Annotated in this window: 45 protein-coding genes, 1 tRNA gene, 2 rRNA genes and 1 pseudogene (2 of these 49 running past the window's edge); 32 read left to right on the forward strand and 17 right to left on the reverse strand. The window is 67.4% G+C overall.

The window, feature by feature from the left end:
* The 3 genes and pseudogenes from atpD to ASG43_RS15075 all read left to right on the forward strand — a co-directional run.
* A pseudogene (atpD, locus tag ASG43_RS15065) lies at positions 1 to 1,253 on the forward strand (F0F1 ATP synthase subunit beta); its annotated part reaches 175 nt to the left of the window's first position; the annotation flags it as partial.
* Between the two features lie 2 nt (positions 1,254 to 1,255).
* Positions 1,256 to 1,456, forward strand: coding sequence for a hypothetical protein (locus ASG43_RS15070; RefSeq protein WP_056506572.1), 201 nt, complete (start codon positions 1,256 to 1,258; stop codon positions 1,454 to 1,456).
* Positions 1,449 to 1,853, forward strand: a complete 405-nt coding sequence (locus tag ASG43_RS15075) for a F0F1 ATP synthase subunit epsilon (RefSeq protein WP_056506575.1) — start codon at positions 1,449 to 1,451, stop codon at positions 1,851 to 1,853. The genes ASG43_RS15070 and ASG43_RS15075 overlap by 8 nt, the downstream gene beginning before the upstream one ends.
* Before the next feature lie 99 nt (positions 1,854 to 1,952).
* Here ASG43_RS15075 and ASG43_RS15080 read toward each other — a convergent pair whose 3' ends face one another.
* The 4 genes from ASG43_RS15080 to ASG43_RS15095 all read right to left on the reverse strand — a co-directional run bounded on the left by ASG43_RS15080 (position 1,953) and on the right by ASG43_RS15095 (position 10,041).
* Positions 1,953 to 3,329 carry a DUF2793 domain-containing protein gene (locus ASG43_RS15080; RefSeq protein WP_056506579.1) on the reverse strand — a complete coding sequence of 459 codons (1,377 nt, stop codon included), beginning with the start codon at positions 3,327 to 3,329 and terminating at the stop codon, positions 1,953 to 1,955.
* Positions 3,330 to 3,435: 106 nt separating this feature from the next.
* The gene (locus ASG43_RS15085) at positions 3,436 to 3,954 is read right to left on the reverse strand and encodes an RNA pyrophosphohydrolase (protein WP_056506584.1); all 519 of its coding nucleotides are present in this window, start codon (positions 3,952 to 3,954) and stop codon (positions 3,436 to 3,438) included.
* A gap of 239 nt (positions 3,955 to 4,193) precedes the next feature.
* Positions 4,194 to 9,278 (reverse strand): DUF4011 domain-containing protein, encoded by a 5,085-nt coding sequence (locus ASG43_RS15090; protein WP_056506585.1) that lies wholly within the window; start codon positions 9,276 to 9,278, stop codon positions 4,194 to 4,196.
* Positions 9,279 to 9,951: 673 nt separating this feature from the next.
* Positions 9,952 to 10,041 (reverse strand) — tRNA-Ser (locus ASG43_RS15095).
* A 433-nt stretch (positions 10,042 to 10,474) separates the two neighbouring features.
* Here ASG43_RS15095 and rplU point away from each other — a divergent pair.
* The 13 genes from rplU (at position 10,475) to ASG43_RS15160 (ending at position 22,663) form a co-directional block, all read left to right on the forward strand.
* Positions 10,475 to 10,972 (forward strand): 50S ribosomal protein L21, encoded by a 498-nt coding sequence (gene rplU, locus ASG43_RS15100; RefSeq protein ID WP_056506589.1) that lies wholly within the window; start codon positions 10,475 to 10,477, stop codon positions 10,970 to 10,972.
* Between the two features lie 51 nt (positions 10,973 to 11,023).
* Positions 11,024 to 11,293, forward strand: a complete 270-nt coding sequence (gene rpmA / locus ASG43_RS15105; RefSeq protein ID WP_056506592.1) for a 50S ribosomal protein L27 — start codon at positions 11,024 to 11,026, stop codon at positions 11,291 to 11,293.
* Between the two features lie 131 nt (positions 11,294 to 11,424).
* Positions 11,425 to 11,997: a GNAT family N-acetyltransferase gene (locus tag ASG43_RS15110; RefSeq protein WP_056506595.1), complete on the forward strand. Its 573-nt coding sequence runs from the start codon at positions 11,425 to 11,427 to the stop codon at positions 11,995 to 11,997.
* A complete protein-coding gene (locus tag ASG43_RS15115; protein ID WP_162244728.1) occupies positions 11,997 to 12,539 on the forward strand; it encodes a DUF3833 family protein in 543 nt (180 codons plus the stop codon). The genes ASG43_RS15110 and ASG43_RS15115 overlap by 1 nt, the downstream gene beginning before the upstream one ends.
* A gap of 151 nt (positions 12,540 to 12,690) precedes the next feature.
* Positions 12,691 to 13,767, forward strand: a complete 1,077-nt coding sequence (gene obgE, locus ASG43_RS15120) for a GTPase ObgE (protein ID WP_056506599.1) — start codon at positions 12,691 to 12,693, stop codon at positions 13,765 to 13,767.
* Entirely contained in the window at positions 13,764 to 14,993 is a 1,230-nt protein-coding gene (gene proB / locus ASG43_RS15125) for a glutamate 5-kinase (RefSeq protein WP_082490941.1), read from the forward strand. The genes obgE and proB overlap by 4 nt, the downstream gene beginning before the upstream one ends.
* A complete protein-coding gene (locus ASG43_RS15130; protein WP_056506602.1) occupies positions 14,983 to 16,278 on the forward strand; it encodes a glutamate-5-semialdehyde dehydrogenase in 1,296 nt (431 codons plus the stop codon). The genes proB and ASG43_RS15130 overlap by 11 nt, the downstream gene beginning before the upstream one ends.
* A complete protein-coding gene (locus ASG43_RS15135) occupies positions 16,275 to 16,928 on the forward strand; it encodes a nicotinate-nucleotide adenylyltransferase (RefSeq protein WP_056506605.1) in 654 nt (217 codons plus the stop codon). The genes ASG43_RS15130 and ASG43_RS15135 overlap by 4 nt, the downstream gene beginning before the upstream one ends.
* Before the next feature lie 131 nt (positions 16,929 to 17,059).
* A complete protein-coding gene (gene rsfS / locus ASG43_RS15140; RefSeq protein WP_244488119.1) occupies positions 17,060 to 17,443 on the forward strand; it encodes a ribosome silencing factor in 384 nt (127 codons plus the stop codon).
* Between the two features lie 81 nt (positions 17,444 to 17,524).
* A complete protein-coding gene (gene rlmH / locus ASG43_RS15145) occupies positions 17,525 to 18,007 on the forward strand; it encodes a 23S rRNA (pseudouridine(1915)-N(3))-methyltransferase RlmH (protein ID WP_056506608.1) in 483 nt (160 codons plus the stop codon).
* 266 nt (positions 18,008 to 18,273) lie between these two features.
* Complete coding sequence (locus tag ASG43_RS15150; RefSeq protein ID WP_056506610.1) at positions 18,274 to 19,998, forward strand: peptidoglycan DD-metalloendopeptidase family protein; 1,725 nt, start codon at positions 18,274 to 18,276, stop codon at positions 19,996 to 19,998.
* Positions 19,988 to 21,331: a S41 family peptidase gene (locus ASG43_RS15155; RefSeq protein ID WP_056506612.1), complete on the forward strand. Its 1,344-nt coding sequence runs from the start codon at positions 19,988 to 19,990 to the stop codon at positions 21,329 to 21,331. Before ASG43_RS15150 ends, ASG43_RS15155 begins: the two co-directional genes overlap by 11 nt.
* A 234-nt stretch (positions 21,332 to 21,565) precedes the next feature.
* A complete protein-coding gene (locus tag ASG43_RS15160) occupies positions 21,566 to 22,663 on the forward strand; it encodes a divergent polysaccharide deacetylase family protein (protein ID WP_244488110.1) in 1,098 nt (365 codons plus the stop codon).
* Positions 22,664 to 22,740: 77 nt separating this feature from the next.
* Here the strand turns inward: ASG43_RS15160 and ASG43_RS15165 are convergent, their stop codons facing one another.
* The 5 genes from ASG43_RS15165 to ASG43_RS15185 all read right to left on the reverse strand — a co-directional run bounded on the left by ASG43_RS15165 (position 22,741) and on the right by ASG43_RS15185 (position 28,431).
* Positions 22,741 to 23,409 (reverse strand): hypothetical protein, encoded by a 669-nt coding sequence (locus ASG43_RS15165; protein WP_056506618.1) that lies wholly within the window; start codon positions 23,407 to 23,409, stop codon positions 22,741 to 22,743.
* Positions 23,410 to 23,513: 104 nt separating this feature from the next.
* Positions 23,514 to 24,077, reverse strand: coding sequence for an ankyrin repeat domain-containing protein (locus tag ASG43_RS15170; RefSeq protein WP_056506621.1), 564 nt, complete (start codon positions 24,075 to 24,077; stop codon positions 23,514 to 23,516).
* Between the two features lie 31 nt (positions 24,078 to 24,108).
* The gene (locus tag ASG43_RS15175) at positions 24,109 to 25,089 is read right to left on the reverse strand and encodes an aldo/keto reductase (RefSeq protein WP_056506624.1); all 981 of its coding nucleotides are present in this window, start codon (positions 25,087 to 25,089) and stop codon (positions 24,109 to 24,111) included.
* A gap of 203 nt (positions 25,090 to 25,292) precedes the next feature.
* Positions 25,293 to 27,248, reverse strand: a complete 1,956-nt coding sequence (locus ASG43_RS15180) for a methyl-accepting chemotaxis protein (protein ID WP_056506628.1) — start codon at positions 27,246 to 27,248, stop codon at positions 25,293 to 25,295.
* A gap of 250 nt (positions 27,249 to 27,498) precedes the next feature.
* Positions 27,499 to 28,431, reverse strand: a complete 933-nt coding sequence (locus tag ASG43_RS15185; protein ID WP_056506630.1) for an AEC family transporter — start codon at positions 28,429 to 28,431, stop codon at positions 27,499 to 27,501.
* Between the two features lie 740 nt (positions 28,432 to 29,171).
* Between ASG43_RS15185 and ASG43_RS15190 the strand changes: the two genes are divergently transcribed.
* Both ASG43_RS15190 and ASG43_RS22275 read left to right on the forward strand, forming a co-directional pair.
* On the forward strand, positions 29,172 to 29,609 hold the full coding sequence (locus tag ASG43_RS15190; RefSeq protein ID WP_056506634.1) for a MarR family winged helix-turn-helix transcriptional regulator: 438 nt from the start codon (positions 29,172 to 29,174) through the stop codon (positions 29,607 to 29,609).
* 213 nt (positions 29,610 to 29,822) lie between these two features.
* Complete coding sequence (locus tag ASG43_RS22275) at positions 29,823 to 29,999, forward strand: DUF2934 domain-containing protein (RefSeq protein ID WP_082490944.1); 177 nt, start codon at positions 29,823 to 29,825, stop codon at positions 29,997 to 29,999.
* Between the two features lie 36 nt (positions 30,000 to 30,035).
* On the opposite strand, the gene ASG43_RS15195 is transcribed toward ASG43_RS22275, so the two are convergent.
* Positions 30,036 to 30,728, reverse strand: a complete 693-nt coding sequence (locus ASG43_RS15195) for a GntR family transcriptional regulator (RefSeq protein ID WP_056506635.1) — start codon at positions 30,726 to 30,728, stop codon at positions 30,036 to 30,038.
* A 151-nt stretch (positions 30,729 to 30,879) separates the two neighbouring features.
* On the opposite strand from ASG43_RS15195, the gene ASG43_RS15200 reads away from it, so the two are divergent.
* The 7 genes from ASG43_RS15200 to ASG43_RS15230 all read left to right on the forward strand — a co-directional run bounded on the left by ASG43_RS15200 (position 30,880) and on the right by ASG43_RS15230 (position 37,097).
* Complete coding sequence (locus ASG43_RS15200) at positions 30,880 to 31,875, forward strand: TRAP transporter substrate-binding protein (RefSeq protein ID WP_056506638.1); 996 nt, start codon at positions 30,880 to 30,882, stop codon at positions 31,873 to 31,875.
* Between the two features lie 76 nt (positions 31,876 to 31,951).
* Positions 31,952 to 32,521 carry a TRAP transporter small permease gene (locus ASG43_RS15205; protein ID WP_056506641.1) on the forward strand — a complete coding sequence of 190 codons (570 nt, stop codon included), beginning with the start codon at positions 31,952 to 31,954 and terminating at the stop codon, positions 32,519 to 32,521.
* A 4-nt stretch (positions 32,522 to 32,525) separates the two neighbouring features.
* The gene (locus tag ASG43_RS15210) at positions 32,526 to 33,806 is read left to right on the forward strand and encodes a TRAP transporter large permease (RefSeq protein ID WP_056506644.1); all 1,281 of its coding nucleotides are present in this window, start codon (positions 32,526 to 32,528) and stop codon (positions 33,804 to 33,806) included.
* Between the two features lie 11 nt (positions 33,807 to 33,817).
* A complete protein-coding gene (gene kduI / locus ASG43_RS15215) occupies positions 33,818 to 34,654 on the forward strand; it encodes a 5-dehydro-4-deoxy-D-glucuronate isomerase (RefSeq protein ID WP_056506645.1) in 837 nt (278 codons plus the stop codon).
* Positions 34,651 to 35,406 (forward strand): 2-dehydro-3-deoxy-D-gluconate 5-dehydrogenase KduD, encoded by a 756-nt coding sequence (gene kduD / locus ASG43_RS15220; RefSeq protein ID WP_056506648.1) that lies wholly within the window; start codon positions 34,651 to 34,653, stop codon positions 35,404 to 35,406. The genes kduI and kduD overlap by 4 nt, the downstream gene beginning before the upstream one ends.
* Positions 35,407 to 35,425: 19 nt before the next feature.
* A complete protein-coding gene (locus ASG43_RS15225) occupies positions 35,426 to 35,770 on the forward strand; it encodes a cupin domain-containing protein (RefSeq protein WP_056506651.1) in 345 nt (114 codons plus the stop codon).
* Positions 35,771 to 35,930: 160 nt separating this feature from the next.
* Positions 35,931 to 37,097, forward strand: a complete 1,167-nt coding sequence (locus ASG43_RS15230; protein ID WP_056506654.1) for a hypothetical protein — start codon at positions 35,931 to 35,933, stop codon at positions 37,095 to 37,097.
* A gap of 291 nt (positions 37,098 to 37,388) precedes the next feature.
* Here ASG43_RS15230 and chvE read toward each other — a convergent pair whose 3' ends face one another.
* From chvE to ASG43_RS15250, 4 genes are all read right to left on the reverse strand, one after another.
* Positions 37,389 to 38,411 carry a multiple monosaccharide ABC transporter substrate-binding protein gene (gene chvE / locus ASG43_RS15235; protein ID WP_056506658.1) on the reverse strand — a complete coding sequence of 341 codons (1,023 nt, stop codon included), beginning with the start codon at positions 38,409 to 38,411 and terminating at the stop codon, positions 37,389 to 37,391.
* A gap of 245 nt (positions 38,412 to 38,656) precedes the next feature.
* Positions 38,657 to 39,973 (reverse strand): xylose isomerase, encoded by a 1,317-nt coding sequence (gene xylA, locus ASG43_RS15240; RefSeq protein ID WP_056506659.1) that lies wholly within the window; start codon positions 39,971 to 39,973, stop codon positions 38,657 to 38,659.
* Between the two features lie 180 nt (positions 39,974 to 40,153).
* Positions 40,154 to 41,212, reverse strand: a complete 1,059-nt coding sequence (locus tag ASG43_RS15245) for a LacI family DNA-binding transcriptional regulator (protein ID WP_244488111.1) — start codon at positions 41,210 to 41,212, stop codon at positions 40,154 to 40,156.
* Positions 41,213 to 41,547: 335 nt separating this feature from the next.
* On the reverse strand, positions 41,548 to 41,790 hold the full coding sequence (locus ASG43_RS15250; RefSeq protein WP_056506662.1) for a helix-turn-helix transcriptional regulator: 243 nt from the start codon (positions 41,788 to 41,790) through the stop codon (positions 41,548 to 41,550).
* A 99-nt stretch (positions 41,791 to 41,889) separates the two neighbouring features.
* On the opposite strand from ASG43_RS15250, the gene ASG43_RS15255 reads away from it, so the two are divergent.
* The 6 genes from ASG43_RS15255 to mnhG are packed head-to-tail and all read left to right on the forward strand — an operon-like array spanning position 41,890 to position 47,974.
* On the forward strand, positions 41,890 to 44,814 hold the full coding sequence (locus tag ASG43_RS15255) for a monovalent cation/H+ antiporter subunit A (RefSeq protein WP_056506663.1): 2,925 nt from the start codon (positions 41,890 to 41,892) through the stop codon (positions 44,812 to 44,814).
* A complete protein-coding gene (locus tag ASG43_RS15260) occupies positions 44,814 to 45,164 on the forward strand; it encodes a Na+/H+ antiporter subunit C (RefSeq protein ID WP_056506664.1) in 351 nt (116 codons plus the stop codon). The genes ASG43_RS15255 and ASG43_RS15260 overlap by 1 nt, the downstream gene beginning before the upstream one ends.
* Entirely contained in the window at positions 45,164 to 46,837 is a 1,674-nt protein-coding gene (locus ASG43_RS15265; RefSeq protein ID WP_056506666.1) for a monovalent cation/H+ antiporter subunit D, read from the forward strand. Before ASG43_RS15260 ends, ASG43_RS15265 begins: the two co-directional genes overlap by 1 nt.
* On the forward strand, positions 46,834 to 47,307 hold the full coding sequence (locus ASG43_RS15270; RefSeq protein ID WP_056506670.1) for a Na+/H+ antiporter subunit E: 474 nt from the start codon (positions 46,834 to 46,836) through the stop codon (positions 47,305 to 47,307). The genes ASG43_RS15265 and ASG43_RS15270 overlap by 4 nt, the downstream gene beginning before the upstream one ends.
* A complete protein-coding gene (locus ASG43_RS15275) occupies positions 47,304 to 47,585 on the forward strand; it encodes a K+/H+ antiporter subunit F (protein ID WP_056506673.1) in 282 nt (93 codons plus the stop codon). Before ASG43_RS15270 ends, ASG43_RS15275 begins: the two co-directional genes overlap by 4 nt.
* Positions 47,582 to 47,974 (forward strand): monovalent cation/H(+) antiporter subunit G, encoded by a 393-nt coding sequence (mnhG, locus tag ASG43_RS15280; protein ID WP_056506676.1) that lies wholly within the window; start codon positions 47,582 to 47,584, stop codon positions 47,972 to 47,974. The genes ASG43_RS15275 and mnhG overlap by 4 nt, the downstream gene beginning before the upstream one ends.
* A 315-nt stretch (positions 47,975 to 48,289) precedes the next feature.
* Here the strand turns inward: mnhG and ASG43_RS15285 are convergent, their stop codons facing one another.
* Positions 48,290 to 48,763, reverse strand: coding sequence for a MarR family transcriptional regulator (locus ASG43_RS15285; RefSeq protein WP_162244729.1), 474 nt, complete (start codon positions 48,761 to 48,763; stop codon positions 48,290 to 48,292).
* Positions 48,764 to 49,347: 584 nt separating this feature from the next.
* Between ASG43_RS15285 and ASG43_RS15290 the strand changes: the two genes are divergently transcribed.
* Positions 49,348 to 50,073 (forward strand): Crp/Fnr family transcriptional regulator, encoded by a 726-nt coding sequence (locus ASG43_RS15290; RefSeq protein ID WP_056506680.1) that lies wholly within the window; start codon positions 49,348 to 49,350, stop codon positions 50,071 to 50,073.
* Positions 50,074 to 50,322: 249 nt separating this feature from the next.
* Here ASG43_RS15290 and rrf read toward each other — a convergent pair.
* Positions 50,323 to 50,437, reverse strand: a 5S ribosomal RNA gene (rrf, locus tag ASG43_RS15295).
* Positions 50,438 to 50,916: 479 nt separating this feature from the next.
* A 23S ribosomal RNA gene (locus tag ASG43_RS15300) occupies positions 50,917 to 52,979 on the reverse strand (it continues 747 nt past the right edge of the window).

Raw genomic sequence — 52,979 nt, forward strand, 5'->3', positions numbered from 1 at the left:
AGGGCCTCGTGCGCGGCCAGCCCGTGACCGACACCGGCGAGCCGATCCAGGTTCCCGTCGGCGACGGCACGCTCGGCCGCATCATGAACGTCATCGGCGAGCCGATCGACGAGGTCGGCCCGATTCAGTACGAATCCAAGCGCGGCATCCACCAGCTCGCGCCTCCCTATGTGGAGCAGTCCCCGGAAAGCCAGATCCTCGTCACCGGCATCAAGGTCATCGACCTCCTCGCGCCCTATGCGCGCGGCGGCAAGATCGGCCTGTTCGGCGGCGCGGGCGTCGGCAAGACCGTTCTGATCCAGGAGCTCATCAACAACGTCGCCAAGGCGCACGGCGGCTATTCCGTCTTCGCCGGCGTCGGCGAGCGCACCCGCGAGGGCAACGATCTCTACTACGAGATGATCGAGTCCGGCGTGAACAAGGACCCCCACGAGAACGGCGGCTCGACCGCCGGCTCCAAGGCCGCCCTCGTCTACGGACAGATGAATGAGCCGCCGGGCGCCCGCGCCCGCGTCGCGCTGACCGGCCTGACGATCGCCGAGCACTTCCGCGATCAGGGCCAGGACGTTCTGTTCTTCGTCGACAACATCTTCCGCTTCACGCAGGCGGGCTCGGAAGTGTCCGCGCTTCTCGGCCGCATCCCCTCGGCGGTGGGCTATCAGCCGACGCTCGCCACCGACATGGGCATGATGCAGGAGCGCATCACGACGACGACCAAGGGTTCGATCACCTCCGTGCAGGCCATCTACGTGCCCGCCGACGATCTGACCGACCCGGCGCCGGCAACCTCCTTCGCCCACTTGGACGCGACGACGGTTCTCAATCGCGCGATCTCGGAAAAGGGCATCTACCCCGCCGTGGATCCGCTCGACTCGACGTCGCGCATGCTCTCCCCGATGATCCTCGGCGAGGAGCACTACACGGTCGCCCGTAAGGTGCAGGAGACGCTCCAGCGCTACAAGTCGCTGCAGGACATCATCGCCATTCTCGGCATGGACGAGCTCTCGGAAGAGGACAAGCTGACGGTCGCGCGCGCCCGCAAGGTCGAGCGTTTCCTGTCCCAGCCCTTCTTCGTCGCCGAGGTCTTCACCGGCTCGCCGGGCCAGCTCGTTCCGCTGGAAGACACGATCAAGAGCTTCAAGGGCCTCGTCAACGGCGAGTACGACCACCTCCCCGAAGCTGCCTTCTACATGGTCGGCGGCATCGACATGGCGGTCGCCAAGGCCCAGAAGCTCGCGGCGGAAGCCGCCTGAGCATGAGCGGCGACGGCGCTCTCCGCATCGAGGACGCCGTCAACGACACGTGCCCCTGGTCGGGGAAGCCGGTGTCCCCGGACTCCCTGACGCTCTACAACGGCGCGGTGGTGGGATTCTGCAATCCCGGCTGCCGCGACAAGTTCCAGACGGCCGTCGATCATTTCGAGGCCGCACGAAACGGGTCGACCCAAAATGGCTGAGAGCTTCCAGTTCGAACTCGTGTCGCCCGAGCGTCTCCTCGCCTCCGAGGCCGTGACGGCGGTGCAGGCGCCGGGCACCGACGGCTACATGACCGTCATGGCCCGCCACGCTCCGCTGATGACGACGCTGAAGGCCGGCGTCGTGGTCGCGACGCTCGCCAGCGGCACCGAGCGTCGCTTCTTCGTTCGCGGCGGCTTCGCGGACGTTTCGAACAGCGGCTTCACGCTGCTGGCAGAACGGGCGGTACCCGTCGAGGAGTTGAGCGCGGCCGATCTCGACGCTGAGATCCGCAATGCCGAGGAAGACGTCGCCGACGCCAAGACGCCCGAGGCGAAGACGCGCGCGGACATGCTCCTCTCCGAGCTTCGCGATTCCCGCGCCGCCGTCGGCATCTGATCGACGACAGAGCCGCTCGACGGTGCGATAGAACGACGGCCGCCCTCGGGCGGCCGTTTTTGCGTCGACTCCTTCGCACGATTCGGCGGACTGTCGCGTTCAAGACCCGGGAAGCGCGGTCGGATCCATCCTCGCCTTGAGCTCCGTCAACTCGGCACGGGTCGCCTTCAGCGCGCTCCAGAGAATCGGCAGCAACTGGTCCGGCCGAAGCCATTGCCGGCTGTCCGGATCATCTCGGTCGCTGAGGCCCCAGACGCCGAAGTCGACGGCCTCCGCCCGGAGCGCGCGCCGCACATCCTGTGCGATGAAGCCGAGTTCGCGCGTTCCCGTCGCGCCGCCCTCGTCGCCCGGTCCCGCTGCTCCCCCGCCCTCTCCCGCTCGCTCGGCTTCCGCCGAAGCGAATGTTTCGCCATCCGTCCAGCGGAAGGTCACGGGATCGATCGCCTGGAGCAGGCTCGTCGCCAGGGTGCCCGGGAAAATCGAGATCGCCGCTTTGTCGCGAGCGTCCGAGGTCTGGATCACACCGGTCGCGGCATAGACGGAGGCGAAGCGGCGGGTCGCGCTGCCGAGGCTCGCGACATTGTCGGCGCCCGGCTCGATGCCGCCGCCGCTCGCCACGGTCAGTCGCGTGCCGAACTGCTGGTCGATGATCGAGAAGGCGCCCGTGGCCCCGGCGGACAGAAGGAATCCGCCATGTGCGCCGCTCTGGGTGTGGGCGAGATGGAGCGCGACGGTACCGGACGAGGCCTCGATCACCGCCTTGTTGGCATGGATGCGGACGGGGGCGCGCAGCTGGATGGGTTCGACGACCGCGGGGTCGACGGGGCCGCCGAGCGCGAGCTTGCCACCGGGATCGGCGACGAGAACCGGCGAAAAGACGCTGCCGTCGGCGGACACCTTCACCTGGAACGCGTCGCTGCCGAAGGTGCCGAGAAGGGCGCGGCTGGAATAACCCGTCTGGAAGATCAGCCCGCCGTCGCGCCCGGCCGCGCTCTTGTTGAGGGTGACGGTCATGTGACCCGTGCCCGGCGTCACGTCGTCGTGCGTGAGAAGGGCGGCATTGGATTTCAGCGCGAAGCGGTTCTGGGCATCCGGCGTCGTCAAGATCCCGAGCTTCGGGACGACCTCCGGCCCCTCGGCCCTCAGGACCTGGCAGGTTCCGGCGGCATGGACGAGAACCCGTGCCTCGTCGGCGACCCAGCACCGCCATCCCTCCGCCGGCAGGTGGAACCGCCAGGCACCGGCATCGAAGGCCGCGATCCGGCCGCCCTGCCCCATCCAGGCGCCGGAAGGGGCAGCGCCGACAATGTAGCGGGCGCCCTCCGCGGGATCGGCGGGTGGCGCCGAAAGGCCGCGCGAGACCACGGCGAGCTGCACGAGGGCGTCCACCGCGAGCAGCGCCTCGTTGTGGGTCACGTGCTTCTGGGCTTGCGATCCCATGATGAAGGGCAACTTCAGCCGGTTCGTCTCGCTCATGTCTCGTCTCCGTGAAAGGGTCGGAGGACGAGTATGCGACGGCGCCGTGAAACGGGGACAAGTTCGAGCGGCCTGATGGTCGAGCGAAGTCCCGAGAGCCGTGTCGTCAGACGAGCTCGAACGGCCGGAAGTTCGCGACGACCTCTTCATAGACGCCGCGCTTGAAGGGAACGACGGATGCCAGAACCTCGTCCATCGGCTTCCACGCCCAGTCGTCGAACTCGGCGCTGTGGCCGCCCGGCGGAGGGTCGATCGCCACCTCGCTGTCCGCGCCTTCGAAGCGGAAGGCGAACCATTTCTGGCGCTGTCCGCGAAAGCGCCCCTTGAGCGCGATCCCGACGAGTTGCGGCGGCAGATCGTAATGAATCCAGTCGGGACTTTCGCCGAGCAGGGAGACGGACCGGATACCGGTCTCCTCGTAGAGCTCGCGCCGCGCAGCCGCCAGCGGGTCCTCGCCGTCGTCGATGCCGCCCTGCGGCATCTGCCAGAGTGCGGTCGCGCCTTCCATCTCGCCCTTGTCCTCGACGAGACGCCGACCCACCCAGACGAGACCTTGCGCATTCAACACCATGATGCCGACGCAGGGGCGGTAGGGCAGGACTTCGAAGTCGATCGGCTTCGTCATGGGGCAGGGTCCGGGAATCAGACGAGATCGGGCATTCCTACAGCATCTTCTCCGGTTGACGAATCGATTTCCCGTCGGCGCGACCGGACGCGGTCCGCACCGCCCCGCCTAGCCGAGCCTGCCCCGGGGAACCGCCCTCGTCCTCGGCCTCCCCCGCGAGCCGCGCAGGCTCGCCTCGGCCGGATCGCCGCAGGTCGACATCGACGACGCATCCCACGGCGACGACGACGCCGGTCGGCTCAGCGCACGCGTTCGAGGATGTCGAAGATGGCCTCGCCATGCTCCTTCAACTCGCTGCCCTTGGTTTCCAATCGCAGATCGGGGCGAATGCGATCGCGAAACTCCGTTTCGTCGAGCGGCCTCTTCGCCAGGAGCTCTCCGATCATGCTCTTTCGCAAGACGGAGGTCGCCCGATCGTAGGCTGGATGGTCCGCGGCGATCCGCTCGCGAAGTTCGATCAGCAGGAGTCGAGCCTCTTCCTGCGTGATCGAAGCGTCGGCGATCGTCTTGGGAGCTTTGGGAGGAGCTTTGGGCGAGGATCTCTCGAGAGATGGATTCAGCGGGTCCCGTGCCGCCGGTTCGAACAGAACGGCTTGTCGCGCGGAGGATCTGGTCGGTTTCGAGGCCGCGGGCGTTGCCGGCTCGACATCAGGGCGCGCCGGGGCGGCGGCGTCCGGGGATCCCTCGCCCGTGGATATCGGATGAAGCTCGGTGCGGGAGGCTTCGGCAGGCGGCGGGCTCGCTGGCACCTCTTCGCCGCGGTCGGCTGAGCCGGTTCCGGGGGGTCGACGTCGTCCGTCCTCGATCGCTCGGATGCGGCCGAGGAGGCGGGCCAGTTCGCGATCCGGATCGCGGAACCAATCGGTCGACCAGACGCGCTCGATGGTCCAGCCCTTCGATTCCAAAATGTCTTGTCGCAGCCGGTCCCGGTCACGGGCCGAGAGCGTCGAGTGATAGCTCGCGCCGTCGCATTCGATGCCGAGCAGGAACCGTTGCGGGTCCTGCGGATCCACGACGCCGATATCGATGAAGAAGCCGCTCGATCCGACCTGCGGCACGCAGACATGGCCGGCCGCGGACAGGCCCTCCATCACCGCGACTTCGAAATCGCTGTCGGGATCACGCCCGCTCGGGCCGGGTGTTGCCCGGGTTCGATCCAGCCGGCCGGTTTCGGCGAAGTGAAGGAAGCTCTTGAGGGCGCGCGGGCCCCGCCGGGCATCCTCGCCGGGCGTGACGTCGCCCTCGCGCATCGACGAGACGACATGCATTCGCTTCTTGGCGCGCGAGAAGAGCACGTTGAGGCGACGCCAGCCATTGTCGCCGGTGATGGGGCCGAAGGCCTGCGCGACGCGCTCGCCCGGGGCCGGCGGTCCATAGGTCATGGAGATGATGATGCCGTCGCGCTCGTCGCCCTGCACGTTTTCGAGATTCTTGACGAAGAACCGCTCCTGCAGACTGTCGAGCGCTTCGGCGGCGTCGACACCGCCGCGACCGTCGGCGGAGAGGCGTTCCAGCCGCTCGAGAATGAGATCGCGCTGCTTGACGTTCATCGCGACGACGCCGAGCGAATCGCCGGGATAGCGTTCGAGATGGTCGAGAACCGCGGAGGCGACGGCCTCTGCCTCGGCCGGATTGGTTCCGTCGCGAAAGGCTCCCTCGGGAACATGCTGGAACCGGATCCCCAGATCCTCCGAGGTCTGCGTCGGGCTCGGATAGAGGACGAGATCGCCATTGTAGAACGCATGGTTCGAGAAGGCGATGAGATCGGGGTGCTGGGATCGATAGTGCCAGCGCAGCGAGCGCGTCGGCAGTCGGATCTCGGCGACTTCGAGGATGGATTCCGCACCGGCGGCGATGGCCCCGTCCTCGCCGCCATCTCCGGTCCGCTGGAAGAAGTCGGTCGGCGGCAATTGCTTGGAATCGCCGACGATGACCGCCTGGTCGCCGCGGGCAAGCGCTCCGAGGGCCTCTTCGGGGCGAACCTGCGAGGCTTCGTCGAAGATGACGAGATCGAAGCGCAGACCACCCGGCTTGAGATATTGGGCGACGGACAGGGGTCCCATCATGAAGCACGGCTTCAGGGCCTGGAGAGCGCCGCCCGCCCGCTGCACCAGTTGGCGGATCGGGATGTGCTTGGTCTTCTTCGCCATCTCGCGCTTCAGAAGCTGAAGGTCCGTCAGATCCGACACCCGCGCGCCGCTCTGCCCCTCCGGCACGGGGCGCCGTGCGAGTTGGGCGGCGATCTCGATCGCGCGAAGGTCCATGACGCGCTCGTCCTGCTCTGCGTACCGGCGGCGCGCATCGTCGATCTCGGACTGGCCGAGGTCGTGAAGAAGCGGTGTGCGGGCGATGGCGAGCCGTGCGAGACCATCCATGATCGCGAAGTCGAAATGGTCGCGGGCGGACCGGTGATCGATCCGGCGCGCCACGACGGCCTGAAGGATCTGACGTGCCAAGGGCATGTCGATCCGGCGCAGGTGCCGGTCGATCTCCAGCCATTCCGTCAGCCGGTGAGCCGCGTTCGAGGCTCGTGTCGCCCGCAGAGCCAGACGCTCGAGGTCGTCATCCCCGATCGGCCAGAAGGCCGGGTCGAGCCCCGTGCGCGTGGCGAAGGCCTGTGCCGCGGCCTTCTCCTCGTCGAGCGCGAGAGCGATCTCGCCGAGGACGGCGACATAGCCGCTGCGCTCCTCGACGGTCATGCTGGCGACCGCCGCCGCCGCCGGACCGGCACCGAGAGCGTCGAGGATCGCCTCGCGCGTCGACGTCGCGTGCGGGTGGGCGCCTGGCTTCAGGAGATGAGACAGCCGTTCGCCGACCGTCCGGAGCGCGACGCCCTCCTCGGTGCGCGCCGCCGAGGCGAGGTCGGCCGCGTCGCCCGGGGACAAGGCGAGCAGCGCACGGGTCAGCCGGGCTTCCTTCGACAGACCGCGCCCGAAGAGGGCCTCGACCCGTTCGGCATAGGCGCGGCCGGCGCCGAGCTGATCGAGCGAGCGCCGGGCAACCTCGATGTCGGAGACCGGGGCGGAGCCGGCGAGCCTCAGCAGATCCAGGTCGGCGAGCAGCTGGCGCTCGTCCGTCTGCAGGCGCGCGGCTCGCCGCAGACGCTCCGGCATCTCGCCCAGTTTGCTGGACGACCGGCCGAGCGCCAGAGCCTCCTGCCGGGCTGCGCGCCAGGACGGCCGGAACCAGCGCAGGAGCCCGCCGCCCGACAGCGTGTCGGCGATCTCCTCCAGACGCCCCGGACGCCGGGAAACGGCGGCCTCGATATCGAGCTCCTGCCCGAGATCCTTGCGGGTCTGCGACAGGATTGCGAGGGTCGCTGCGATGTCGCTGCGTCGGCTTTCGTCGCTGCGGTCGGACAAGAGGCCGGCGGAGAAGCGCTGGAGGTCGGGCGGACGATGGGTCGCGAGGTCGAGGATCGTTCCGGCCAGCGCGGCCTGCCGCGACTCCGGCTCCTGCGTCAGATCGAACATCGCCGCGATCTGGCCAGGCAGATCGCCCATCCGCCCGGCCGCCTGAAGGCTCTCCTCGACCGCATCGCGCCGGTCGTGAAGGGCCGCGAGGCTTTCGGCGGCTCGGCGCGAGGACGGGACATCGATACCGGAACGCCCCGCCGAATCGGCCAGTCGCCCCGACAGGCGGCGGAGGCCGTCCTGCCATGCAGCGAGAAGGGCGAGCACCTCTTCGCGATCGGGCGCCCCGAGGAGCCTGGCCGAGGAAAGGCCACCGAAGGGATGGTCGGCCAGCGTCTGCCCGGCTTCGAAGAGCGGGCCGGCGACCTTGAGGAAGCTTTCGAGCGAGGTTCCGCCCGCCGTCATCTGGGCCGGCGTCATGCCGCCGATCTCGTCGGATGAGACGGTCAGTCCGACCGTGTGGGGATCGGGCAGCCGACGGCGAAGGCGGCCGGCCTCGAAGAAGACCTTCGACGCGGGAATGCCGAGGGCGCCGACCCTCTGGCCGAGCGCGGCGTGGATCGCCTGGACGCGATCGCGGTCACGCGCCAGGCCCTCGATCGTCGACGCGAAGCTCTGCGTCCGGCGGAACGAGGCGCCGGCGTCCAGCCGGTGCCGCAGGTCGTCGATCAGAGCGGCCTTGCGGGTCTTGTTCGAATGGAGTTCCAGCACGAAGTCGCCGAGGCCGAGCGCATCCAGGCGATGGCGGACGACTTCGAGGGCCGCCAGCTTCTCGGACACGAACAGGACCGTCCGGCCCGCCGAGAGCGCGCCGGCGATGAGATTGGTGATCGTCTGCGACTTGCCCGTGCCCGGAGGGCCCTGGATGACGAGGTGGGTGCCGCCGAGCGCCGCGTGGATCGCGCCGGCCTGGCTGCTGTCGGCCCGTTCCACGAGGTCGAGGTCGAGATCAAGGGTCCTCGCCTCCGCGGGAGCCGGATCCTCGAAGCCGATCCCGCCGCCCGAGGCGCCGGAGGTGATGTGGCGGATGACCGGATGCAGCGCGGGCTCGCCGCCCTCCGGCCAGGATCGCGGATCGAGATCGCGATAGATCAGCAGCTTGCCGAACTGGAAGAGCGACAGCGTCGCGAAACGGCGGACCAGCCATCCCTCGCGCGGACGAACCAGCTCGCGCACCGCGTGGAAATAGCGCTCCGGCGTCAGCCCCTCATCGAAATCCTTGAGGTCGAGACCGAACTCTTCGCGCAGCTTCTTCTGAAGCGAGAGGTTCGGCTGGAGATCCTCGCCCGACCAGGACAGGTCGTAGACGAGATGGCCGGCGGGCGAGCGCTTCTGCGTGATCTCGACGGGAACGAGGATCAGCGGCGCGAGGCTGCCCTTCGCGCCCGCTCCGTCCCCATCCTTCCAGTCGAGAAATCCGAAGGCGAGGTGAAGGAAGTTCGTTCCGGTTTCCTCGACGGCGGTCGAGGCGTCGCTGCGAAGCTTGCGCAGCCGCGTTTCCATCTGTGCGGGATAGAGCAGCGTCTGGATCTGCCAGTCCGAATGATGCCGCTCCAATGGGTCGCCCTGATCCAGCGGCAGCTCGAAGCTGACATCGGTCCCGAACTGCTGCGCCCATTCCTCGGGCTTGGGGGGCGCGAGGGTCGCGGGATCGACGGAGGCGCGGGGCGCCGCCGTCCGCTGCTCATGCCAGCGCACGATGTCGCGCTCGGTGGGCTCGGGAACCGGCACGAAGGTGAAGCTCTTGCCGGCGAGAAGGCCGGCGAACAGCTGATCCGGCAGTTCGTCCACGATGCGCAGGCAGTTGGTCGAACTCGCCCTGAAGTTGAGCAGCCGATTGCTTCCGGACAGATCGAGGAGCCGGGTCCGCATCTCCTCGATGATGGACCGTGTGTGTGCGACGTCGACCATGCCTTGGAACCTGCAGAATGCGGCGGGAGCAGAGATTGCCTTATCAAAGCGTTACAGACCGCGTTCGGCGCCCGCAAGAGCGATGCCTCCGCCCCGGCGCAAATGGCGGGAGCGTCGCGGCGGGCGGACGCGCCGCCGTTCCAAAGCGATGAGAACCCGGCGAGATCTACACCCTTCGGATGTAGACGTCCCGAGCGGCGGACCCGCCGGCCGGCGGCCTTCGCACGGGGAACATCGCGCGCGGATCGATGCCGCCGGGAGCGCCGTCCGGCCGAGCGGCCTTGCTCATTCGCACGAGGTGATCGGGGTCGGGACCGACGGTGCGATCGCGGCAAGCTCGGCCCGTCGCTCCGGCGGGTCGTTCGGTCTCCCCAGGCGTCGGAAACGGCAAGGGTCCGGAAAAGGACGGCGAGCCGTCTCCCCCTCCGTGACCTCTCCGCGGCGGTGCGACGAAGCCGAGCGGCCACGGCTCGCATCCGAACGGGAAGCGTCTGAATCCGCAAACGCCGTCGCAAGGCCGGGTCCTCGATCCCGCGCGGCCCTCCGGGATCGCATCCTCGGCGACCCATGCCTCGCCATCGCGGCACATTTAGAACGTCAGCGACAATCGGTTCTCAGGTCACACGACCGACGGCTTCATGATCGTCGGAGCGGTGCTGAATTCGAGCGGTCCTGGCGGAAAGGGGGGGATTCGAACCCCCGATACGGTTGCCCGTATGCCGCATTTCGAGTGCGGTGCATTCGACCACTCTGCCACCTTTCCGGGGCGGACATATCTTTGAAACCGAATGCCGTGTCCAGATGAATTTTGATGGAATCGATGGGTTTTTAATGCCGCGGTGCCGCGGGAGCCGGAATGGCGAGCGATGCGCGGCAGGACGGGCCCGTCCCGAACGGCGCCCGCCGCGGACGGTCCCGCTCGATCGCGCATTGACCTTTAGGACCCGTGACGCTAGGAAACCGCAGGATGGGCGTGGGGCGACTTGCGTCCATCGGCTCGTCATGACGTGTTTCGAAGCGACGGTCGTCCAGCCGGCGCATCGCCATGTGCGGGACGAGGCCTCGTCCGATCGGGTTCGAGGCGATCGAGAGCTGACTTTGCGATCTCCTCCGGGAGATCGACGGAGCGGCAAAGAACAACAAGAAGACGGTCCGGGGTTTCCCGAGAGCCGGCGCGAAGTCCAACGAGGTTTCTCATGTTTGCAGTCATCAAGACCGGGGGCAAGCAGTATCGTGTCGTCGCCAACGACGAGTTCACGATCGAGCGCATTCCCGGAGAGGCCGGCGACGCCGTGTCCTTCACCGAGGTTCTGATGGTCGGCACGTCGATCGGCGCGCCCTTCGTCGCCGGCGCATCCGTCGCCGCCGAGATCGTCGAGCAGACGCGCGGCCCGAAGGTCATCTCCTTCAAGAAGCGTCGTCGCCAGAATTCCAAGCGCACCCGCGGTCATCGCCAGGATCTCACGCTGATCCGGATCGGCGAGATCCTGACCGACGGCAAGTCCGCGACCCCGTCCGAGGCCAAGGCACAGACGCCCGCAAAGGCCGAGACCGCGCAGCCGGCGACCGCCGAAACCGCGCCGGCCGCCACCTCGGGCGAAGGCGCATCCGCTGCCGATGCCGCGCCGGCCAAGAAGCCGCGCGCGCCCCGCAAGACCAAGGCTGCCGAGGCCGAAGGCGGCTCCGAGGCCTAAGGGTTCAGCGCCCGTCAAGGGCCAGCGCATTCGAGATCAGGAGAGTTTCACATGGCACATAAAAAAGCAGGCGGTTCTTCCCGCAACGGCCGCGATTCCGCCGGCCAGCGCCTCGGCGTCAAGAAATCGGGCGGCCAGGCCGTGATCCCGGGCAACATCATCGTGCGCCAGCGTGGCACGCAGTGGCATCCGGGCGCGAATGTCGGCATGGGCAAGGATCATACGATCTTCGCGACCGCCGAGGGCGTCGTCACCTTCCAGACCAAGGCCCGTGGCCGAGCGTATATTTCCGTCACACCGAAGGCCATCGCAGCAGAGTGACCGGAGCAGATCGATGCGCCGGTGTCCCAGAGACCCCCGGCGCATCGATCCGGCCCGAGAACGGGCGGCCTGACGCGGAACAAGAGGGGAGATGGGGCGCCATCTCCCCTTTCGCGTTGAGGATTCCCGCTGTGGAACAGGACTTCGACTCCCTTCTCGCCGACCCTCTCGAACCGATCGCGACGCGTCGCCTCGTGCTGCGTCCGCCGGTTCCCGCCGATGCCGTCGCCATGGCGCGGCTCGCCAACGACCGGGGCATCGCGACGATGATGGCGCGCCTGCCGCATCCCTACGAACTGCACCATGCCGAATCGTTCCTGGAAACCTGCGACCACGAACTGGTCTTCGCCGTGACCCGCCGGGACGACGACGCCTTCATGGGCCTGTGCGGCGTGCGCGCGACGGCCAAGCCGAGCCTCGTCGATCTCGGCTATTGGATCGGCCGCCCCTTCTGGGGCAAGGGCTACACCACCGAAGCGGCGCAGGCGGTGATCGACTTCTCCTTCACGCGGCTCGACGTCGAGAGAGTCACGGCGAACTGCCGGGCGATCAACCTCGCCTCCCGGCGGGTTCTCGAGAAGTGCGGCTTCCAGCATCGGGGCACCGGCACCTTCCTGTCGGTCGTCGCCGGCCGGGTGGCCAGCGAGGACTTCAACCTCGATCGCCGCGCCTGGACCGCCCTCAAGCAATGGGGACGCGCCTGATGCTGCGCAGCCTGCTGGCGGCCTTGCTCCTCGCTCTGTCCGGATGTGCCGCGGCGCCCCGGCCGGACGCCGGCGGGACGTTCCGGCCGGAGGCGTTCTTCGCGGGTGCGAGCGTCAGCCGTGGGGAGATCCGGACCGCCTGGTTCTTTCGCGAGGCCTTCACGGCGGACTTCGAAGGCCGGGCGGCGCGCGGCGCGCTGTCGCTCGACGAACGCTTCCGGTTCACCGACGGCGACCGGTTGCAGCGCTGGCGCCTTCGGGCGCAAGCGGACGGACGCTATACCGGCACCGTCGAGACGGAGACGGGCGACGGCGTCTTGAGGGAGCCCGTCGCGGTCTCCGGCTATCGCACGGCGAAGGGCCTCGTCTTCGACTACGAAGGCTTCGCGCCCGGTGGCGGAGACACCCGCCTGCGGTTCCGGCACCTGATGGAGATGCGCCCGGACGGCAGCGTCTCCAACACGGTGCGCATCTCCAAGCTCGGCGTGCCGATCGCGGGTGCGCAGGTTGTCTTCTCCAAGCCGCCGGCACGGGGCGACTGAACGCCCGGTCTCGGCCGGGACGCGGTCGCGCAGGCGGGACGAGCGCTCCAAAAACCCTGTCCGATGGTCGGGCCGATGCTGTAGAAGAACGAAAACCGAAGCGACCGGGCCCCCATCCACTGGGCCGGGTCGACGGATGGAAAGAACGACGATGAAGTTCCTCGATCAGGCCAAGGTCTATATCCGCTCGGGCGACGGCGGCGCCGGCTCGGTGTCGTTCCGCCGCGAGAAGTTCATCGAATTCGGGGGACCGGACGGCGGCGACGGCGGGCGCGGCGGCGATGTCTTCATCGAGGCGGTGTCCGGCCTCAACACGCTGATCGACTATCGCTACCAGCAGCATTTCCGCGCCAAGACCGGCACGCACGGCATGGGCCGCAACCGCACGGGCGCCAAGGGCGAGGACGTGACGCTGCGCGTTCCCGCGGGAACGCAGGTCTATGCCGAGGACAACGAGACGCTGCTCTTTGATCTCACCGAGATCGGCCAGCGCTACCGGATCGCGGCCGGCGGCAACGGCGGCTTCGGCAACCATTATTTCAAGACCTCGGTGAACCAGGCGCCGCGCCGCGCCAATGCCGGCCTTGAAGGCGAGGAACTGACGATCTGGCTGCGGTTGAAGCTCATCGCCGATGCCGGCGTCGTCGGCCTGCCCAATGCCGGCAAGTCGACCTTCCTCGCCTCGGTGACCGCGGCCCGGCCGAAGATCGCGGACTATCCCTTCACGACGCTCCATCCCAATCTCGGCGTCGCGACGATCGACAGCCACGAATTCGTTCTCGCCGACATTCCCGGCCTCATCGAAGGCGCGCATGAAGGCGTCGGCATCGGCGACCGCTTCCTCGGCCATGTCGAGCGCACGCGCGTCCTTCTCCATCTGGTCTCCGCGACCGAGGAGGACGTGGCCGAGGCCTACCGGATCGTGCGGGCGGAACTCGAAGCCTATGACGAGGCGCTCGGCGACAAGCCCGAGATCGTCGCCCTGTCGAAGATCGACACGCTCGATGCCGACGAGAAGGCCAAGAAGCTCAAGGCGCTCGGCAAGGCCTCGGGCAAGCGGCCGCTCGCGATCTCCGCGGTCAGCCGCGACGGCATGACCGAGGTCCTGCGCCAGCTGCGCCGGGAGATCGCCGGCGTCGGCGGCGAAGCGGACGAGGAGGCGGAGTTGGATCGCTGGTCGAACCCGCCGTCGGACGAGGGCGCGGGGCGCGGGAGCGAGCGCGGGTGAGCGCGGCCGCCAGTCTCGGCCGGGCCGGCCGCATCGTCCTCAAGATCGGCTCGGCGCTTCTCGTCGACCGACAGACCGGACTTCGGCGCGACTGGCTGGAAACGCTCGTCGCCGACGTCGCCGCCATCGCAAGCTCGGGCCGCGACGTGCTCGTCGTCTCGTCGGGCGCCATCGCGCTCGGGCGCAAGGTCCTCGGACTGCCCCACGGGGCGCTGAAACTCGAGGAGAGCCAGGCCGCCGCGGCGGTCGGGCAGATCGCCCTCGCCCATGCCTATGGCGAACTTCTCGGCGCGCATGGGTTGACGGCGGGCCAGATCCTTCTGACCCTCGGCGACACCGAGGAGCGGCGGCGCTACCTGAACGCGCGCGCCACCGTCGGCACGCTCCTGTCCCTCGGCGCGATCCCCGTGATCAACGAGAACGACACCGTGGCGACGACCGAGATCCGCTACGGCGACAACGACCGGCTCGCGGCGCGCGTCGCCACCATGATGTCGGCCGATCTCCTCGTGCTCCTGTCCGACATCGACGGCCTCTACACCGCGCCGCCCGCCAGCGATCCGACCGCGCGCCACATCGAGACGGTCGCAGCGATCACGCCGGAGATCGAGGCGATGGCCGGGGGTGCGGCCTCGATCTTCTCGCGCGGGGGCATGAAGACCAAGATCGACGCCGGCAAGATCGCAACGGCGGCCGGCGCGTCGATGATCATCACGCGCGGCGACCGGATGCATCCTCTGGCGGCGATCGAACGCGGCGAGCGGGCGACGCTGTTCCGGCCGACGGCCAATCCCGTGACGGCGCGCAAGCGCTGGATCGCGGGCCATCTCAACACCGCCGGCCGCCTCGTCGTCGATGCCGGCGCGGTGCGGGCGCTGCGATCGGGCAAGAGCCTGCTGCCGGCGGGCGTCCGCGTCGTGCATGGCGAATTCGGGCGCGGCGATACGATCATCGTCGCCGACGAAGAAGGCCGCGAGGTCGCGCGCGGGCTCGTCGCCTACGATGCGGCGGAGGCGCGTGCCGTGGCGGGCCTGCGCTCCGCCGAGATCGAGGCGGCGCTCGGCTACGAACCGCGCGCGGCGATGATCCACCGCGACGATCTCGTGATGGAACGTCATGGTTCGGCCGGAGGCGTCGCGACCCCGCCCACGAGGGCGGAAGCCCGGATCGACGAGCCCTTGGCCGCGGAGCCCCGGACCGCGCAGGAGGAGAACCATGCTGGATAGACCCGTTTCCGCCGCCGCCGATGACGGCGACACCGCGGCGCTGATGGCGACGATGGGCGAGCGGGCCCGGCGGGCCGCGCGCCAGCTGGCGCTGGCCTCCCGCGAGACCAAGGACCGCGCGCTTCTCGCCATGGCCGAAGCCGTGGAACGGGCGGCACCCGCGATCCTTGCCGCCAACGCGGGCGATCTCGCCCGTGCCCGCGCGGCCGGGCTGTCCGCCCCCCTTCAGGACCGGCTGATGCTGGACCCCGCTCGCGTCGCCGGCATCGCCGCCGCCATCCGCGACGTCGCCCGCCTGCCCGATCCCGTCGGCTCGGTGATCGCGGAATGGGACCGTCCGAACGGGCTGTCGATCTCGCGCGTGAGAACGCCGCTTGGCGTCGTCGGCGTCGTCTACGAGAGCCGGCCGAACGTCACCGCCGACGCCGCCGTTCTCTGCCTGAAGGCCGGCAATGCCGTGATCCTGCGCGGCGGCTCGGATTCGGCGGCCTCGTCCGGCGCGATCCATGCCGCGCTCGTCGAAGGACTGGAATCAGCCGGTCTGTCCGCCGACGCGGTGCAGTTCGTGCCGACGCCCGACCGGGCGGCGGTCGGCGCCATGCTGACGGGCTTGTCGGGGGCGATCGACGTCATCGTGCCGCGCGGCGGCCGCTCGCTCGTGGAGCGCGTGCAGCGCGAAGCGCGCGTGCCGGTCTTCGCCCATCTCGAAGGCCTCTGCCATCTCTTCATCGACAAGGCCGCCGATCCGGACATGGCGGTCGCCATCGCCGTCAACGCCAAGATGCGGCGAACCGGCGTCTGCGGCTCGGCGGAAACGCTGCTCGTCGACGAAGCGGTGCTGGACACCCATCTGGCGCCGATCCTCGACGCGCTCGTCGCCAAGGGCTGCGAGATCCGCGCGGACGACCGGGTGCGCGCCGCCTATCCGGCCGCCCTCCCCGCAAGCCCGGAGGACTGGGAGACCGAATATCTCGACGCGATCATCTCGGTCGCCGCGGTGAAGGGCGTCGCGGGCGCCATCGCCCATATCGAGCGCTACTCCTCCCACCACACCGAGGCGATCGTCACCGAGGACATCGCCACAGCCGAGCTTTTCCTGGCCTCGATCGATTCCGCCATCCTCCTCCACAATGCCTCGACGCAATTCGCCGATGGCGGCGAGTTCGGCTTCGGCGGCGAGATCGGCATCGCGACGGGCAAGATGCACGCGCGCGGGCCGGTCGGCGTCGAGCAGCTGACGAGCTTCAACTACAGGGTTCGCGGCACCGGCCAGACACGGCCGTGAAACGATCCAGCTTCGTTCCCGGCACGCAGGGGCTGGATGCCGCGGCGCTGCGGCTGCCGCATGTCGAGGCGGGCATGTCGGTCGGGCTTCTCGGCGGATCGTTCAACCCGCCCCATCCCGGCCATCGCCTCGTCGCCGAACTGGCGCTGCGCCGGCTGGAGCTCGACCGGCTCTGGTGGATGGTCACGCCCGGCAATCCGCTGAAGGACCACGGCGATCTGCGCTCGCTCGCCGATCGCGTCACCGCGTCGCGCGCCATCGCCCGGGATCCCCGCATCTGCGTCACCGCCTTCGAGGCGCGGTATCAGGTGCGCTACACGGCCGACACGCTGGCCTTGCTCCGCCGCATCCGGCCGGACGTCACCTTCGTCTGGATCATGGGCGCCGACAGCCTCTCGACGTTTCACCTTTGGCAGGGCTGGCGCCGGATCGCCGCCACGACGGCGATCTGCGTGGTGGATCGGCCGGGCGCCACGCTCTCGCTTCTGTCATCCCCGGCCGCTCAGACCTTGTCGCGAAGCCGGATGGCCGAGCGCGACGCCAGCCGGCTGAAGCATCGCAAGCCGCCGGCCTGGGTTTTTCTTCACGGCCCAAGATCCGCCGTCTCCTCGACGAAGCTTCGGGCAGGAACAGGCGCGTCTTCGTCATGAAAAAGACCCGCCGTCTTGAAACCGACACCGATCGGTGCCTATGTTGAAGGTGTGTCCCGGCGTTCCGCGGGGACAGCGCTATAAAAGGAACGACGAAACTGAGACCTGCCACACAGCCGGAGGAAGCGACCCTGAACGCTCCTGCCGATGCGCCCGTCGCGACGCCCGCGTCCGACCGGAACCTCGTGGACATCGTCCTGTCGAGCCTCGACGATTCCAAGGGCGAGGACATCTTCTCGATCGACCTTCGCGGAAAATCGGCGCTCGCCGATCACATGGTGATCGTCTCGGGCCGTTCGAACCGTCACGTCACGGCGGTCGCCGAGCACCTTCTCACCGACATCAAGGACGGCGGCTTCGGCAATTGCAAGGTCGAGGGCCTGCAGAACGGCGATTGGGTGCTGATCGATGCCGGCGACGTCATCGTCCACATCTTCCGCCCCGAAGTTCGGGCCTTCTACAACATCGAGAAGATGTGGTCCGTCACCGAAACGGGCGACTCGACGGTCCACTGACCGTCGGGATCGCGTCTTCGCCGTGATCTCCCGCATGGTTCGGTCCGGCCATATCCGGCCGACCCTGCGATCGTCGATGCCATGCGGCTGACGATCGCCGCCATCGGCCGCATGAAGGCGGGCCCCGAGCGCGATCTCGCCGCCCGCTATCTCGAACGCCTCGCCAAGTCGGGCGCGCCGCTCGGCCTCGACTATGCCGGCCTCGTCGAGCAGCCGGAATCACGTTTGGGCACGGTGCCCGAGCGCAAACGCGACGAAGCCGCCCGGCTGACGGGACCCTTGCCGGACAAGACCGGGCTCGTCGTCCTCGATGAAACCGGCAAGATCCTGTCCTCCGAGACCTTTGCCGAAGAACTCGCGCGGCTGCGCGACGAGGGCCTACGCGATCTCGCCCTCCTCATCGGCGGACCCGACGGCATCGATCCCGACTTGCGCGGGCAGGCGCGCCTCGTCCTGTCGCTCGGCCGGATGACGTGGCCGCACCAGATCGCGCGCATCCTCCTCGCCGAACAGCTCTACCGGGCGACGACCATCCTCGCCGGCCATCCCTATCACCGGGTCTGAGGAGCATTCGTCGCGGCCGATGTCGACGGGATCGAAGGGTTCGGCCGGCTCGACGGCCCTGGAAGCGAGGCCCATCTTGCCCGCGCCAACCTGCCGCCGCTTCACGATGGTTCCGGCCGGCGCCATCGTGCCGCCGCTTCACTATGGTTGATGTCTTGTTAACGACCGCGGGCTAGGGTCTCCTCGCTTCGCAAGGCGCCGGGCGGACGCGCGGCGACGCGGTGGCGGACCGGCGGTCGAAGAACTGGACGAAAGGTCGGGGACTCTTGGCAGGACCATCGGGACGAGACGCATCGCGGCGCAAGCCGCGGCTGAGGCCGCTCCTTCTGGCGGGAAGCCTCGCATGTCTCGTCTGCCTCGACGCTCCCTCCGTCGTCGGACAGAGCCTTGCCGAACCCCGATCGGGCGAGATCGACGTTCTGGCCAGCGCTTCGCCCGCTTTTGCCGCCGACGAGACCGTCGGCAGCGTCACCCGTCTCGTGACGCTCGATGCCGAACGGCGCAAGACCGCGCTCGACCTCGCCAATCTCGCGGACCAGATCCAGCTGACGGAGGAGGCGATTCGCCGGCTCGACGGCGAGATCGACACGCTCGCCTCCGATCGGGACGGCATCCGCTCCGCCATGATCGAGGCGGCCGCGCGCCAGAGGGAAGCGGCCGCCGACATCGCCGCGACCGAAGCGCGCATCGAGTCGCTGGGCGAGGACGAAGCGGAGATCAAGGTGTCGCTGCGCGAGCGTCGCGGCCTTCTCGCCGAAGTGCTGGGCGCGCTGGAGCGGATGGGGCGAAAACCGCCCCCGGCCCTCCTGGTGCGGCCGGACGATGCGCTCGGCTCGGTGCGGAGCGCGATCCTCCTCGGCGCGGTCGTTCCCGGCATCCGGGCCGAAACGCAGAAGCTCGTCGCCGACCTCGACCGGCTTTCGAACGTGCGCCGCGACATCGTGGCCGAGAAGGAACGCTTCGTCGCGGGCCTGACGCGCCAGCGCGAGGAGGAGGTGAGACTGTCCCGCCTGTTCGCGCAGAAGGAACGCCTCGAAGCCGATCACCGCGGGCGCCGGGAAGCCGAGGCGCGGCGCGTCGCCGAACTCGCGGCCAAGGCGACGACGCTCCAGGATCTCATCGAAACGCTGGAAGGCGAGGCGACGAAGGCTCGGATCGCCGAGGAAGCGGAAGCCAAGCTCGCGGCCGAACGCCGCGAGGCCGCGCTGAAAGCCGAGCGGGACCGTCAGGCGGCAGACGCGGCCGATGCCAAGGCTCGGCAAGAGGAAGAGGCGCGAATCGCCGCGGCAACTCCGCCAGCGCCGCCCTCGACGCCCTCGGCGCCCGACGACACCGTGGTCGCCGCCACGACGCCGGACCAAACGCCGCGGGCCTCGCCGTCCACGGCCCCCTCCCCCGGCCCCAGCCCGGAGACGGGCACGAGCACTGGAATGGGCACCGACATCGCTGCGCTGGAGCGCGAGCCGGTCGCCGAACCGCCGGAGCCGACCTACGATATCGCGTCACTTCGTCGTGACATGAATCGGCTCGAACCCGGCGCCCCATTTTCGACAATGAAAGGCCGTCTGTCCAAACCGGTGGCCGGACCGGAACGCGTGGGATACGGACAGGGCGACGGCATCGGCCGTCCGGCTTCCGGCATCACGCTGGATGCGCGTCCCGGCGATCTCGTGACGGCGCCGGCCGATGGACAGGTATTGTATTCAGGGCCTTTTCGGTCTTACGGACAGCTCTTGATCCTCAATGCAGGCGATGGCTATCATGTCGTGCTTGCGGGTATGAGCGAGATCGACGTCAGCGTCGGACAGTTCGTGCTTTCGGGAGAGCCCGTCGCCGTGATGGGAGCGAAGAGGGTGGCCAGCGCCGCGGCGGCGGATGTCGGCCTGCCCGAGACCTCGCTCTACGTCGAATTTCGCAAGGACGGGAAACCGGTCGATCCGTCTCCCTGGTGGACGGCCCGACCTTCTGGAAGGACGAGGAATGATTCGTAAGCTCTCGATACTCTTCGCCGGGGCGCTCATGGGCGCGACCGCGATGACCGTCATCGTCGGCCAACAGGCCGGCGTCGCCAATGCGGCCGGTTCCGACACCTATCGCCAGCTTGCGATCTTCGGCGACGTCTTCGAGCGCGTGCGCGCCCAGTATGTCGAGAAGCCGGACGACCAGAAGCTGATCGAGACCGCCATCAACGGCATGCTGACCCAGCTCGACCCGCATTCCAGCTACATGAACGCCAAGGAAGCGGCGGACATGCGCACGGAGACGCGCGGCCAGTTCGGCGGCCTCGGCATCGAGGTCACGATGGAGGACGAGCTCGTCAAGGTCATCTCCCCCTTCGAGGGCACCCCGGCCGACAAGGCCGGCGTCCTCGCCGGCGACCTGATCGCGGAAATCAACGGCGAGCAGGTCCGCGGCCTGACGCTCGGCGAAGCCGTCGAGAAGATGAAGGGCGACATCGGGACCTCGGTCACGCTGACGATCGTGCGCGAAGGCGCCACCAAGCCGGTCAAGCTCACGCTGAAGCGCGACGAGATCAAGGTTCCCTCCGTGCGCCACACGGTCGAGAACGACGTCGGCTACATCAAGCTCCTGAAGTTCAACGAGCAGACGACGGTCGGCCTCGAAGAGGCGATCGCCGACATCGAGGAGAAGGTGCCGGGCGACAAGCTGAAGGGCTTCGTGCTCGACCTGCGCCGCAATCCGGGCGGTCTTCTCGACGAGGCGGTCAGCGTCTCCGACGCCTTCCTCGAATCCGGCGAGATCGTCTCGACCCGGGGCCGCAACGCCGAGGAAACCCGTCGCTACAACGCTCGCACCGGCGACGACATCAAGGGCAAGCCGCTCGTCGTCCTCGTCAACGGCGGTTCGGCCTCGGCGTCCGAGATCGTGGCGGGCGCGCTCCAGGATCAGCGCCGCGCGACGGTCGTCGGGTCGCGGTCCTTCGGCAAGGGCTCGGTCCAGACCATCATCCCGCTCGGGGCGAACGGCGCTCTGCGACTGACCACGGCGCTCTACTACACGCCGTCGGGCCGCTCCATCCAGGGTCGCGGCATCGATCCCGACGTCAAGGTCGAGCAGCCCCTGCCGGACGACATCAAGAAGCAGATGGGCCTCGAGAGCGAAGACGAGGTCGTGCGCGGCGAATCCTCGCTGAAAGGCCACATCACCGGCAACGAAGAGAACGAGGAAGGCTCCGGCTCGCTCGACTACGTGCCGCCCGAGCAGAAAGACGACCTGCAGCTGATCTACGCGATGGACCTGCTGCGCGGCGTCAAGACCGACGCGTCCTTCCCGCCCAAGGCCGACAAGCGCGCCGCCAACTGATCTGGGCGGGATGCGGGTGATCCGCAGACCCGCGATCGACCCCAAGGCCTCGGCTCCTCCAGGAGCCGGGGCCGTTTCATGTCGGCGCCGGGAGACCGGCCCGATCGAGCCCCGGTCCAGCTTGGACTGCTAGCCAGGGCCATGCTCGACGATCTTCGACGCCCTCTCGGCCGGGACCTTCCACGCCCCGCGACCCCCGGCCGCAGGCCGCCGAGATCGGGCACGCTCTTCGGCATGGCGTTCGCCGCCGCTCTTCTCGCGGGCTCGGCGGCGACCGCCTGGTTTCAGCCGACCTATCCGACCGGCGACCTCATTGCCGAGATCGAGGCGCGGCAGGCTCGCGCTGCCGAAGCCGCCAAGGCCGAGATCTCGTCGGCGCCGGTGCGCCCGCTCCCCGTCGTCGTCGCCGCGAACGCGCCGCCCCCCGTCGATCCCACGCTTCCCGTCGTGACCTATCCCCCGGGCGTTTCCGGCGCATCCGGCGCGCTGGTCTCCGTCAGCGATCCCGGCTCGATCCGGCAGGCGCCGAGCTTCGCCGACCGGCCGGACGAAGCGCTGATCGAGACCTCCGACAACGGGCCGCTGCCGATCCGCTCGCCGGACGGACGTCGCCCCTTCGACGTCTATTCCATGGCGCCGTCGGCCGATTCGGGAACCCGCATCGCCATCGTCGTCGGCGGTCTCGGGATCAGCCAGACGGGAACGCAGGCCGCCATCGAGGTCCTGCCTCCGGGCGTGACGCTCGGCTTCGCGCCGGCGGGCAACAGTCTCGACCGCTGGATGAAGGAAGCGCGGCGGACCGGGCATGAACTCCTGCTGCAGGTGCCGATGGAGCCCTTCGGCTATCCCGCCACCTCGCCGGGCGCCGACACGCTGACCGCCGCCGACGTCTCGTCCGGCGATTTCAAAGCTCTCGACCGGTCGCTCGGACGGCTCACCAACTATGTCGGCGTGTCGAACTTCATGGGCGCGCGCCTGACGTCCGATCCCGCCGCCATGACGCCGTTCCTGAAGGAACTGGCGCGCCGCGGCGTGATGTATCTCGACGACGGCTCCTCGGTGCGCAGCGTCACGCGGGATGCCGCACGGCAGGCGGGCGCCGTCCATGCACAGGCCGACGTGCTGATCGACAGCGAGCAGGACGCCGCCGCCATCACCAACCGGCTCGACTCGCTCGAACGCGCAGCTCGCGCCAACGGCTCGGCGATCGGCACGGCTTCGGCCTTCGACGTCTCGGTGTCGACCATCGCGGCCTGGATCAAGGGCGCGGAAGCCCGCGGCGTCCGCGTCGTCCCGGTCTCGGCGCTGGCGAGCGATCCCGAGAGCCGCTGACGGCGGACCCGCAAGGACGAGACGCCCCGGCTCTTCCCCAAGCAGTCAGCCGAAACCGAACGCTCGGGCCATGGTCGTCAGCGCAGGGGGCCGGCCGCCTCGAAGGCACTCCAGTCGACGAGTTCGGAGCTCGACGACGCATCGTCGCCGGACCGTCGCCCAGGCTTTCCCACCTTGCCCACCTTGCCCGTCTCGCCCGCTTTGCCCTCCGGGCCAGCGCGGCGCTTGAGCGCCGCCTTGCTGGCCGCGCGCCGCCGCGCTTCCGCCGTCGCGGCGGCGTCCTCCTCGCGCCAGATCGTCACGAGATCGCGGTCCAGCACGTCTTCGACGACGCTCGGATCGAAGACGTGGAACGTGACCGTCCTGGCGCGTCCCCGCAGCTGGACGGTTCGCGTTCCCGCGCTCTGGAGGCGCCCGTCCTTCGTCCACTTCAGCCGCTCGCGGGACGAGATCGCGAGGATGTCCTCCGCTTCGCTCGGGAGAACGGGAAGCGTCCCGATGCCGGCGAGCACCTGCGCGACGATCCGCTGCGCCCCCGCGAAGCGTGCCTCGTCCCCGGCGGGTATGCGCAAGCGGATCAGGCCGTCTTCCGCGGACAGGCGCTTGCGGTCGGGGAAGGCCAGCCGCGCCTTGATCTCCCGCTGGATTCCGTCGGCCCGCACCGAGGAGCCGAGCGCAGCGGCGACCGGAAACGGCCACTCGGCGAGCTGGAGCGCGGTCCTGTCCGGCGTTTCGCGTGTCGTCATGCCGCTTCAGCGAAAACGGGGCCATGGTGGTTCCCTCGGCGGCTGCGGCGGCTCTGCGCGGGCTCCCGAGGACGGGTGGCGAGCGCGCCTCGCAAGAGCCCGCGTCAGTCGCTGCCGCCGAGCCGGGCGGCCATATCCGCCGCGCCCATGGCGCGCGCGCCATCCGCTGCGGTGAGTCCCGCTCGATCCCGGGCGCCGGCGTCGGCGCCGCGCTCCAGCAGGAGATCCACGATCGGGGCCCGGTCGAACATCGCGGCGACCGCGAGCGCGGTGCGCCCGGCGGGATCGCGGGCATCGACCGTCGCGCCGTGATCGAGAAGGAGCCGGGCGATGGCGAGGTCGCCCTTGAAGGCGGCGCCCGCCAGCGGCGTCTGTCCGCGATCGTTCGCAAGATCGGCGTCGGCGCCGTTCTCCAGGAGCAGGCGGCTGAGATCGGCATGGCCGTGATAGCTCGCCAGCATCAGGAGACTGTCGCCCTTGTCGTTGCGAAGGTTCGGCGGAAGGCCGCCCGCGATGAGATCGGCCATGGGCGCGAGGTCTCCGGCGCGCGCATGGGCGAAGACGCGCGCGGCGAAGGCCAGCGTTTCTTCGTCGGGATCGGTCGATGCCGAAAGGGGTGAGGAAGCGTCGGCCGCGGCGGGAGACGAGGCGTCCGTGTCGGTTGTCATGGGCGATGTCCGATCGAGGATGACGAGCGTTTCAGGAGAACCCGACGACCGTGTGCGGCACATAGGGCGCTTCCAGCGCCGCGATCTCATCGGGCGTCAGGGTCAGGTCGAGCGCCGCGACGGCGTCGTCGAGATGATGGGGCTTGGAGGCGCCGACGATTGGAGCGGTGATCTCCCGTTTCTGGAGAACCCAGGCGAGCGAGACCACGGCCCGGGGCACGCCGCGCGCCTCCGCCACTCGTGCGACCGCCTCCACGACCTTGCGGTCGGCATCGGCGGTCGCGGCATAGAGCGTCTTGCCGAACTCGTCGGTCTCGGACCGCGCGCTCGTCGCATCCCAGTCGCGGGTCAGGCGGCCACGGGCGAGCGGGCTCCAGGGGATGACGCCGATGCCCTCCGCTTGGCAGAGCCGCAGCATCTCGCGCTCCTCCTCGCGGTAGAGGAGGTTCACGTAGTTCTGCATCGACACGAAGCGCGCCCAGCCGTGGCGCTCCGAGGTCGCCAGCGCCTGGGCGAACTGCCAGGCATACATGGAGGACGCGCCGATATAGCGGGCCTTGCCGGCGCGCACGACGTCGTTCAGCGCCTCCAGCGTCTCTTCGATCGGTGTCTCGGGATCCCAGCGGTGGATCTGGTAGAGATCGACATGGTCGGTGCCGAGCCGGGCCAGACTGGCGTCGATCTCCGCCAGGATCGCCTTGCGCGACAATCCCGCCCCGTTCGCGCCGGGCCGCATCCGGCCTTGGACCTTGGTCGCGATCACGACCTCGTCCCGGCGCGCGAAGTCCTTCAAGGCGCGGCCGAGGATCTGCTCGCTGGAGCCGTCGGAATAGACGTTCGCCGTGTCGAAGAAGTTGATGCCGAGGTCGAGGGCCTTGCGGATGAACGGCCGGCTGTCCGCCTCCGGCAGCGTCCAGGCATGGTTTCCGCGATCGGGCTCGCCATAGGTCATGCAGCCGAGGCAGAGGCGGGAAACGTCGAGGCCGGTCCGGCCAAGCTTCACCCATTGCATCGCAATCTCCTCTCGAACGCCGCGTCGCCGGCTCGCTCGCCGCAGAACTAGACCGCGAAGGCCGCTTGTGAAGCGTGCGAGGCGTCGACATGGGGTCGGCGAGATGGGTCGGCGTCGGCGATTCCCTGTCGCCCGACGCCGACCCCCGCGTCACCCTCGGCCCGCCGACGCAACGACGGGCCGTGTCAGGGCGGGAACGTGGATCAGAACTCCGACCATTCCGCATCCACCGGCGCCGGCTTCGCCGCCGCGCCGCCACGACCCGAGGCGCGCATCTGAAGGACCGGTGCCGCCCGACGCTTCGGCGCGGCGGGACGGGTGTCGGCAAGCGGCCTTTGCGCAAGGCTCGTCCGGAACTGCCCCACCATGGCGGCGAGTTCGGCCGTTTCGCCGGACAGGGTCTCGGCCGCCGCCGTCGTTTCCTCGACCATCGCCGCATTCTGCTGCGTGACCTTGTCCATCTGGTCGGCCGCGACGGACACCTCCCTGAGGCTGGAGGCCTGCTCGCCCGCCGACTGGGCGATCTGGGCGACGACGTCGCTCATCTCTCCGACCCGCGCCTGGATCTCCTCCAGCGACCGGCCGCTCGCCGTGACCAGTTCGACGCCGTCCCTGACCTGAGCCGAGGAAGCGGAGATCAGCGTCTTGATCTCCTTGGCCGCCTCCGCCGAGCGCTGGGCGAGGCCACGCACCTCCTGGGCCACCACGGCGAAACCCCGACCGGCCTCTCCGGCCCGCGCGGCTTCGACGCCGGCGTTGAGCGCGAGGAGGTTGGTCTGGAACGCGATCTCGTCGATGACGCCGATGATCTTGCCGATCTGCTCGGAGGATTGCTCGATCGCTCCCATCGCCGTGACGGCGCGGCCGACGATCTCGCCGCCCTTCTCGGCATTCTTGCGGGCCGTCGCGGCGGCGGTCTGGGCCTTGGCGGCATCCTGCGCCGTCACGTTGATGCCGCGCGTCACCTCGGCCAGCGCGGCGACCGTCTCCTCGAGGCTCGCCGCCTGCTGTTCGGTGCGCTGGGACAGATCGTTCGCAGCCACCGTGATCTCGCCAAGACCGGTCTTCATCGTGCCGACAGCCAGGACGACCGCTCCGATCGTGCTCTCCAGGCTCTCCACGCTGCGATTGAAGAGATCGCAGACCTCGACGTAATCGGCGTTACGGGCGGGATCGAGCCGCGCCGTGAGATCGCCGTTCGACAATTGCTCGAAGCTCGGGCGGATCGCGGCGACGAAGGCTTCCCTCGCAGCCGTCGTGGCGCGCTGCTCCGCGGAACGGCGCGTCGTCTCGGCCGAGCGGCGCTCGTCGGCGTTCATGCTGTCCTGACGGTCCTTCTCGAGGGCGGCTTCCCTGAAGGATTCCACGGCTGCCGCCATGGCGCCGAGTTCGTCGCCGCGACCGACGCCGGGAATGACGACGGACGTGTCGCCGGCCGACAGGCGCCGCATCACCTCGGTCATGGCGACGACGGGCCGCGCGACCGCCTTCGAGAGAAGCCCGCCCATCGCCGCCGCCAGAAGAAGCGTGATCGCCGACCCCGCGCCGAGGACGAGGAACGTGGTCTGGAAGGCGGCATCGGCATCGGCGCGACGCGTGGTCAGCAAGTCCTGCTCCGCAGCCCGGATGGTGGCGACGTCGTCCTTCACCGCCTGGACCCGCGGCGCCGTGACGCCGTCGATCACCATCTGGAGGGCCCTTTGCCGCGTCGCGGGGTCTGAGGCGAGACCCATCTGGACGTCGGCGACGTTCGCCGCGTACTCCGCCCCGTCGGTCTTCAGCTTCGCGACACGCACCTGCTGCGTCGCATTGTCGCTCGTCAGCCGGGCGATGGTCTCGATCGCGGTCTCGAAGTCGTGGGATGCCGCTTCGAAGGCGGTCCGGTAGAGCGGCGTCGGGCTGATGGTGAAGCCCCGAACGGCGGCGACCTGTTCGACGAAGGCTTCCCGCGCGGCATCGGCCTGCGCCAGCACGGTCGTCGTGTGACGATCCCAGCCGCTGGCCGTCTGAATGCCGGACAGATTGTAGCCGACGAAACCGGTCATCGTCAGCACGGTCAAGAGGATTGTCGAGAAGGTCACGATCAACTTGCGATTGATCTTCAGATCGGAGAAGGACATGGAGAGTTCCAGAAGACCGTTTTGCTGCGCGTCGACCATCGTCGCGCTCCCCCTTCTCTTAAGCAGAACTACTTAATTTCATCTCAATGGAAAATTAATTATGTAAGCTTTGCTTTGTATTTCGAGACGCGAGCACGGTCGCGACCGGAACCCGCTCGTAGACAGGCCCCATGGGGGAATCACGCGGGGTCGCCGGGCGTCGGGCGATCCGTTCCGATGTCGGTCCCCGGTCTCGGCCTTCGATCCACCGCCATCGATCGACCGGACGGCGATGGAGGCCAAGGCCGGATCAGATCGCGACGGCGAGATAGGCCGAGACGGTCAGGATCGAGAGAAGCGTCGAGACGAGCACCACGGTCGCCGTGAGATGGCCGTCGCGTCGATGGAGTTCGGCCAGCATGAAGGGCCCGGTTCCCGTGGGCAGCGCCGCCATCAGCACCGCGGTGTGCGTCAGCATCGGTGTGAGGTCGAAGACGAGGACGGCGAGCGTCCAGGCGATCAGCGGCTGCACGAGGAGCTTCAACGCGACGATGAGCGTGGCGGAACCGGCATCGCGCGTCGCGGCGGCCCGCTCGGCGGCGAGAAACGAGCCGAGGGCGACGAGCGCCGTCGGAGAGGCAGCCGCACCGAGAAGCTTCAGGAAGCCGTCGAGGGACGCGGGCACGGACAGTCCGAGCAGCGGCACGAGAAGGCCGAGCGCCGGCGCGATGACGAGAGGGTTGCGGGCGAGCGAACCGGCGACCGCGCCGACGAGGCGCGGACCGCGGACCGCGTCGTTCACGCCGATTTCGATGAGCACGAGGGCGATGCCGAAGAGGACGCAGACGGTGAGGATCGTCGCCAGCAGGGTCGGCGCCATCGCGGCCGGGCCGAGAGCGGCAAGGGCCAGGGGAAAGCCGACGAAACCGGTATTGGCATAGCCGGCATTCAGACCGTCGATGGCCGCGTCCGCGAGCGGGCGCGAGCGGCGGCGGACCGCGACCGTTCCCGAAAAGACCAGAAGTCCGCTGAGGCCGAAGGCGGCGATGAAGCCCGGCTGCCACAGATCGCTCCATCCGGCATGCGCCACGATGTCGAAGAGCAGCGTGGGCAGGGCGAGATAGACGACGAACCGGTTCAGTTCCGACGTGGCATGCGGGCCCAGAAACCCCAAACGCCGCGCCAGCCATCCCGCGAAGACGAGAGCGAAGACCGGCAGGACGACGGCAAGGGTCGAAAGCATGGGGAGAACCATTCGTGGCGGGATGCGAGGACACGCCCCGGCTCGGCGGTCGCTGTGCCGGGGCGCGTCGCGGGTGCGGGAAACGCGGACCGGGCCGGGCGTCGCAGGCACGGCCGATCGTCTCGCGGCGGGATGCACCGAGCCGGCCGACGATCCTCTCCCCGCGCTCCCGGGGATCGATCGCGGTCGCTCGGCATACCGAAACATGGCGGCGAATGCCAATGCCGATCGAGCGTCCTTCTTCGGGCCGGATCGGTCGTCGAAGCCCGATGCGCAGCGGCATCCAGGCAGAGATCCTGCAACGCTCCTCTCGCCAAAGGATGGCAGGGCCGTCATGCCCCGGCCGAACAGCATCCGACAGGGTCTTTGCAGCTCAGTGATCCCCGAAACGGCCGGATGATAGCCATAAAACCTTTCTGGGGATGATTTCATCCCGGGATGGGAGAAGAGTGTTCTTCGACGTCGCGAGGGACCGGCCCCTCGTTGATCGACATCAAGGGGCGACGACCGGAGCGTCGGACGAGGACATCGGGAGGGCGAACGCGAAGGGCGCGGCAAAGTCGCCTTCGCTCGGCCTCGCCGTGAGCCCTCGCCTCGCCCCCTCGCAGGGTCGAGCAGTCGGAGCTTCCGCGGGGAGCGAGGTTCTTTGAGGTAGAAGGAGAGCCGTGATGCTGGAAATTGCGACGCCTTCCCACCGCGCCCGGCGGCATGAGACGTCCGCGCCTCGACCGACATCTTCGATGCCGCACGAGATCGGATTGGTGCCCGCTTTGTTGTCGATCGCCAAATCCACGCGCGCCATGCATGGGCTGAAGCTGGCCGAATGTGGCTTCAGCAACGGGCAGGACGAACTGCTGCTCGCCATTCCCGAGGGGGGCCTCGCCGTGAACGAACTGGCGGACCGCCTGATGGTTCGCCCGTCCACCGTGTCGAAGATGACGGACCGCCTGATCGAGAAGGGGCTCATCCGGCGCATCGCCGACGGCAGCGACGGGCGCCGGACGATCGTGCGGATCACGGCTTCGGGGATCCGGGCCCGCGCGCGGCTGATCCAGGCGCGGAGCGACCTCGACGACGACCTGACGAAGCCGCTCGGCGAGGAGGCCTGTGCCGCCCTGCAGGCGCGCCTGACCGACTGCGTCGAACGCCTGGCCAAGCGTCTGCGGCGGCTCCGATAGGGCATCGTTCGGCCGATCGGAGGCAAGGATGTCGGCGGGCTGCGGGTTCGCGGCCGCAGGCGACGATCGACGGAAGGGGGCTGAAGCGACCCGGCGCGATGCGCCCGGTATCACGCACGATGCTCCGGGGCCGGGAGCCGCCGCCCCCTCCAACGGATATCTCGAAGCGGCCGGCACCCCGACGAACCGGCACCCCGACGAATCGGAACGCTCATGCCCTACGAAGACACCACACCCCGGGTTCGCGAGCGCGCCTATCGTCTTTGGGAGAAGGCGGGACGGCCCTATGGCCGCGAGTTCGAATTCTGGGCCGAGGCTTCGCGGGAGATCGAGGCCGATCGCGAGGCGGAGCGCCAGCGCCTTCAAGCCGAGCGGATCGTCGCGCGCTGACGGGGCGGCGTCCGGCCGACGGGAGGAAGCATCGGCCTATTCGAAGAGATCCGGATGCGCCGCTTCCGCCTTGGGAAGCGCTCTCAAGATCTCTGTGAGGTGCAGGCGCATGGCCGCCTCCGCGCCCGGCGCATCCGACGCATCGATCGCGGTCATGATCGCGCGATGCTGGGCGATCAGCGGCAGCATGGAATGGCGGCCGGGCAGCGTCAGGTGGCAGACCCGGTCCATATGGGCCTTGATGTCCCGGATCGCCTCCCAGGCGAGGCCGCAGCCCGCACCCTCCGCCAGCTCCACGTGGAACTGCTCGTCGTAGCGCTGGAAGCTTGCGTGGTCGCCACGCTCGGCAACCATCTCCTGAAGGGCGAGGAGATCGGAAATCCGCTCCCGGCTCTGCGGTGAGAAGGCGGTCGCGGCCTGCCGCACCACCGCGCATTCCACCGCCTCGCGCACGAAGCGCGCCTCCATCATCTTCTTCACCGAGAACTTCACGACGACCGTCCCGCGCTGCGGCTGGATGTCGATGAGGCGGGAGCGGGCGAGCGCGATCAGCGCTTCTCGAACCGGCTGGCGCGACACGCCGTAGCGCAAAGCGATCTCCTGCTCCGACAGCCGTGCACCGGGCGGCAGTTCCAGCGTCACGATCGTTCGCCGGAGCTCCGCTTCGACGCGCTGCGCGCTGGACTGCGATCCGCTGGACGAGGACGGCGCCGCGATGGATGCGCTCATGGTTCGATCCCTCCATGGCGCCTTGCGCACCATACAGTCTTATACTACCATACAATCGAGCTCGGACCAAGGATCGTTCCGAGCGTCAGTCACGTGCCCGCCGTCTGGGAGGACGAGTCGCCGCGCCGACCTTGGGCACCGATCGGGAGAAATGTCCATGAAATGCCGCATCCTCGCGCTGGCCTCAGCAGCTGCGCTCGCCTGCGTCCTCGCAGCGCCGCTCTCGTCCGCCCTCGCTCAGGAGGTCACGCTCCGCTCCGCCGACATCCATCCCGACGGCTACCCGACCGTCGAGGCCGTGAAGTTTTTCGGCGAGGAACTGTCCAAGGCGACGGGCGGGCGCATCGCGGTCCAGGTGTTCCACTCCGCCCAGCTCGGGCAGGAGAAGGAAACGATCGAGCAGGCGAAGTTCGGCGTGATCGACCTCAACCGCGTCAACATGGGACCCTTCAACAACCTCGTCCCCGAAACGCTGGTGCCCGCCCTTCCCTTCATCTTCCGCGACACCGCGCACATGCGCACCGTGATGGACGGACCGATCGGCGAGGAGATCCTCGCGGCCTTCGAGGGCCAGGGCCTCGTCGGCCTTGCCTTCTACGATTCCGGCGCGCGCTCCTTCTACAATTCCAAGAAGCCGATCAAGACGGTCGCGGACATGGCGGGCCTGAAGGTTCGCGTCATCCAGTCCGACCTCTTCCTCGACATGGTCAACGCCATGGGCGCGAACGCGACGCCGATGCCCCCGGGCGAGGTCTATTCCGCGCTCCAGACCGGCGTCGTCGACGGCGCGGAGAACAACTGGCCCTCCTACGAGAGCTTCCGCCATTTCGAAGTGGCGAAATACTACTCGATCACCCAGCATTCGCTGTCTCCGGAGGTCCTCGTCATGTCGAAGGCGAGCTACGACAAGCTCTCGCCGGAGGATCAGGCCGCGGTGAAGACGGCGGCGAAGGCTTCCGTCGCGAAGATGCGCGAGCTCTGGGAAGCGCGCGAGACGGTCGCGGAGGAGAAGGTCCGCGCGGCCGGAATCGAGGTGAACGAGGTCGACAAGGCGCCTTTCGTGGAGGCCATGAAGCCGATCTACGAGAAATACGCCGGCGAAGCCAAGCTCGCCGGCATGGTCGAGCGCATCCGCGCCACGAAGTGAGATCGTCGGGCGGGCGCCTCCCCGGAGGGGCCCGCCCTCTCGCCCGTGTTTCTCTCCCGTGCTTTCCGGTGATCCCATGCGCGCCTTCGCCTCCGCGCTGCCGCCCCTCCTGTCGCGCGTCTCCACCGCCGCGCTCTGGATCTCGGGTGTCGGCCTGGTCCTCATGACTCTCGTCGTCGGCTGGCAGGTCTTCGGCCGCTACGTCCTCAACGCCTCGCCGAGCTGGACCGAGCCGGGCGCCCTTCTCCTGATGAGCTGGTTCATCCTTCTGGGCTCGGCCGTCGGCGTGCGCGAAGGCAACCATCTCGGCTTCGAGACGGCCCTCCACTACGCGCCCCGCCCGCTCCGGCGCGCGATGCTCCTCGTCACCGAACTGCTCGTCACCGGCTTCGGCGTCGGCATGGCCTGGTATGGCGGGCATCTGGCCGCCGACACCTGGGGCGCCAAGATGGCGGGCCTGCCGATCTCGCAAGGGGCGGATTACCTGCCGCTCGCGGTCGGGGGCGCGCTGATCGCGATCTTCGGCCTGGAGAAGCTCGTTCGCCTCCTCGTTCTCGGCGAGGAAGCCCCGCTCGTCGCGCCCGATGCCGAGCCCGGCGAAATCCCCGCTCCCGGCGAGCGGTCCATCCCTTCGCGAGCGGAATAGACCGATGGCGCTCACCGTCCTCTTCGGCACCTTCACGATCCTTCTGATCATCGGAACGCCCGTCGCCTTCTGCCTCGGCATCGCGTCGCTGGCGACGGTCCTCTACATGGGCCTGCCGCCGGTCGTCGTGTTTCAGCAGCTGAACGCCGGCATGAACGCCTTCGCGATGATGGCGATTCCCTTCTTCATCTTCGCCGGCGACCTGATGATCCGCGGCGGCATCGCCGAGCGGCTGATCCGCTTCGCCGCCTCGCTCGTCGGTCATCTCCGGGGCGGGCTCGGCCAGGTGAACATCGTCGCCTCCACCTTCTTCGGCGGCGTCTCCGGCTCGGCCATCGCCGATGCCTCCGCCGTCGGCGGAATCATGATTCCCCAGATGGAAAAGCGCGGCTACGCCAAGGACTATGCCGTCAACGTCACGGTGAACGCCGCGATCATCGCGCTGCTCGTGCCGCCCTCGCACAACATGATCATCTATGCGATCGCGGCCGGCGGCATCGTCTCGGTGGCGGACCTCTTCACCGCCGGGATCATTCCGGGCCTGCTCCTCGCCGCCGCCCTGATGGTCACCGCCTATATCGTGGCGGTCCGGCGCGGCTACCCGTCCGAGCCCTTTCCCGGCTTCCGGCTGGTCGTCGCCTATTTCGTCGCGGCCTTTCCGGGCATTCTCCTCATCGGTCTCATCTTCGGCGGCGTGCGCTCGGGCGTCTTCACGGCGGCGGAGAGTTCGGTCGTCGCCGTGTTCTACGCCGCCCTCGTCACCGCCTTCGTCTATCGAGAGCTGACCTTCGCGGACTTCATCCACGCGACGCTCGGCGCGGTGCGCACCACCGCCATGGTGCTCCTCGTCATCGGCACGGCCAGTTCCTTCGGCTGGCTCATGGCCTTTCTCCAGGTGCCGCAGGCCGCGATCGCGGCGATGCAGTCGATCTCCGACAACCCGATCGTCATCCTCCTCCTCATCAACGTCGCGCTGCTCGTCCTCGGCACCTTCATGGACATGGCGCCGATGATCATCATCTGCACGCCGATCTTCCTGCCCGTGGTGAAGACCTTCGGCATCGATCCCGTGCATTTCGGCATCGTGATGATCCTCAATGCCGGCATCGGCCTGAACACGCCGCCGGTCGGCTCGGTCCTCTTCGTCGGCTGCGCGGTCGGCAAGATCACGATCGGCGAGGCCATGAAGACGATCTGGCCCTTCCTCGGCGCGAGCGTCTTCGTGCTCCTTCTCGTCACCTACATCCCGGCGCTCTCCATGTGGCTGCCGCGGCTCTTTCACTGAGGACAGACACGATGACCAACGACATCCGCCAAGTCGCCCATCCCGACGCCGTCAAGCGCTTCGACACGGCCGAGCTCCGCCGCCATTTCCTGATCCAGCGCCTCTTCAGGCCCGGCGAGGTCAGCCTCACCTACAGCCACATCGACCGGCTGGTCGTCGGCGGCGCGATGCCCGTCGCGGGCGCCCTTCCGCTGCCGGCCTCGAAGGCGATCGGAACCGACAGCTTCCTCAAGCGACGCGAACTCGGCATCGTCAATGTCGGCGGATCCGGCCGCGTGACGGTCGGCGGCACCACCTACGATCTGCACCCGCGCGATGCTCTTTATGTCGGGATGGGCGCCGGCGAGGTCTCCTTCGAGAGCACGGACGGCGCCCAGCCCGCGAAGTTCTATCTCGTCTCGACGCCCGCCCATGCGAGCCACGACACCGTGCTGATCGGCGCAGGCAAGGCCAAACAGGTGAAGCTCGGCGAGGATCGCACCGCCAACAAGCGCACGATCAACCAGTACATCCACCCCGACGTCTGCCGCTCCTGCCAGCTTCTCCTCGGCCTCACCGAGTTCGAGGAAGGCTCGATCTGGAACACGATGCCGGCGCATGTCCACGACCGCCGCTCGGAGGTCTATCTCTATTTCGACGTGGCCGAGGACCAGCGCGTCATCCATCTCATGGGCGAGCCCCAGGAAACGCGCCATCTCGTCGTCGCAAACGAAGAAGCGGTTCTCTCGCCGGGATGGTCCATACATTCAGGGGTCGGAACGAGTCGCTATGCCTTCATCTGGGCGATGGGCGGCGACAACCAGGATTTCACCGACATGGACATGATCGCGATCCGGGATCTGAAATGAGCGGACTCTTCGATCTCTCGGGCAAGACCGCGCTCGTGACCGGCGCCAACACCGGCCTCGGCCAGGCCATTTCGCTGGCCCTGGCCGCGGCGGGCGCCACGATCGTCGGCGTCGGGCGCTCGTCGATGGACGAGACCCGCGACAAGGTCGAGAATGTCGGCGGCGATTTTCACGAGATCGAGGCCGATCTCGCGACCCTGGAGCCGATCCAGCGGATCGTCGAGGAAGCCTCCGACATCGGCCGCATCGACATTCTCGTCAACAATGCCGGCACCATCCGCCGAGCCGATGCGATCGACTTCACGGAAGCCGATTGGGACGTGGTCATGGACGTCAATCTCAAGACCGTCTTCTTCCTGACGCAGGCGGTCGCGCGCGAGATGCTGGCCGACGGCGCGGGCGGCCGGGTGATCAACATCGCCTCGCTCCTGTCCTTTCAAGGCGGCATCCGCATCCCCTCCTACACCGCCTCCAAGAGCGGCCTTGCCGGCCTGACGCGACTTCTCGCCTGCGAATGGGCCTGCGAGAGGATCAACGTCAACGCGATCGCGCCCGGCTATTTCGTGACCAACAACACCGAAGCCCTGCGCGCCGACGAAGACCGCAACGCCGCCATCCTCGCCCGCATTCCCGCCGGTCACTGGGGACGGCCCGAGGAGATCGCCGGAGCCGCGGTCTTTCTCGCGTCGAGAGCCGCCGACTACATCCATGGCGTCGTGCTGCCGGTCGACGGCGGCTGGCTGGCGCGCTGAACGACCGGGAGCCCAGACCATGACACGACGGAACGAGACCTTCGCCCGAGACGCCGACCTCGCCTGGGAGCCCACCGAAGAGGGCGTCGCGCGCAAGGTCCTCACCTATGGAGACCGCGCCATGATGGTGCGCGTGCGCTTTGCGGCCGGCGCGGTCGGCGCTCTCCACCACCATCCGCACATCCAGTGCTCGCTGGTGGAAAGCGGGCTCTTCGACATCACGATCTTGGGCGAGACGCAGCGCCTCGGCCCCGGCGACAGCTTCCTCGTTCCGCCCGATGCGGTGCACGGAGCCGTCGCGATCGAGGCCGGCATCCTCGTCGACGTTTTCACGCCGATGCGCGAGGAGTTCGTCGCGGACTGATCGCGTCCGGTCCGGCCGAGGTGGCGCCGCACGTCGGGCGGCGCCGGCCCGGACACGAGTCCCGCTCGCGTTCGCGTGAACGAAGGCTTGCTTCGCCGCCGGGCCGGCTTCTAAGGTCCGCGGACGGGGCCCAGCCCATGCCTCACCGAGACCGCGCCTCATGAAACCCGTTCGACGGCGACTGGTCCTGCATTTTCCCGGCTTCGAAGCCCTGGATGCCGAGGCCCATCGCCGCCGCTACGAGAGATCGGCCCGCCAAAGCGGGCCCGTCTACGGGCTCGACATCGAGGTCGGCGCGCTGCGGACGGACGGCGCCCCACCGTTCTTCGACGTCGTCGGCCGCTCGGACGGCGCGCAGACCGAGAGCCGCATCCTCGTCTTCGCCTATGACGACCTGATCACGCGAGCCCTTCGCGGCTCCACCCTGTCCCGGCTCCTCCGGGGCTATGGCAGCGCGATCGGCGTCGTCGCGGAGGGCGGGCTCGGCGGCTATATCCGCCACGGCTGGCGCTTCGCGCTCTTCTTCGCCTATCCCTTTCTTCTCGCGACTCTCGCGATCCTGCTCTGCCTCGCCCTTGCGGCGCTTCCCATGGCGCTCGGCGGCTCGCCTTGGCACGGGCTGTGGAGCGCGCCGCTCGCGGCCGCCGTCTTCCAAGGCATCCTTGTCCCCGTCTCGCGGCGCTATCACATCCTTCACCTCTTCGCCGACTGGGAACTCGCCGTCGCCATCGCCCGGGGGCGCGACCCGGCCCTCGTCGCCTGGCAGGCCGCCGCCCGGGATGCGCTGCGCCGCGCGCTGGCTGGAGACCACGACGAAATCGTCGTGACCTCCCATTCCATGGGATCGAGCATGGCCGTCCTCGTCCTCGGCGGCCTCCTCGAGGCCGACCCGGCTGCGCTGGCCGGCCGACGCGTGACGTTCCTGACGCTCGGAGGCGCGGTTCTCCAAAGCGCGCTTCTGCGGTCGGCTCACCGCCTGCGCGGGCATGTCGGTCGCCTCGCCGAAGCGCGCGAGGTCGACTGGATCGAGATCCAGTGCCTCACGGACGCCGTCAATTTCTACCGATCCCGGGTCGTGGCCGCCGCAGGGCATCGAACGTCGCCGGCGGCCCGCATCGTTCTCATCCGCATGAAGCGCATGCTGACGCCGGAGCACTACCGGCGGATCCGCCGGGACGCGCTGCGGGTACACCGGCAATACGTGCTCGGCTCCGACCGGCGCTCGTCCTTCGATTTCAGCGTCCTGACGGCCGGACCGACGCCGGCCTCGGATTTTGTCCTGCAGGGCGACGAGAACGATGCCGCCGCCGCGTCGGCCGGCATCTAGAAGGGGCGGATCGCCGCAAACCCGGAATCGGTGCCGGACCTGCCGGCGTCGCTCGGCGATTGTCCGCGCGAGGCGGCGTCGTCCCGGCGGGAGCCGCGCTCCCGCCGCCGAACAAAAATACCAGCCCCGGAGGCTCCGGGACTGGCGTCGTCTGGCGGGCCGATCGATCGCTGACGAAGGATGGCGGATGCGGAATGCACCTCGCCCTCCTCCCAAGATCAGAGCTCGAGACAGGAGACCGAGCCCGGACCGTCAGGCGATCCGGGGCCGGCAGAAGCGCCGTTTGCCGGCTTACTTCAGCTGCTCTTCGGTGTAGTAGCCGCTGTCGACGAGAACCTGCTTGTAGTTCTCCTTGGTGACAAGCACCGGCTTCAGAAGCTGCGAGGGGACGACCTTCACGCCGTTGTCGTAGGTCTTGGTGTCGTTGACCTCGACCGTCTCGCCGGCCGCCATGGCGTCGACCATGCCGACGGTGACCTTGGCGAGCTCGCGCGTGTCCTTGAAGACGGTGGAGGTCTGCTCGCCCGCGATGATCGACTTGATCGAGGGCACTTCCGCGTCCTGGCCGGTGATGACGGGCATCTTGAGGTCGCCCGAACCGTAGCCGACGCCCTTCAGCGAGGAGATGACGCCGCGCGCGATCACGTCGTTCGGGGCGAGGATCGCGTCGACCTTCTTGTCGGAATAGTAGGCGGACAGGACGTTGTCCATGCGCGACTGGGCGGTCGCCGCGTCCCAGCGCAGCGTGCCGACCTTGTCCATGCCGGTCTGGCCGGAGGTCACGACCAGCTTGCCCGCGTCGATATAGGGCTGCAGGACGCTCATCGCGCCGTTGTAGAAGAAGAAGGCGTTGTTGTCGTCCGGCGAGCCGCCGAACAGCTCGATCGAGAAGGGGCCGGCCGCAGTCTTCAGATCGAGGGCCTGCTCGATGGACGTGCCCTGGATGACGCCGACCTGGAAGTTGTCGAAGGTCGCGTAATAGTCGACGTTCCCCGAGTTCTTGATGAGGCGGTCATAGGCGATGACCTTGATGCCGGCATCGGCGGCCTGCTGCAGGACGTCGGTCAGCGTGGTCCCGTCGATCGAGGCGATCACGAGGACCTTGGCGCCCTTGGTGACCATATATTGCAGATCCGGGGCATAGCCCTTCTCGGTCAGCTGCTTGACGATGTTCGCGCCGTCGTCGATCCAGCGCGCGACGGTCTTGTCGGGCATGGCGACGCCGATCGCGCCCTTGTCCTGGGCGAAAGCGCCCGGCGTGGCGAGAGCGAGGCCGAGGGCCGCGCCGGCCAAGAGCATCTTGATGGACTTCATGCTGGTTCTCCTCCCGAAAGGGCGCAGCAAAACCCCTCCGCTGCGCCGGAGCGCCTGGCGTTCGACGGAACGCGCGAAGGCCGCCCGAATGTGGTCATCCTCGGATCCATGTCCCCGGCGCGCGTTCGTCGCACGCCCCGGTGGAAACGAGGCATCATGCCGGACGGCCCGGGGGCCGTTCCGGATCCGCGTCCCAGGCGAGACCCGCGCGCCCGGATGGTCGCGATTTGGAAAGGCCGAGCCGCTCAGACGTAGCGGTTGACGACGCCTTCCAGATACTCCTGGCGGCCCGACCGCGGCTGCGGGTTCAGCCCGCGTCCGCGCTCCGCCACCGCCTCGAACGAGCGCTCGCCCTTGAGAATCGCCTGATTCTCCGGGGTCGCCCAGCCGGCGTAGCGCTCCGCGAGCGGATGTTCCAGAGCGCCGTCGGAGAGCATCCGGTCGGCCGCGACAAGGGCGCGGGCGCAGGCATCCATCGAGGCGACATGCGCGATCACGAGATCCTGCGGATCGATCGACTGGCGCCGGATCTTCGCGTCGAAGTTGAGGCCGCCGGTCGAGAAGCCGCCATGCTTCAGCATCTCGTGGAAGACGAGCGTCATCTCCTTGATGTCCATGGCGAACTGGTCGGTGTCCCAGCCGAGGAGATCGTCGCCGCGGTTGATGTCGAGCGAGCCGAACAGGTCGCAGGCATAGGCGAGCTTGACCTCGTGGTCGAAGGAATGGCCGGCGAGGATCGCGTGGTTCTGCTCGAGATTGAGCTTCACGTCCTTCACGAGATCGTATTTCTGCAGGAAGCCGAAGACGGTCGCCGTATCGAAATCGTACTGGTGCTTGGAGGGTTCTTTGGGCTTGGGCTCGATCAGGATCGGCCCCTTGAAGCCGATCTTGTGCTTGTAGTCGACGAGCATGGAGAGGAACCGGCCGAGCTGGTCCAGCTCCCGGTCGACATCGGTGTTGAGAAGGGTCTCGTAGCCCTCGCGCCCGCCCCAGCAGACGTAGTTCTCGCCGCCGAGCGCATGGGTCGCGTCGAGCGCGGCCTTCACCTGTCCGCAGGCATAGGCGAAGACGTCCGGATCAGGGTTCGTCGCCGCGCCCGCCATGTAGCGGCGGTGCGAGAAGAGGTTCGCCGTGCCCCAGAGGAGCTTGACCTTCGCGGTCTCCATCTTCTTCGCGAAGATGTCGGTGATGACCTTCAGGTTGTCGATCGAGCCCTGCAGCGTCTCGCCCTCGGGCGCGACGTCCGCGTCGTGAAAGGAGAAGAACGGCACGTCGAGAATCTCGAAGAGATCGAAGGCGACGTCGGCCTTCTGCTTGGCGAGCGTCAGCGGATCGGAGCCGTGCATCCAGGGCCGCAGGAAGGTCTCGCCGCCGAAGGGATCACCGCCCGGCCAAGTGAAGGAATGCCAGTAGCAGACGGCGAAGCGGAGCTGCTCCTCCATCGTCTTGCCGCGCACAACCTTGTTCTTGTCGTAGAAGCGGAAGGCCAGAGGATCGGTCGATCCCTCGCCCTGAAACGAGACGGCCGTGTTCAAGCCGAAGAAGTTGCCGGTGCCGGGCATGCCTTGCCTCCCAAGGATCTGATTTTTGAGATACGTACCTCATAATCACCCGGGGATGCAATGGCGCAAATGACGCGAGCCCGCATCCGCCGGCTCCCGGGCAGCTTCGGGGTTCGGCGGGGTCGCTGGATGTTCGGCGGGGTCGACGGTGTCCGAATGGGCGCGGCAGGGTGCGGCCGCTTATTTCGGCAAATTGTCCGGCAGAAGGATTTCGATGCGGATCCGCTCCTGGTCCTCGCTGATCGCCCCGCCCGTCAGCGCCGCCATGAGAACGCGAACGGCCGAGCGCGCCTCGTGGCCGGGGTCCTGAACGATCAGGGCATCGATGGCCCCGGAGACGAGCAGCGGGTGGGTCTCGTCCGTCAGCTCGTGGGCGACGACGACCGGCGAGCCTCCCCGCTCGCGGAGCGCGGCGACGAGACCCGACGCGCCGGCGCCCGCGCTGTAGACGGCATCCGGCATCCCGATGCCGGACAGCACCTCCCGCATCGCGGTCTCCGTCCGCGCGGCGTCGTCGTGACCTTCCACGATGGCCGCGATCTCCAAGGCCGGAAAACGCCGGCCGAGCGCATCGCGAAAACCGTCGAGCCGGTCGAGATGGTCGCGCAGGGCGTGGGAGCCGAGGAGGACGAAGGCGCGCGTCGCCCCACGTCCCGCGAAGCGCCCGACGAGCGAGGCCGCCACGCGTCCGGCCGCCCGGTTGTCGATGCCGACATAATGCCGGCGCCGCGAGGCGGGAACATCCGAAACGAGGGAAACGACGGGAATGCCGGTCTCGGCAACCGCGTCGATGGCGGCGGTGACGAGCGGATCGTCGAGCCCGATGGCGATGATCCCCTGCGCCTGGCCGGCCGCCGAGCGGATCGCTTCGGCCAGCCGTGTCGGCTCGAAGCTGTCGGTGCGCAGGATGGAAAGGTCGAGCCGGCGGAGCCCCTGCAGGCGGGCGGCGAGATGGAGTTCGTCGGCAAGGCGCGCGATGAAGGGGTTGGTGCCGCGCGGCAGGAGGGCCACGGCCCGGAAGCTTTCCCGGCGCGCAAGCGCGGCCGCGCCTGCATGGCGCTCGAAGCCGAGCACCCGCACCGCCTCCTCCACGCGCTCGATCGTCGAGGCCCGCACGCCCGGACGCCGGTTCACCACGCGGTCGGCGGTGGCGAGGCTGACCTCGGCATGCCGAGCGACGTCCCGAAGCGTCGGCACGAAGGGCAGCGTCGGCACGAAAGGATGGGAGTGGTCGACCAAGAAGCGGTCCTTCGAGGAAAGGGCGGTCGGAGCGGTTGCGACCGCGGCGGCAGGCGAGGATCGCCGGTCCTGCACCGGCGGGCCGCCGCATCCGTGCCGCCGACTATGCGCGGCGAAGGTGCGATGCATCAAGCCGTCGCGGCCTCCTCCCGGCCGCGCGGAGGGAAAGACGATCCGCGTCATCGGACCGGTGACCGGTCCGGCCGGTCCGGCCGATGCCGGCAAACGTCTGTTCCGGAATCAGGCCGGCGAGCCCACCGATCGACGTGTTACGCCGCAGCGTCTTTCGTTGTCGTCGACGAGGAGGGCGACGGGAGCGGCCGTTTGAACATCGGTCAAAGCTGGCAGGACGGAACGAGGCGCACGCCGAGCCCGCCCGCATCCATCGGAATGAGGACGACGCCCGCCCGCGCGAAGGCCTCGATCAGGTGCTGCTCGGAGGCGCGGTTCAGATGATGGCGCAGCTTCTCGAAATCGCGCACGGTGCTCCGGGAGACGCCGGCTTCCTGGGCGAGCTGCTCCTGCGTCCAATCGAGAAGGCCGCGCGCCGCACGGCACTGTTCCGGTGTCAAAATCATCCATCGGGCCTTGAAATTCTCGTCGAAATGTCAACCATAAAGGGCGAGATCTGACAAGAGCACGACCCGGTCCGCCGGGCGGAAGGGCATAACGGCACGATGACGAACGGGACGCTCCTTCTGATCCTGCTCGTCCTTCCCTTCCTCGGCAGTCTCGCCGCCGTGATTCTTCCCACCGACGCACGCGGCGTGAATGCGGGACTGGCCGGTGGCGTCGCGCTGGTGGCGCTCGTCATCACCCTCTGGCTGTTTCCCGGCGTCGAGGCAGGCGGCGTCATCCGCTCCGAGGTCGCCTGGATGCCGAGCCTCGGTCTTGGCCTGTCCTTGCGCATGGACGGCCTTGCCTGGCTCTTCGCCTTCCTCGTCACCGGCATCGGCCTGCTCGTCGTCATCTATGCGCGCTACTACATGTCGCGCGAGGACCCCGTGGCGCGCTTCTTCGCCTTCTTCCTCGCCTTCATGGGCTCGATGCTCGGCGTCGTCCTGTCCGGCAATCTCATCCAGATCGTCTTCTTCTGGGAGCTGACGAGCCTCTTCTCGTTCCTCCTCATCGGCTATTGGCACCACAACGTCGCCGCGCGCGACGGGGCGCGCATGGCTTTGACGGTGACCGGCCTCGGCGGCCTGGCGCTGCTCGGCGGCATGCTCGTCCTCGGCAACATCGTCGGCAGCTACGATCTCGACGCGGTTCTCGCCGCCGGCGCGCGCGTCCAGGCCCATCCGCTCTACACGACGGCTCTCGTCCTCATCCTTCTCGGCGCCTTGACCAAGAGCGCGCAGTTTCCGTTTCACTTCTGGTTGCCGCAGGCGATGGCGGCTCCGACGCCTGTGTCCGCCTATCTCCATTCCGCGACCATGGTGAAAGCCGGCGTCTTTCTTCTCGCGCGGCTCTGGCCGACCTTGGCCGAGACCGAGACCTGGTTCTGGATCGTCTGCTCCAGCGGCCTCGTCACGCTCCTCGTCGGCGCCTGGGTCGCGATCTTCCAGCAGGACCTGAAGGGGCTGCTGGCCTATTCGACGATCAGCCATCTCGGCCTGATCACGCTTCTCTTCGGCCTCGGCAGTCCGCTCGGCGCGATCGCCGCCACCTTCCACATCCTGAACCACGCGACCTTCAAGGCCTCGCTCTTCATGGCGGCCGGCATCATCGACCACGAGACCGGCACACGCGACATGCGCCGCCTGTCCGGTCTCTTCCGCTTCATGCCGATCACCGCGACGCTTGCCATGGTCGCGGCGGCCGCCATGGCCGGCGTTCCGCTCCTCAACGGCTTCATCTCCAAGGAGATGTTCTTCGCCGAGGCGGTGGAGTTCCACCAGGGCTCCTGGCTCGACCGGTCCCTGCCCTATGCCGCGACGCTCGCCGGCGCCTTCTCCGTGGCCTATTCCATCGGCTTCGTTCACCGCGTCTTCTTCGGCCCCGCACCGACGGACGTGCCGCGCGAGCCCCACGAGCCCCCGCGCCTCATGCGCTTTCCCGTGGAGTTCCTGGTGGTCGCCTGCCTCGTCGTCGGCGTCGTCCCGGCGCTGGTCGCGGGCGGCGTTCTCGACGCGGCGGCCCGCGCCGTGGTCGGACGCGAGCTTCCGCCCTACAGCCTCTCCGTCTGGCACGGCTTCAACGAGCCGCTTCTCATGAGCATCCTCGCGCTGGTGGGCGGCGCGGTGCTCTACCTCGTTCTCAAGAACAAGCTGGCGCGCGGCGAGGACGGCCCGCCGCTCCTGCGGCGCGTGGACTCGACCCGGCTCTTCGAGCGCATCCTCGTCACGGTCTCCTGGCGCTGGGCACGCACGCTGGAAGCAGTTCTGGAAACGCGGCGGCTTCAGCCGCAGCTCCGCCTGATCGTCGGCCTCGCGCTTCTGGCGGGCCTCGCCCCGATCGCCGCGCACGGGCTCGGTTCGCGCCAGGACTGGCCGCTCGATCTCGACGCGCCCTTCGCGCTTCTCTGGTCCGTCGGCATGGTCTGCGCGATCGGCGCGGCCTACATGGCCAAGTACCACCGCCTCGCCTCGCTGGTCCTTCTCGGCGGCGCGGGCCTCGTGACGTGCCTCACCTTCGTCTGGCTCTCCGCGCCCGATCTCGCCATCACGCAGCTCCTCGTCGAGGTGGTGACGACGGTGCTCATCCTTCTCGGCCTGCGCTGGCTTCCCAAGCGCGTGCGCGGTCACGACGGCGAGGCCGGCGAGAGCTTCACCGCGCGCTATCGGCGCGGCCGGGATCTCGCGCTCGCCATCGCGTCCGGGCTGGGGACAGGCATCGTGGCCTTCGCCGTGATGAACCGACCGTTGACCGATTCCATCGCCGCCTTCTTCCTGGAGCGCGCCTATTCGGAAGGCGGCGGCACCAATGTCGTGAACGTCATCCTCGTCGACTTTCGCGGCTTCGACACGCTCGGCGAGATCGTCGTGCTGGGCGCGGTCAGCCTCACGGTCTTCGCGCTCCTCCTGCGCTTCCGCCCCGCCGCCGACAGCCTGGAACTGCCCGAGCAGCAGCGCATCCAGAATGCCTTCGACGAGGCGGCCGAGCACCGGCGTCCGGGCGACACGATCGCCGACTATCTCCTCGTGCCGAGCGTCATCATGCGCCTGATGTTCCCGCTGATCGCGACGCTCGCCGTCTATCTCTTCCTGCGCGGCCACGATCTGCCGGGCGGCGGCTTTGCCGCCGGCGTCGCCATGTCGATCGGCTTCATCCTGCAGTACATGGCAGGGGGCACACGCTGGGTGGAGGCACGCCTGCGCATCCGGCCCGTCCGCTGGATCGCCTTCGGCCTCCTGGTCTCAACCTTGACGGGTGCAGGCTCCTGGCTCGCCGGCTACCCGTTCCTGACCTCGTATTTCCGCTATGCCGACATCCCCGTCATCGGCCAGGTGCCGGTCGCGAGCGCGCTTCTCTTCGACCTCGGCGTCTTCGCCCTCGTCGTCGGTTCCACCGTGCTCATGCTGATCGCCATCGGCCACCAGTCGCTGCGCAAGGCGAGGCCCGCCCCCGTACCGGACGATGCCGAACTCGGGAGCGGCGTCTGATGGAACTCGTCCTCGCCATCGCCATCGCCACCCTCGTCGGGTCCGGTGTCTGGCTGCTTCTGCGGCCGCGCACCTTCCAGGTGATCGTCGGCATCAATCTCGTGTCCTACGGCGTGAATCTCTTCATGTTCTCGATGGGTCTCGGCAAGCCACGGCTCGGTCTGCCGCCGATTCTGGGCAAGGGCGAAAGCGGCACGCTCGCGACCTATGCCGATCCGCTGCCGCAGGCGCTCGTCCTCACCGCCATCGTCATCGGCTTCGCCATGACCGCGCTGTTCCTCGTCGTCCTCCTCGCCTCGCGGGGCTTGACGGGCACCGATCACGTCGACGGGCGGGAGAGCGGTTCGTGATGTCGGCGCTCGACCACCTGACGATCCTGCCGATCCTTCTGCCGCTTGCGGCGGCGGCGATCATCCTCCTGTTCGACGAGCGCCGTCGCACGCTGAAGGCGGGAATCAACGTCGCCGCGACGCTCCTTCTCCTTTGCCTGTCCGCGGCGCTGGTGATCCGCGCCGGCGGACTCGGCGGCGTGACCAGCGTCTACCGGCTCGGCGACTGGCCGGCGCCCTTCGCCATCGTTCTCGTCGCGGACCGCCTCTCCGCGCTGATGGTGCTCCTGACGAGCGTCCTCGGGCTCGCGACCCTCGCCTTCTCGCTCGCCCGCTGGCACCGGGCGGGCGCGCATTTCCATTCGCTGTTCCAGATCCTCCTGATGGGGCTGAACGGGGCCTTTCTGACGGGCGATCTCTTCAATCTCTTCGTCTTCTTCGAGGTCATGCTGGCGGCCTCGTTCGGCCTCCTCCTGCACGGCTCCGGCGCGGCCCGCATCCGTGCCGGCCTCCAGTACATCGCGGTCAACCTCACGGCGTCGATGCTCTTCCTCATCGGCGTCTCGCTCGTCTACGGCGTGACGGGCACGCTGAACATGGCCGATCTGGCGACTCGCGTGCCGGTGATCCGGCCCGGCGACCGCACCCTTCTCGAGGCGGGCGCCGCGCTGCTCGGCATGTCGTTCCTGATCAAGGCCGGTCTTTGGCCGCTCTGCTTCTGGCTGCCGCAAGCCTATTCGGTGGCGAGCGCACCGGTGGCGGCGATCTTCGTCATCACGTCGAAGGTCGCGATCTACATCATCCTGCGCCTGTCGCTGCTCGTCTTCGGCCCCGGCAGCGGTGCGGAAGGCTTCGGCGCCGACGTCCTCGTCCTCGGCGGCCTCGCCACGATCGCCTTCGGCGCGATCGGCGTCCTCGCCAGTCAGGCCATGGGTCGCATCGCGAGCTTCAGCACCGTGGTCTCCTCCGGCACGCTTTTGGCCGCGATCGGCTTCGGCAATGTCGGCGTGACGGCGGGCGCGCTCTATTATCTCGTGTCGTCCTCGATCACCATATGCGCCTTCTTCCTTCTGATCGAGCTCGTCGAGCGGGGCCGCGAACCGGGCGCGGACATGCTCGCCGTCACCGCCGAAGCCTTCGGCGGCGACGAGGACGATGCCGAGAAGACGGTCCACGAGAGCGAGCAGGTCGGCATCGCGCTTCCCGCCGTCATCGCCTTCCTCGGCACCGGCTTCTTCGCCTGCGCCATCCTCATCGCGGGCCTGCCGCCCCTGTCGGGCTTTCTGGCGAAGTTCGCGATGATGACGGCCATCCTCAATCCGCAGGGGCTCGGGCGCGGCAGCGGCATCAGCATGCAGGCGCTCGGCTTCCTGGCGCTTCTCCTCCTGTCCGGCTTCGCCGCGCTTCTCGCCATGGTGCGGACCGGCGTGCGCATCTTCTGGGTCCCCCGAGAGGACGCGCCGGTGCAGCGCGTGCGCGTCATCGAATTCACGCCCGTCATCGCCCTTCTCGGCATCTGCGTCGCGATGACCGCGGCGGGCGAGCCCGTCATGGCCTATATGCGGGCCGCGGCTGAGGGGGTCCACGCGCCGAAAGCCTATATCGACGCCGTGCTTCCCCCGAGATCGCCGATGCCCGCCGTGGCGGTGGAGGATGCCGGGCGTCCAGAGACCGGCGACGAGAGCACGCCATGATCGCCTATCCCGTCATCGCCGGCTTCGTCGCGCTCTTCTGGCTCGTTCTCAATCAGAGCGTCTCGCCCGGACATGTCCTGCTCGGCCTCGGGCTTGGCCTCTTCGCCTCCGCGACCTTGACGCGGCTGCAGGAACCCGGACTTCGTCCCCGGAACATTCCCGCGATCCTGAGGCTCCTGCGCCATGTCGCGGTCGAGATCGTGCGGTCCAATATCGCCGTCTCCCGCATCATTCTGCGGCGGGACATGCGGCCGACATCGGGCTTCCTCATGATCCGTCTGGACCTCCAGGACCCGCACGCGCTGGCGGTCCTGTCCTGCATCCTCACCGCGACGCCCGGCAGCCTCTGGGTGGATTTCGATCCGAAAGACGGCCGGCTGCTTCTCCACGTTCTCGACCTCATCGACGAGGACAGTTGGATCGCCATCGTCAAAGGCTACGAAGAACGCCTTCAGGAGATCTTCCGATGAGCCTTCTCATCCTCGACTGGTCGATCACGATCGCGCAGGTGATGCTCGGCCTCGCCTGCGGCTGCGCGGCCTATCGCATCGTCGTCGGCCCTCGCGCGCAGGATCGCATCCTCGGGCTCGACACGTTCTACATCAACGTGATGATCGTCCTCGTCACGATCGGCATCCGGTCGGGGACGAACATCTACTTCGAGGCCGCCCTCGTCATCGCGCTGCTGGGCTTCGTGGGAACCGTCGCCCTCTCGAAATTCCTCATGCGCGGCGAGGTGATCGAATGAGCGAGGCTCCCGATCTTCCGCTCTGGGCCGCCCTGGTCGTGTCGTTTCTGATGCTGGTCGGCGCCGGGATCACGCTCGTCGGCGCGATCGGCCTCATCCGCTTCACGTCCTTCTACGACCGGGTCCACGCACCGACGCTCGGCGCGAGCCTCGGCACGATCGGAATGTCCTTCGCCTCGATCGTCTACTTCACGGTCCTGCAGGAGCGTCCGGCGGTGCACGAGGTGCTGATCGTCATCTTCGTCACGCTGACGACCCCGGTCACGCTGATGCTCCTCACCCGTTCGGCGCTCTATCGTGACCGAACGGAAGGACAGCCCGGCGTTCCCGCACGCTCCTCGACCGACGAAGTCTCCGGAACGACGCCGAACCGCGAAACCGAGGGATGAACGACGGTAGGGCACTTGAGACGCCGCAGCCGTCGTCGCTCGCGCCCGGCCGCCTTCCTCCGTCGTCGCCCGATCGCAAGCACCGCCTCCCGTGAGCCACCAGCCCCGGACCGGCGCAAAAGCCGTCCCGGCGGCGGCGATGTGACGACAAAGCGAGAGGCCGCGACCTCGCAACCGGCAGCAGCCAGACGCGATCGCGCGCGTCTTCGACGGCACAATTCGACGAAAGCGGATGAGGTCGTGGAAAGCGCGTTCTAACGGTTCGGGCGAGGAAATCCCATTCGCCGCGTTCGGTCGAACGCGACGGGGATCTCGTCAGCGCAGGCGTCGCAGACGGCCCGCGATATAGTGGGCGAACTCTTCCAGTTCCTGCGTGATCTCGGCGCAGCGCTCCGCGTTCATGGCGGAGGCGATCTCAAGGTCGAGTTCGCTGCGTGCACGGATCAGCATCTTGCGCGCTTCGATACCGTCTGGCGTGATCCGGATGAGCGTGCGCCGACCGTCCCGGGAATCGCCGATCCGTTCGACGAGGCCCTTGGCGACCAGCCGGTCCATCATCTTGGAGACCGTCGAAGGACGGATCGACAATTGTTCGGCGACGTTGCTGACCGTTTCGCCCTTCGTGTCGATGGCCATCAGGAGTTCGTCCTGGCCATTGTGAAAGCCGAGCGCCGCGAGCTTCATTCCCTGCAGGGCGCGCATGGATTTGGAGATCGAGAGAAGCGCCGGCACCAAACGCTCGCCCTGCGGTTCGGTCGGGACGGAGGTCGAAGCCGGTCGTGTCGGCATGCTGGTCATACTTACGGACATCGGCGTCAGGCCCCACTTTCCAAGCAGCAGATCGGTCGAGAATGCGTGGCCTCCGACGGCCCCGGGCGCTGAGGCCTGTCCTGAGCGCCGGGGGCCCTCAGCCTAAGCAGGCTGGGATCTTGATCCGCCAGACAGAGGACGGCATCGACGTCGCTCCGTGCCGACAACAGCAAGACGAGGCCTGCTCTCTCCTTCCCGCTGCCAAATCGATGGTTCGAATGGCTATGAACCGCTAGTCTTAGGCGAATTTCAGGGCTGCATAAATGTCTGAAAGCGTACAATCGCCGAGCGCGTTGGAACGATACGGGTTCTGCGATTTCGAGAGCAAGTGGCAACGGGGAGGCGAAGGGCGGGTCAGAGATGACGTGTCAAAAGGGGCGAAGGCAGCGCCTTTCGGCGAGCACCGATCTCGCGTTCTCTCATGCTCCTATGTCGAAAACGTACACTTCGCGAGAAACCGTAGAAAGTATGAGCCGTCTGCAGCATAGACTACGGGCCGCGTGGCCGCCTTTTTGCAGCATCACAAGGTGAGATCGGGCTGAACCCTGGTTGGAACGGAAAAGATGCCGCGACCCTCGCAAGCCGATGTTGCCAACCGCGTTCTGTCGGTGATGAGGGCGGAAAGCTTCGAGCGTTTGAGACCGATCCTCGAATTCGTCGACCTGCCGACCCGCTCGGTGTTGGTCGGGGCCGGCGCGGCGATCACGCATCTCTACTTCCTGGAGCGCGGCCTCGCATCGGTCGTCGCGAGCAATCTCGATTCCGAGGAAATCGAAGTCGGACATGTCGGGTGGGAGGGCGTCTGCGGAGTCGCCTGCCTTCTCGGCGTGACATCCACGTCGACGCGGACCTTTATGCAGATCGCCGGAAGCGGCTATCGTGTCGCAGCCGCGGCCTTGATCGACGTGATGGGCCGCGACGCCGACCTCTCCCTGCTTCTGCAGCGGTACATCTACACGATGGAGGTTCAACTGGCCCATTCCGCTTTGGCGAACGGCCGGTACAGCATGCAGCAGCGCTTGGCGCGTTGGCTTCTGATGTGCCACGACCGGATCGAAGGCGATCAATTACCACTGACCCACGAGTTTCTGTCGCTTATGCTGGGGGTGCGGCGGTCGGGCGTGACGAACGAGATTCATGTCTTGGAAGGGTATGGACTCCTCAAGGCGACGCGGGGACTGATCCGGATCGTCGATCGGTGCGGCCTGGAGGCTCTGGCGGGCGGATGTTACGGCATTCCGGAGCGCGAATACGAGCGCCTCTTGGGCATCGGCCTCAAGGTCGCCTGACACCGTCTTTTTCTTCTTGTGCTTTGCGTGTTTTTCSGCGTTTCGCATTTCGAACGCCAAACGCCCGGCGACCTTTCGGCGACCGGGTTATGTTGGAGTTTGGTTTGTGGTGGTGTGTTGAGATGTGAGAGATATCNGCGTTTCGCATTTCGAACGCCAAACGCCCGGCGACCTTTCGGCGACCGGGTTATGTTGGAGTTTGGTTTGTGGTGGTGTGTTGAGATGTGAGAGATATCTTGCGATTTGCAGACCTGGCGGCGACCGACTTTCCCGCGTCTTGAGACGAAGTATCATAGGCGCTGGAGCGTTTCACGGCCGAGTTCGGGATGGGATCGGGTGCAGCCGCTCCGCTGGAACCACCAGGTCGGCAAATGGCAAGTAAGAAGCTGGTGTTTTGAGGAGGGACGCTCGCGCCGGTTTGCCAGGAGCAAACCGTCTCCGCTGGGGCGGAACGCTGACGTGTTCCGACGCCCGATCGGGCGACGCGCCCCTTCGGGTTCGAAGGGACTTGGCCCAGGTCCGGATGCGTCGAGCGCGATATGAGCCGCCGGATGTCAGCGGTTGAAGCGTCTGATCTCACCTCTGCAGGGAGGTGGTTTCGGTGAATGGAATGGTTGGTTTTCAGCATGGATCCTTGCGCCTTGAGCGGCTTTCCAGGGAAAGCCACTTTGTAGGACGCTCGTCCGTCGSATCGCCACTGCGATCCGCGCCGTCCGCAGACAGCTTGCCCGAGGCAAGCTGGCGTGAAGACACCAACACCGCGCAAATCCCACAGGGATTTGTCGCGAGAGAACCATGAGCACATGAGCCTCCCCTTTGAGGGGAGCTCATGGGCGAATGGGAATGATCAAGCCGATCGGGCTATTAGTACCGGTAAGCTTCAAGCATTGCTGCTCGTCCACACCCGGCCTATCGACGTGGTGGTCTACCACGGCCCTGATAGGGAACACTGGTTTTGAGGTTCGTTTCCCGCTTAGATGCCTTCAGCGGTTATCGAGTCCGTACATAGCTACCCTGCACTGCGGCTGGCGCCACAACAGGTCCACCAGAGGTACGTCCATCCCGGTCCTCTCGTACTAGGGACAGATCCTCTCAATATTCCTACACCCACGGCAGATAGGGACCGAACTGTCTCACGACGTTCTGAACCCAACTCACGTACCGCTTTAAATGGCGAACAGCCATACCCTTGGGACCTGCTCCAGCCCCAGGATGCGATGAGTCGACATCGAGGTGCCAAACAACCCCGTCGATATGGACTCTTGGGGGTCATCAGCCTGTTATCCCCGGCGTACCTTTTATCCGTTGAGCGATGGCCCTTCCACACGGGGACCACCGGATCACTATGACCGACTTTCGTCTCTGCTCGACATGTCCGTCTCGCAGTCAGGCGGGCTTATGCCATTGCACTCGACGACCGATTTCCGACCGGTCTGAGCCCACCATCGCGCGCCTCCGTTACTCTTTGGGAGGCGACCGCCCCAGTCAAACTACCCACCATACACTGTCCCGGACCCGGATAACGGGCCGCGGTTAGACATCCATGACGATAAGGGTGGTATTTCAAGGATGGCTCCACACGAGCTGGCGCCCATGCTTCAAAGCCTACCACCTATCCTACACATGCCGACACGAATGCCAGTGTAAAGCTATAGTAAAGGTGCACGGGGTCTTTCCGTCTGACCGCAGGAACCCCGCATCTTCACGGGGAATTCAATTTCACTGAGTCTCTGCTGGAGACAGCGGGGAAGTCGTTACGCCATTCGTGCAGGTCGGAACTTACCCGACAAGGAATTTCGCTACCTTAGGACCGTTATAGTTACGGCCGCCGTTTACTGGGGCTTCATTTCAGAGCTTGCACCCCTCCACTTAACCTTCCAGCACCGGGCAGGCGTCAGACCCTATACGTCGTCTTGCGACTTCGCAGAGCCCTGTGTTTTTGGTAAACAGTCGCTACCCCCTGGTCTGTGCCACCCCACCACACTTGCGTATGAAGGGGTCACGCTTCTTCCGAAGTTACGCGTGCAATTTGCCGAGTTCCTTCAGCAGAGTTCTCTCAAGCGCCTTGGTATGCTCTACCAGTCCACCTGTGTCGGTTTCGGGTACGGTCTATACGGTGGGGCTATTTCCTGGGACCCCTTCGCTGCCCAATCAATCCGTTAAGACTGAACAACACACGGGATCCGTCACTCACCACCAGGCCCACGATTATTAACGTGGTTCCCATCGACTACGCCTTTCGGCCTCGCCTTAGGGGCCGGCTAACCCTGCTCAGATTAACTTTAAGCAGGAACCCTTGGACTTTCGGCGAGGGTGTCTCTCACACCCTTTATCGTTACTCATGTCAGCATTCTCACTTCCCATACCTCCAGAGGCCCTCACGGGTCCTCCTTCAACGGCCTAGGGAACGCTCCGCTACCACTCTTCTCAAAGAGAAGAATCCACAGCTTCGGTGCATGGCTTTAGCCCCGTTACATTTTCGGCGCAAAGACCCTTAATTAGACCAGTGAGCTGTTACGCTTTCTTTAAATGATGGCTGCTTCTAAGCCAACATCCTGGTTGTTTTGGGATCTTCACATCCTTTCCCACTTAGCCATGACTTGGGGACCTTAGATGGTGGTCAGGGTTGTTTCCCTCTTCACGACGGACGTTAGCACCCGCCGTGTGTCTGCCGGACAGTACTCTTGAGTATTCGGAGTTTGATTGGGTTTGGTAAGACGGTGAGTCCCCCTAGCCCATTCAGTGCTCTACCCCTCAAGGTATTCATCCAACGCTCTACCTAAATAGATTTCGCGGAGAACCAGCTATTTCCGAGTTTGATTGGCCTTTCACCCCTAGCCACAAGTCATCCCAATCTATTGCAACAGATGCGGGTTCGGCCCTTCAGTGCGTGTTACCGCACCTTC

The organism is Aureimonas sp. Leaf454 (assembly GCF_001424685.1).
In the GTDB taxonomy this organism is placed as follows: Bacteria; Pseudomonadota; Alphaproteobacteria; order Rhizobiales; family Rhizobiaceae; genus Plantimonas.

Bases quoted from the DNA above. Each gene is read 5' to 3' on its own strand.
- ASG43_RS15070 (WP_056506572.1), top strand. From the start codon at position 1,256: ATGAGCGGCGACGGCGCTCTCCGCATCGAGGACGCCGTCAACGACACG.
- ASG43_RS15155 (WP_056506612.1), top strand. From the start codon at position 19,988: ATGATTCGTAAGCTCTCGATACTCTTCGCCGGGGCGCTCATGGGCGCG.
- ASG43_RS15230 (WP_056506654.1), top strand. From the start codon at position 35,931: ATGAAACCCGTTCGACGGCGACTGGTCCTGCATTTTCCCGGCTTCGAA.
- ASG43_RS15275 (WP_056506673.1), top strand. From the start codon at position 47,304: ATGAGCCTTCTCATCCTCGACTGGTCGATCACGATCGCGCAGGTGATG.
- ASG43_RS15285 (WP_162244729.1), bottom strand. From the start codon at position 48,763: ATGCCGACACGACCGGCTTCGACCTCCGTCCCGACCGAACCGCAGGGC.
- xylA (WP_056506659.1), bottom strand. From the start codon at position 39,973: ATGCCCGGCACCGGCAACTTCTTCGGCTTGAACACGGCCGTCTCGTTT.
- ASG43_RS15250 (WP_056506662.1), bottom strand. From the start codon at position 41,790: ATGATTTTGACACCGGAACAGTGCCGTGCGGCGCGCGGCCTTCTCGAT.
- kduD (WP_056506648.1), top strand. From the start codon at position 34,651: ATGAGCGGACTCTTCGATCTCTCGGGCAAGACCGCGCTCGTGACCGGC.
- rlmH (WP_056506608.1), top strand. From the start codon at position 17,525: ATGCGGCTGACGATCGCCGCCATCGGCCGCATGAAGGCGGGCCCCGAG.
- rplU (WP_056506589.1), top strand. From the start codon at position 10,475: ATGTTTGCAGTCATCAAGACCGGGGGCAAGCAGTATCGTGTCGTCGCC.
- rpmA (WP_056506592.1), top strand. From the start codon at position 11,024: ATGGCACATAAAAAAGCAGGCGGTTCTTCCCGCAACGGCCGCGATTCC.
- chvE (WP_056506658.1), bottom strand. From the start codon at position 38,411: ATGAAGTCCATCAAGATGCTCTTGGCCGGCGCGGCCCTCGGCCTCGCT.
- ASG43_RS15260 (WP_056506664.1), top strand. From the start codon at position 44,814: ATGGAACTCGTCCTCGCCATCGCCATCGCCACCCTCGTCGGGTCCGGT.
- ASG43_RS15115 (WP_162244728.1), top strand. From the start codon at position 11,997: ATGCTGCGCAGCCTGCTGGCGGCCTTGCTCCTCGCTCTGTCCGGATGT.
- obgE (WP_056506599.1), top strand. From the start codon at position 12,691: ATGAAGTTCCTCGATCAGGCCAAGGTCTATATCCGCTCGGGCGACGGC.
- ASG43_RS15180 (WP_056506628.1), bottom strand. From the start codon at position 27,248: ATGGTCGACGCGCAGCAAAACGGTCTTCTGGAACTCTCCATGTCCTTC.
- ASG43_RS15205 (WP_056506641.1), top strand. From the start codon at position 31,952: ATGCGCGCCTTCGCCTCCGCGCTGCCGCCCCTCCTGTCGCGCGTCTCC.
- ASG43_RS15185 (WP_056506630.1), bottom strand. From the start codon at position 28,431: ATGCTTTCGACCCTTGCCGTCGTCCTGCCGGTCTTCGCTCTCGTCTTC.
- kduI (WP_056506645.1), top strand. From the start codon at position 33,818: ATGACCAACGACATCCGCCAAGTCGCCCATCCCGACGCCGTCAAGCGC.
- ASG43_RS15165 (WP_056506618.1), bottom strand. From the start codon at position 23,409: ATGACGACACGCGAAACGCCGGACAGGACCGCGCTCCAGCTCGCCGAG.
- ASG43_RS15210 (WP_056506644.1), top strand. From the start codon at position 32,526: ATGGCGCTCACCGTCCTCTTCGGCACCTTCACGATCCTTCTGATCATC.
- ASG43_RS15090 (WP_056506585.1), bottom strand. From the start codon at position 9,278: ATGGTCGACGTCGCACACACACGGTCCATCATCGAGGAGATGCGGACC.
- ASG43_RS15190 (WP_056506634.1), top strand. From the start codon at position 29,172: ATGCCGCACGAGATCGGATTGGTGCCCGCTTTGTTGTCGATCGCCAAA.
- ASG43_RS15080 (WP_056506579.1), bottom strand. From the start codon at position 3,329: ATGAGCGAGACGAACCGGCTGAAGTTGCCCTTCATCATGGGATCGCAA.
- ASG43_RS15225 (WP_056506651.1), top strand. From the start codon at position 35,426: ATGACACGACGGAACGAGACCTTCGCCCGAGACGCCGACCTCGCCTGG.
- ASG43_RS15290 (WP_056506680.1), top strand. From the start codon at position 49,348: ATGCCGCGACCCTCGCAAGCCGATGTTGCCAACCGCGTTCTGTCGGTG.
- ASG43_RS15160 (WP_244488110.1), top strand. From the start codon at position 21,566: ATGGCGTTCGCCGCCGCTCTTCTCGCGGGCTCGGCGGCGACCGCCTGG.
- ASG43_RS22275 (WP_082490944.1), top strand. From the start codon at position 29,823: ATGCCCTACGAAGACACCACACCCCGGGTTCGCGAGCGCGCCTATCGT.
- ASG43_RS15085 (WP_056506584.1), bottom strand. From the start codon at position 3,954: ATGACGAAGCCGATCGACTTCGAAGTCCTGCCCTACCGCCCCTGCGTC.
- ASG43_RS15130 (WP_056506602.1), top strand. From the start codon at position 14,983: ATGCTGGATAGACCCGTTTCCGCCGCCGCCGATGACGGCGACACCGCG.
- ASG43_RS15270 (WP_056506670.1), top strand. From the start codon at position 46,834: ATGATCGCCTATCCCGTCATCGCCGGCTTCGTCGCGCTCTTCTGGCTC.
- ASG43_RS15195 (WP_056506635.1), bottom strand. From the start codon at position 30,728: ATGAGCGCATCCATCGCGGCGCCGTCCTCGTCCAGCGGATCGCAGTCC.
- mnhG (WP_056506676.1), top strand. From the start codon at position 47,582: ATGAGCGAGGCTCCCGATCTTCCGCTCTGGGCCGCCCTGGTCGTGTCG.
- ASG43_RS15075 (WP_056506575.1), top strand. From the start codon at position 1,449: ATGGCTGAGAGCTTCCAGTTCGAACTCGTGTCGCCCGAGCGTCTCCTC.
- ASG43_RS15175 (WP_056506624.1), bottom strand. From the start codon at position 25,089: ATGCAATGGGTGAAGCTTGGCCGGACCGGCCTCGACGTTTCCCGCCTC.
- ASG43_RS15255 (WP_056506663.1), top strand. From the start codon at position 41,890: ATGACGAACGGGACGCTCCTTCTGATCCTGCTCGTCCTTCCCTTCCTC.
- ASG43_RS15170 (WP_056506621.1), bottom strand. From the start codon at position 24,077: ATGACAACCGACACGGACGCCTCGTCTCCCGCCGCGGCCGACGCTTCC.
- ASG43_RS15200 (WP_056506638.1), top strand. From the start codon at position 30,880: ATGTCCATGAAATGCCGCATCCTCGCGCTGGCCTCAGCAGCTGCGCTC.
- ASG43_RS15265 (WP_056506666.1), top strand. From the start codon at position 45,164: ATGTCGGCGCTCGACCACCTGACGATCCTGCCGATCCTTCTGCCGCTT.